At 61.6% G+C, this 57,671-nt stretch carries 53 protein-coding genes and 1 pseudogene (1 of these 54 running past the window's edge); 33 read left to right on the top strand and 21 right to left on the bottom strand.

All coding sequences use genetic code 11. From position 1 onward, the window contains the following. Together EI969_RS00655 and EI969_RS00650 are read left to right on the top strand one after the other, a co-directional pair. On the top strand, nt 1-976 hold the 3' portion of the coding sequence (locus EI969_RS00655) for a phosphoethanolamine transferase CptA (RefSeq protein WP_160385487.1). Its footprint begins 761 nt before the window's first position; the window shows 976 of its 1,737 coding nt (coding positions 762-1,737); its start codon lies off the left edge, out of view; its stop codon occupies nt 974-976. A 156-nt stretch (nt 977-1,132) separates the two neighbouring features. Then, nucleotides 1,133-1,342, top strand: a complete 210-nt coding sequence (locus EI969_RS00650; protein WP_160385486.1) for a hypothetical protein — start codon at nt 1,133-1,135, stop codon at nt 1,340-1,342. 229 nt (nt 1,343-1,571) lie between these two features. Here EI969_RS00650 and EI969_RS00645 read toward each other — a convergent pair whose 3' ends face one another. The 3 genes from EI969_RS00645 to zapE form a co-directional block, all read right to left on the bottom strand. Beyond that, nucleotides 1,572-2,063 (bottom strand): GNAT family N-acetyltransferase, encoded by a 492-nt coding sequence (locus EI969_RS00645; RefSeq protein ID WP_160385485.1) that lies wholly within the window; start codon nt 2,061-2,063, stop codon nt 1,572-1,574. A gap of 115 nt (nt 2,064-2,178) precedes the next feature. Next, nucleotides 2,179-2,760, bottom strand: a complete 582-nt coding sequence (locus EI969_RS00640; protein ID WP_160385484.1) for a DinB family protein — start codon at nt 2,758-2,760, stop codon at nt 2,179-2,181. Nucleotides 2,761-2,775: 15 nt separating this feature from the next. Continuing rightward, entirely contained in the window at nt 2,776-3,894 is a 1,119-nt protein-coding gene (gene zapE, locus EI969_RS00635) for a cell division protein ZapE (protein ID WP_160385483.1), read from the bottom strand. 156 nt (nt 3,895-4,050) lie between these two features. Between zapE and EI969_RS00630 the strand changes: the two genes are divergently transcribed. From EI969_RS00630 to EI969_RS00620, 3 genes are all read left to right on the top strand, one after another. Beyond that, nucleotides 4,051-5,103, top strand: coding sequence for an aldo/keto reductase (locus EI969_RS00630; RefSeq protein WP_160385482.1), 1,053 nt, complete (start codon nt 4,051-4,053; stop codon nt 5,101-5,103). An 848-nt stretch (nt 5,104-5,951) separates the two neighbouring features. Continuing rightward, complete coding sequence (locus EI969_RS00625; RefSeq protein ID WP_160385481.1) at nt 5,952-6,491, top strand: dihydrofolate reductase family protein; 540 nt, start codon at nt 5,952-5,954, stop codon at nt 6,489-6,491. A 57-nt stretch (nt 6,492-6,548) separates the two neighbouring features. Continuing rightward, a complete protein-coding gene (locus EI969_RS00620; RefSeq protein ID WP_160385480.1) occupies nt 6,549-6,758 on the top strand; it encodes a hypothetical protein in 210 nt (69 codons plus the stop codon). Nucleotides 6,759-7,116: 358 nt separating this feature from the next. Here EI969_RS00620 and speB read toward each other — a convergent pair whose 3' ends face one another. Together speB and EI969_RS00610 are read right to left on the bottom strand one after the other, a co-directional pair. Continuing rightward, nucleotides 7,117-8,076: an agmatinase gene (gene speB / locus EI969_RS00615; protein ID WP_160385479.1), complete on the bottom strand. Its 960-nt coding sequence runs from the start codon at nt 8,074-8,076 to the stop codon at nt 7,117-7,119. A 21-nt stretch (nt 8,077-8,097) separates the two neighbouring features. Continuing rightward, nucleotides 8,098-9,189 (bottom strand): polyamine ABC transporter substrate-binding protein, encoded by a 1,092-nt coding sequence (locus EI969_RS00610; protein ID WP_160385478.1) that lies wholly within the window; start codon nt 9,187-9,189, stop codon nt 8,098-8,100. A gap of 101 nt (nt 9,190-9,290) precedes the next feature. Here EI969_RS00610 and EI969_RS00605 point away from each other — a divergent pair, with 101 nt between their 5' ends. The 3 genes from EI969_RS00605 to EI969_RS00595 all read left to right on the top strand — a co-directional run bounded on the left by EI969_RS00605 (nt 9,291) and on the right by EI969_RS00595 (nt 12,610). Beyond that, complete coding sequence (locus EI969_RS00605; protein ID WP_160385477.1) at nt 9,291-10,184, top strand: LysR family transcriptional regulator; 894 nt, start codon at nt 9,291-9,293, stop codon at nt 10,182-10,184. A gap of 164 nt (nt 10,185-10,348) precedes the next feature. Beyond that, the gene (locus EI969_RS00600) at nt 10,349-11,455 is read left to right on the top strand and encodes an enoyl-CoA hydratase/isomerase family protein (RefSeq protein WP_160385476.1); all 1,107 of its coding nucleotides are present in this window, start codon (nt 10,349-10,351) and stop codon (nt 11,453-11,455) included. Nucleotides 11,456-11,458: 3 nt separating this feature from the next. Next, nucleotides 11,459-12,610 (top strand): acyl-CoA dehydrogenase family protein, encoded by a 1,152-nt coding sequence (locus EI969_RS00595; RefSeq protein ID WP_160385475.1) that lies wholly within the window; start codon nt 11,459-11,461, stop codon nt 12,608-12,610. Nucleotides 12,611-12,735: 125 nt separating this feature from the next. Here the strand turns inward: EI969_RS00595 and EI969_RS00590 are convergent, their stop codons facing one another. The 6 genes from EI969_RS00590 to EI969_RS00565 form a co-directional block, all read right to left on the bottom strand. Next, nucleotides 12,736-13,509 carry an enoyl-CoA hydratase gene (locus EI969_RS00590; RefSeq protein ID WP_160385474.1) on the bottom strand — a complete coding sequence of 258 codons (774 nt, stop codon included), beginning with the start codon at nt 13,507-13,509 and terminating at the stop codon, nt 12,736-12,738. A gap of 16 nt (nt 13,510-13,525) precedes the next feature. Then, entirely contained in the window at nt 13,526-14,653 is a 1,128-nt protein-coding gene (locus EI969_RS00585; protein WP_160385473.1) for an acyl-CoA dehydrogenase, read from the bottom strand. 161 nt (nt 14,654-14,814) lie between these two features. After that, nucleotides 14,815-16,008 carry an acetyl-CoA C-acyltransferase gene (locus EI969_RS00580; protein WP_160385472.1) on the bottom strand — a complete coding sequence of 398 codons (1,194 nt, stop codon included), beginning with the start codon at nt 16,006-16,008 and terminating at the stop codon, nt 14,815-14,817. A gap of 12 nt (nt 16,009-16,020) precedes the next feature. Continuing rightward, on the bottom strand, nt 16,021-16,782 hold the full coding sequence (locus EI969_RS00575; protein ID WP_160385471.1) for an SDR family NAD(P)-dependent oxidoreductase: 762 nt from the start codon (nt 16,780-16,782) through the stop codon (nt 16,021-16,023). A gap of 16 nt (nt 16,783-16,798) precedes the next feature. Beyond that, nucleotides 16,799-18,463, bottom strand: a complete 1,665-nt coding sequence (locus tag EI969_RS00570) for an AMP-binding protein (RefSeq protein WP_160385470.1) — start codon at nt 18,461-18,463, stop codon at nt 16,799-16,801. 136 nt (nt 18,464-18,599) lie between these two features. Continuing rightward, nucleotides 18,600-19,523, bottom strand: a complete 924-nt coding sequence (locus EI969_RS00565) for a carbon-nitrogen hydrolase family protein (RefSeq protein ID WP_160385469.1) — start codon at nt 19,521-19,523, stop codon at nt 18,600-18,602. An 84-nt stretch (nt 19,524-19,607) separates the two neighbouring features. On the opposite strand from EI969_RS00565, the gene EI969_RS00560 reads away from it, so the two are divergent. Further along, nucleotides 19,608-20,516 (top strand): LysR family transcriptional regulator, encoded by a 909-nt coding sequence (locus tag EI969_RS00560; RefSeq protein ID WP_160385468.1) that lies wholly within the window; start codon nt 19,608-19,610, stop codon nt 20,514-20,516. Nucleotides 20,517-20,525: 9 nt separating this feature from the next. On the opposite strand, the gene EI969_RS00555 is transcribed toward EI969_RS00560, so the two are convergent. Continuing rightward, on the bottom strand, nt 20,526-20,780 hold the full coding sequence (locus EI969_RS00555; protein WP_160385467.1) for a hypothetical protein: 255 nt from the start codon (nt 20,778-20,780) through the stop codon (nt 20,526-20,528). A gap of 164 nt (nt 20,781-20,944) precedes the next feature. Between EI969_RS00555 and EI969_RS00550 the strand changes: the two genes are divergently transcribed. Then, a complete protein-coding gene (locus EI969_RS00550; RefSeq protein ID WP_160385466.1) occupies nt 20,945-21,262 on the top strand; it encodes a YqjD family protein in 318 nt (105 codons plus the stop codon). A 150-nt stretch (nt 21,263-21,412) separates the two neighbouring features. Here EI969_RS00550 and EI969_RS00545 read toward each other — a convergent pair whose 3' ends face one another. Beyond that, complete coding sequence (locus EI969_RS00545) at nt 21,413-22,453, bottom strand: Ldh family oxidoreductase (RefSeq protein WP_160385465.1); 1,041 nt, start codon at nt 22,451-22,453, stop codon at nt 21,413-21,415. A gap of 234 nt (nt 22,454-22,687) precedes the next feature. Here EI969_RS00545 and EI969_RS00540 point away from each other — a divergent pair, with 234 nt between their 5' ends. Both EI969_RS00540 and EI969_RS00535 read left to right on the top strand, forming a co-directional pair. Continuing rightward, the gene (locus EI969_RS00540) at nt 22,688-27,520 is read left to right on the top strand and encodes a dermonecrotic toxin domain-containing protein (protein ID WP_160385464.1); all 4,833 of its coding nucleotides are present in this window, start codon (nt 22,688-22,690) and stop codon (nt 27,518-27,520) included. Between the two features lie 214 nt (nt 27,521-27,734). Next, complete coding sequence (locus EI969_RS00535) at nt 27,735-28,742, top strand: FecR family protein (protein WP_160385463.1); 1,008 nt, start codon at nt 27,735-27,737, stop codon at nt 28,740-28,742. 57 nt (nt 28,743-28,799) lie between these two features. Here the strand turns inward: EI969_RS00535 and EI969_RS00530 are convergent, their stop codons facing one another. Continuing rightward, on the bottom strand, nt 28,800-31,136 hold the full coding sequence (locus EI969_RS00530) for an acylase (RefSeq protein ID WP_160385462.1): 2,337 nt from the start codon (nt 31,134-31,136) through the stop codon (nt 28,800-28,802). A 639-nt stretch (nt 31,137-31,775) separates the two neighbouring features. On the opposite strand from EI969_RS00530, the gene EI969_RS00525 reads away from it, so the two are divergent. Continuing rightward, entirely contained in the window at nt 31,776-32,153 is a 378-nt protein-coding gene (locus EI969_RS00525; protein ID WP_160385461.1) for a fe2+ zn2+ uptake regulation protein, read from the top strand. Here EI969_RS00525 and EI969_RS00520 read toward each other — a convergent pair whose 3' ends face one another. Beyond that, complete coding sequence (locus tag EI969_RS00520; protein ID WP_160385460.1) at nt 32,154-32,342, bottom strand: hypothetical protein; 189 nt, start codon at nt 32,340-32,342, stop codon at nt 32,154-32,156. Between the two features lie 156 nt (nt 32,343-32,498). Here EI969_RS00520 and EI969_RS30185 point away from each other — a divergent pair, with 156 nt between their 5' ends. Continuing rightward, nucleotides 32,499-32,636 (top strand): hypothetical protein, encoded by a 138-nt coding sequence (locus EI969_RS30185; RefSeq protein ID WP_178120491.1) that lies wholly within the window; start codon nt 32,499-32,501, stop codon nt 32,634-32,636. A 7-nt stretch (nt 32,637-32,643) separates the two neighbouring features. Here EI969_RS30185 and EI969_RS00515 read toward each other — a convergent pair whose 3' ends face one another. Continuing rightward, entirely contained in the window at nt 32,644-33,570 is a 927-nt protein-coding gene (locus tag EI969_RS00515; protein WP_160385459.1) for a LysR family transcriptional regulator, read from the bottom strand. Between the two features lie 117 nt (nt 33,571-33,687). Between EI969_RS00515 and EI969_RS00510 the strand changes: the two genes are divergently transcribed. Continuing rightward, on the top strand, nt 33,688-34,683 hold the full coding sequence (locus EI969_RS00510; RefSeq protein ID WP_160385458.1) for an aldo/keto reductase: 996 nt from the start codon (nt 33,688-33,690) through the stop codon (nt 34,681-34,683). 47 nt (nt 34,684-34,730) lie between these two features. Here the strand turns inward: EI969_RS00510 and EI969_RS30180 are convergent. Next, nucleotides 34,731-34,940, bottom strand: a pseudogene (locus tag EI969_RS30180) (hypothetical protein); the annotation flags it as partial. Between the two features lie 289 nt (nt 34,941-35,229). Here EI969_RS30180 and EI969_RS00505 point away from each other — a divergent pair. The 8 genes from EI969_RS00505 (at nt 35,230) to EI969_RS00470 (ending at nt 40,553) form a co-directional block, all read left to right on the top strand. Further along, the gene (locus EI969_RS00505) at nt 35,230-35,676 is read left to right on the top strand and encodes a DUF411 domain-containing protein (protein WP_160385457.1); all 447 of its coding nucleotides are present in this window, start codon (nt 35,230-35,232) and stop codon (nt 35,674-35,676) included. Further along, nucleotides 35,676-36,110: a YqaA family protein gene (locus EI969_RS00500; protein ID WP_160385456.1), complete on the top strand. Its 435-nt coding sequence runs from the start codon at nt 35,676-35,678 to the stop codon at nt 36,108-36,110. Before EI969_RS00505 ends, EI969_RS00500 begins: the two co-directional genes overlap by 1 nt. Nucleotides 36,111-36,195: 85 nt before the next feature. Next, on the top strand, nt 36,196-37,221 hold the full coding sequence (locus tag EI969_RS00495) for an alpha/beta fold hydrolase (protein ID WP_160385455.1): 1,026 nt from the start codon (nt 36,196-36,198) through the stop codon (nt 37,219-37,221). A 13-nt stretch (nt 37,222-37,234) separates the two neighbouring features. Then, the gene (locus EI969_RS00490) at nt 37,235-38,188 is read left to right on the top strand and encodes a D-2-hydroxyacid dehydrogenase family protein (RefSeq protein ID WP_160385454.1); all 954 of its coding nucleotides are present in this window, start codon (nt 37,235-37,237) and stop codon (nt 38,186-38,188) included. 111 nt (nt 38,189-38,299) lie between these two features. Further along, nucleotides 38,300-38,842, top strand: coding sequence for a tetratricopeptide repeat protein (locus EI969_RS00485; protein WP_160385453.1), 543 nt, complete (start codon nt 38,300-38,302; stop codon nt 38,840-38,842). 66 nt (nt 38,843-38,908) lie between these two features. Next, the gene (locus tag EI969_RS00480; RefSeq protein WP_256678156.1) at nt 38,909-39,391 is read left to right on the top strand and encodes an RNA polymerase sigma factor; all 483 of its coding nucleotides are present in this window, start codon (nt 38,909-38,911) and stop codon (nt 39,389-39,391) included. Further along, nucleotides 39,391-40,152, top strand: a complete 762-nt coding sequence (locus EI969_RS00475) for an anti-sigma factor (protein ID WP_160385452.1) — start codon at nt 39,391-39,393, stop codon at nt 40,150-40,152. The genes EI969_RS00480 and EI969_RS00475 overlap by 1 nt, the downstream gene beginning before the upstream one ends. Nucleotides 40,153-40,202: 50 nt before the next feature. Beyond that, complete coding sequence (locus tag EI969_RS00470) at nt 40,203-40,553, top strand: hypothetical protein (protein WP_160385451.1); 351 nt, start codon at nt 40,203-40,205, stop codon at nt 40,551-40,553. Between the two features lie 32 nt (nt 40,554-40,585). On the opposite strand, the gene EI969_RS00465 is transcribed toward EI969_RS00470, so the two are convergent. Then, entirely contained in the window at nt 40,586-41,887 is a 1,302-nt protein-coding gene (locus EI969_RS00465; RefSeq protein ID WP_160385450.1) for an ATP-binding protein, read from the bottom strand. A gap of 4 nt (nt 41,888-41,891) precedes the next feature. Next, nucleotides 41,892-42,593, bottom strand: coding sequence for a response regulator transcription factor (locus EI969_RS00460; protein ID WP_160385449.1), 702 nt, complete (start codon nt 42,591-42,593; stop codon nt 41,892-41,894). 293 nt (nt 42,594-42,886) lie between these two features. Here EI969_RS00460 and EI969_RS00455 point away from each other — a divergent pair, with 293 nt between their 5' ends. The 10 genes from EI969_RS00455 (at nt 42,887) to EI969_RS00410 (ending at nt 55,067) form a co-directional block, all read left to right on the top strand. Next, on the top strand, nt 42,887-44,044 hold the full coding sequence (locus EI969_RS00455; protein WP_160385448.1) for an efflux RND transporter periplasmic adaptor subunit: 1,158 nt from the start codon (nt 42,887-42,889) through the stop codon (nt 44,042-44,044). 14 nt (nt 44,045-44,058) lie between these two features. Continuing rightward, nucleotides 44,059-47,157, top strand: coding sequence for an efflux RND transporter permease subunit (locus EI969_RS00450; protein WP_160385447.1), 3,099 nt, complete (start codon nt 44,059-44,061; stop codon nt 47,155-47,157). Between the two features lie 181 nt (nt 47,158-47,338). Continuing rightward, nucleotides 47,339-47,980: a DUF1345 domain-containing protein gene (locus EI969_RS00445; protein WP_160385446.1), complete on the top strand. Its 642-nt coding sequence runs from the start codon at nt 47,339-47,341 to the stop codon at nt 47,978-47,980. Between the two features lie 77 nt (nt 47,981-48,057). After that, entirely contained in the window at nt 48,058-48,897 is an 840-nt protein-coding gene (locus tag EI969_RS00440; protein WP_160385445.1) for an AraC family transcriptional regulator, read from the top strand. Nucleotides 48,898-48,950: 53 nt separating this feature from the next. Further along, a complete protein-coding gene (locus EI969_RS00435; RefSeq protein WP_160385444.1) occupies nt 48,951-49,559 on the top strand; it encodes a LysE family translocator in 609 nt (202 codons plus the stop codon). A 140-nt stretch (nt 49,560-49,699) separates the two neighbouring features. Further along, the gene (locus EI969_RS00430; protein WP_160385443.1) at nt 49,700-50,725 is read left to right on the top strand and encodes a LacI family DNA-binding transcriptional regulator; all 1,026 of its coding nucleotides are present in this window, start codon (nt 49,700-49,702) and stop codon (nt 50,723-50,725) included. A gap of 183 nt (nt 50,726-50,908) precedes the next feature. Beyond that, a complete protein-coding gene (locus EI969_RS00425) occupies nt 50,909-51,691 on the top strand; it encodes a sugar phosphate isomerase/epimerase (protein WP_160385442.1) in 783 nt (260 codons plus the stop codon). Then, complete coding sequence (locus tag EI969_RS00420; RefSeq protein WP_160385441.1) at nt 51,684-52,670, top strand: sugar kinase; 987 nt, start codon at nt 51,684-51,686, stop codon at nt 52,668-52,670. The genes EI969_RS00425 and EI969_RS00420 overlap by 8 nt, the downstream gene beginning before the upstream one ends. 99 nt (nt 52,671-52,769) lie before the next feature. Beyond that, a complete protein-coding gene (locus tag EI969_RS00415; RefSeq protein WP_160385440.1) occupies nt 52,770-54,068 on the top strand; it encodes an MFS transporter in 1,299 nt (432 codons plus the stop codon). Nucleotides 54,069-54,089: 21 nt separating this feature from the next. After that, nucleotides 54,090-55,067 carry a D-glycerate dehydrogenase gene (locus EI969_RS00410; RefSeq protein ID WP_160385439.1) on the top strand — a complete coding sequence of 326 codons (978 nt, stop codon included), beginning with the start codon at nt 54,090-54,092 and terminating at the stop codon, nt 55,065-55,067. A gap of 4 nt (nt 55,068-55,071) precedes the next feature. Here EI969_RS00410 and EI969_RS00405 read toward each other — a convergent pair whose 3' ends face one another. Both EI969_RS00405 and EI969_RS00400 read right to left on the bottom strand, forming a co-directional pair. Next, nucleotides 55,072-56,259: a pyridoxal phosphate-dependent aminotransferase gene (locus EI969_RS00405; protein ID WP_160385438.1), complete on the bottom strand. Its 1,188-nt coding sequence runs from the start codon at nt 56,257-56,259 to the stop codon at nt 55,072-55,074. A 91-nt stretch (nt 56,260-56,350) separates the two neighbouring features. After that, nucleotides 56,351-57,493 (bottom strand): glycerate kinase, encoded by a 1,143-nt coding sequence (locus EI969_RS00400; protein ID WP_160385437.1) that lies wholly within the window; start codon nt 57,491-57,493, stop codon nt 56,351-56,353. Nucleotides 57,494-57,671: the final 178 nt, after the last annotated feature.

The following is a 57,671-nucleotide window of genomic DNA, read 5'->3' as shown; positions in this document are numbered from 1 at the left end:
CCTGTACGGTTATCCGCGGTCAACCACGCCGGAACTGGACAAGCTCAAGGATCAACTGGACGTTTTCGACAACGTCATTACCCCGCGCCCCTACACCATTGAAGCGCTGCAGCAGGTCCTGACCTTCGCCGATGAAGAAAACCCGGACCTCTACCTGTCGACGCCATCGTTGGTCAGCATGATGAAACAGGCCGGTTACAAGACCTTCTGGATCACCAACCAGCAGACCATGACCAAGCGCAACACCATGCTCACGACCTTCTCCGAACAAGCCGACGAGCAGGTGTACCTGAACAACAACCGCAACCAGAACGCCGCCCAGTACGATGGCGACGTGATCGAGCCGTTCAACAAGGCCCTGGCGGATGCCGCGCCACGCAAACTCATCGTCGTGCACCTGCTCGGCACGCACATGAGCTACCAGTACCGTTACCCGTCGACCTTCGACAAGTTCCAGGATCGCAATGGAGTACCGGCCGGCGTACGTGACGATCAGGTGCCGACGTACAACAGCTATGACAATGCCGTGCTGTACAACGACTTCGTGGTGTCGAGCCTGATCAAGGACTACGCCAGGACCGATCCGAACGGCTTCTTGCTGTACCTCTCCGACCATGGCGAAGACGTGTTCGACTCCGCGGGCCACAACACGCTCGGGCGCAACGAAAACAAGCCGACGGCGCCGATGTACACCATTCCGTTCATGACCTGGGCTTCGCCGAAATGGCGGGCAAGCCATGACTGGAACGTCGCCGGTGATCTCTCGCGTCCTTACAGCAGTTCGCACCTGATCCACACCTGGGCCGATCTGGCGGGCCTGAGCTTCGATGAGCTCGATCACAGCAAAAGCCTGGTCAGCGACAGTTTCAAGGCCCGGCCACTGATGATCGGCAACCCGTATGAGCGCCAGCAACGGGCGTTGATCGACTTCAGCCTGATGAAGCCGAAAGCGCCCCCTACGGTCGTCCAGCAGTAATCCTTTCAGGGGCCGGTTCCGGCCCCTTTTTCATGCTGGCTTTCCAGCAACCGGCGTTAATTCCCTTTTAACGGAATCGGCGGATAATGCCATTTCGACACTGCTTCATAGATTCATGGACGAAAGGCATCCGACATCTGTAGTGGGAGGCAAACCATGAAACGCACCGCAATGATCCTCGCCGGCCTGATGGCCTTGGGTTCGACCAGCGCTTTTGCCGAAGGCGGAGCCGAACGCATGCGCTATTACTTCGAAAGCCTGCGGCTGGCCCAGCAAGCAGCGCTGGGCCACCCAGTCCAAAGCAACGAGCTGCGGGTTCCGGACGATCAGACCGCACAAATGACTGAGACCTACAGACCGAAATGATCCTCTGGCTCTACAGTCGAAGAAGACCGTTTGGGCGTCCTGATGGACGCCCTTTTTTTAGGGATTTCACTGGTTTGAAGGTCACGCGGTCTCTTGTAGGAGCTGGCTCGCCAGCGATGGTCGTGAACGATAACGCGTGCAAACAGGATAAACGCGGCGCACTTGAGTCCATCGCCGGCAAGCCGGCTCCTACAGGTGTTGCGTGAAAAACCCTTTTTCGGCTATCGGGTCAGAGGCTCTTGGTCCAGAACAGCATCCGTCCATGGGCAGGATCGAACATGCCGGCGGCGAAACCGGCTTTTTCATAGGAGCCCTGCGCCACGGTGTTGCCTTCGAGCACTTCCAGGGTGAGCTTGCAGCAACCCCGCTGACGGGCGATGTCCTCGACCTTTTGCAGCATTTTCTGGCTCAAGCCCAGGCCGCGAAACTTTTTCACCACCGACACATCGTGAACATTGACCAACGGCCGGCAGGCAAAGGTCGAGAACCCCTCGAAGCAATTGACCAGGCCCGCCGGCTCGCCTCCGACGAAGGCCAGCACGCTGAAGGCGTGGGGACGCCTGGCCAGCTCTGCCGGCAGTTGCTCCAGCACATGCGCTGGCAACGACTGGCCACCCCCCATCGGGTCCTCGGCGTAGTGGTTCAATACCAGGCAAATAGCCTCGGCATGCACCGGATTGGTGTAGCTGGCCTGAAGCACAAGAATTTCTGCGGAGTCCATTTCCATCCTCGATCACACATGAAGTAGCCCCCAGCGTGTATTTCACGCTGAAGTGCCGGCCGACCATAGCGCGAGCACCGTGGTATCGACAATCGCAACCGCGTAATTCTTTGGTTCAAGCGCCCCAGATCAAGGCTTCGGTCCATCCCAGCTCGGCAAAATCCTCGGCCCGCAAGTGCGACTCGCCGGCGCAGAAAAATTCATCGAGTTGCGGTGGCTTGACCGAGGTGCCGCTGAGCATGGCGTGAACCTGACCGCGATGATGGATCTGGTGCTCGAACAAGTGGGACAGAAGGCGCAAACGGCTGTCGTGTTGCGGGGTGTCGCGGGCGATGGTGACGATTTTGCCGAGACTGGCATCACGCAGTTGCTCGCAATAGGCGATCAACCGACGGTCGACCTGGGCCTGCTCACTGACGAGGTCGGTCGCGAGCAGGCAGGGTTCGTCTTCCTTGAAAAACACCTGGTAATCGGGATGCGGATCGTCGCCGCGCATTTCGCGCTCCAGTGCATCCACATAAAACCAGTCGCAGGTGAGGATGTGGTTGAGGGTGGCGCGGATGCCGGGAAAAAAGCTGACCCGGGGTGCGCTCAGCTCCTGCGCGGTCAATTGTCTCCAGGCCTTGGCCAGTCGGTGATTGGCCCAGGCGTTCTGATAGGCCATGGTCAGCAGATGGTGCGACAGGGGCTGGTTCATGTGTGCTGCTCCCGATCAAACTTCGGCAAACCGTTGCAACTGCATTTCCTGCAATCGACTGAGGGTGCGACGGAACGGGAATTCCAGGTAACCCTCGGTGTACAGCGACGCCATCGGCACCTGCGCTTCAAGGTACAGCGGCACCTTGCGGTCATAGCACTCGTCCACCAGGGCAATGAACCGGCGCACACCGTCGTCATGCACCGACAGCTGCGGCAATTCGCGGTCCCCCGCGTCCACCCGCTCGACACCGTCCTCGGTGCCGCGGGCAATGCGCCCGGCGCGTTTTTGCGCGCTGAGGTTGGGGACATCGCTCAATAGAATAGCGCTGTAGGTGTCGCACAGGGCGATGAAATCCATGGACGCGAAGGGTTGTTCGCACAGCGCCGGGTAGCGGGTCCAGAGCACGGTCGGGCTGGCTTCGAGCACTTCCAGCGAGCGGTAACCGACCTGCACCGGCTGGCTCGATACCGACTGGCCGACGCTCAACGCCTGGAACACTTCACCCAGCGCGCCGGGCTTGCCGGGCTCGGCCACCCAATAGCGCTGCGAAGCGGCCCCCGGATGCAGGCGATGGTCTTCCCCGCCATCCACCGCGATCACCTGCATGTGTTGCTTGATCGCCGCGATGGCAGGCAGGAAACGATCACGATTGAAACCATCGGCGTACAACTGGTCCGGCGGCAGATTGGAGGTGCAGACCACCACCACGCCCTGCTCGAACATCACCTGGAACAGACGCCCGAGAATGATCGCGTCGCCGATGTCATTGACGAACAGTTCGTCGAAACACAGCACGCGAACCTCTTCGGCCAATTCACGGGCCAGCGCCTTGAGCGGGTCGGCGGTGCCGGTCAGTTGAAACGAGCGCTGGTGCACCCAGCCCATGAAGTGGTGAAAGTGCTGGCGCCGCGCCGGGACTTGCAGGCTTTGGTAGAACTGGTCCATCAACCAGGTCTTGCCCCGCCCCACAGGCCCCCAGAGGTACACGCCGGAAATGGACGAGCGGCCTTCGTGCAGTGCTTCGTGGCATTTTTGCAGCGCCCACACGGCATGTTCCTGGGCCTCGTCCTGGACGAAGCCCTTTTGTTCGATGGCGTGCTGCCAGGCGCTTAAGGGGGATTCGATAGTCATGGGCGGCAGTATGCCATTGTGGATTGCCAGCGCGACCATTGATCGGCGGTTTTGTGCAGGGAAGAAAAGTACCTTGACGATTTAAATTACCAGCATCATATTTAATACATGTCACACGACATCTATAAACCCGTCGCCCCTCTCTGGAGTCATCCCATGCATTACAAAGTTTTCGGTCGTAAAACCGGTTTGCGTGTTTCCGAACTGGCCCTGGGCGCCGGTAATTTCGGTACCGGTTGGGGCCATGGTGCCGAGCGTGACGAAGCCAGACGCATTTTTGATGGCTATCGGGAAGCCGGTGGAAACTTCATCGATACCGCCAATGGCTATCAGGGCGGGCAGTCCGAGGCCATGCTCAGTGAATTCATCAATGTGGAACGCGACAGCCTGGTCATCGCCACCAAATACACCTTGGGGACTACACCGGCGGATGGCATTTCCCACACCGGCAACAGTCGCAAGAACATGGTGCGCGCCGTCGAAGAAAGTCTCAAACGGCTGAAGACTGATCACATCGACCTGTTCTGGGCCCACATGAGCGATGGCGTCACCCCCATGGAAGAGATCCTGCGCGGCTTCGACGATCTGGTCAGTGCCGGCAAGATCCACTACGCCGGGCTGTCGAACTTCCCCGCATGGCGCATCGCCCGCGCCGACCTTCTGGCCGAGATCCGGGGTTTTGCGCTGATTGCCGCGATCCAGGTCGAGTATAGCCTCGCCGAACGCAGCGCCGAACGTGAACAACTGCCGATGGCCGAAGCCCTGGGCCTGGCCGCGACCTTGTGGTCACCATTGGGTGGCGGTTTCCTGACCGGCAAATACCGCAACACCGAAGGGGACAACCGCGCGAACAAGCTCGGCATGTTGATTCATGCTGAAAAAAGCGCCCGCGAAACCGCTCTGCTCGACACCTTGATCGACGTCGCCACAGAGCTGGACGCCAGCCCGACCCACGTGGCCATTGCCTGGCTGCGGGAAAAGGCCAAACGCTCGACCACCGCGCTGATTCCAATCCTCGGTTCCCGTACCCGTGAACAGCTGGACGCCACATTGGGCGCGCTGAATGTGCAGTTGAGCGCTGAGCAATTGGCCCGACTGGATGGCGTCAGTGAAGTGGCCAAAGGGGTGCCGCACGAATCCATTTCCGGTTCGTTCGCGCGGTTCAGTGGTGGTCAGATCCTCGACCTGCCGATCGTCCCAGTGGCCTGACGCAAATCAAACCTGTAGGAGCGAGCTTGCTCGCGATGAGGACCTGTCAGCCAACAGAGATGTTGAATGCAAGACCGTCATCGCGAGCAGGCTCAATATTCGCAGCATTAATCATGGGCCTGGCTCAGTTTGGTACCGTACTTCTCTACTGGATGCATGCACAAAACCTGGATTTCGATTCCCTTTTCCGTCAGAAAAAAATGCCAGACATTATTTATCGTACATGTATCATTAATAATCCATTACGGGCCTTAGTAGCGAAACCCATCCCATACAATAAAAAATAAAATAAGCAGCCACCATCAGACAAACAACATCCGCCCCCTGACTAGCCTCCCAACTCAAAAACAAACCCCATATTAGCTACTTTTATATAGTCTGGCGCGATCCAAGGAAACTCTGAATAAACCCACTCTTTTGCACAATGCCTGCTTGGAGCCCCCCCGTATTTCCAGAACTTATTTTTTGAATGCTGGACTTCTTCAGAACATTCCTACAGATCATTCATAAAAATAGGCTTTCCACCCCAGATTGCGGGGCCTTCGCAATATTTAGTTACTTTCTTATCATTTGATTTGCAATCTAAATAGTCAATCATAAATCCAACTGCAACAGACGCGCGGCGCCTAAAATTCAAAGTTAAAAATTCAACCGCATCTTGTAATCAAGGACACTTCACAAGCAGCATAAGATATAAAGCTCCGCTGCCTCCCCGCATCAGCACGACAAGTAAAAACGGCATAATCTTCGCCAGCCTGAAATAAATGATCACCATTGCGCCTCGCCACTTCCAGAGTGGCTCTGTATTTAAGGGTCATTTCCCACCTGCATGATTACAAGGAAAACACATGTCGACGCTGATCTATTACGTAGCTGCCACCCTGGATGGTTATATTGCCACTCAACAACACAAACTCGATTGGCTGGAGAACTTTGCGCTGGGGGATGACGCAACGGCCTATGATGATTTTTATCAGACGGTCGGAGCGGTGGTCATGGGATCGCAGACCTATGACTGGATCATGTCGAACGCTCCCGATGACTGGCCCTACCAGGATGTACCCGCCTTTGTCATGAGCAACCGGAATCGATCAGCCCCCGCCAACCTGGATATCACCTTCGTACGCGGTGATGCCGGGGCCATCGTGGCCAGAACCAGGCAAGCAGCGAAGGGCAAGAATGTCTGGCTGGTCGGTGGCGGCAAAACGGCAGCCTGTTTTGCCGACGCAGGGGAATTGCAGCAGCTGTTCATCACCACCATTCCGATCTTTCTGGGCTCCGGCGTGCCCGTACTGCCTGTTGACCGCGCGCTTGAAGTCGTTCTCAGAAAACAGCGTACGCTGCAGAGCGGTGCCATGGAATGCGTCCTGGACGTGAAAGCGGATTAACGCCCACAAGACGATCGGGTATCAAAACTCGCAGCGTCGGCCCCTAGGGATAAACCAGTGAAGCGTTTGGTATTGAGTTTATGTTTGCTGGCCGTTGTCGCTCTGGCGAGTATTCATGGAACAGGGATGGTGAAAACCGCCGCCCTGGCAGCCGCCGATGCTCGCAATATCAGATATCTGAATGTACGCAATAGCCTGGACGTCATCACCGCCGCCCACCACTCCACCGCTTCACCACGCCAGCCGCACGAATCCATTTCCGGTTAGTTTGCGCGGTTTAGTGGTGGTCAGATTCTCGACCTGCAAATCGTTCCAGTGGCCTGACGCAAATCAAAACTGTGGGAGCGAGCTTGCTCCGGGGGGCGTTCCGACGATGGCAGTCTTGCATTCAACATCTCTGTTGGCTGGCAGGGCCTCATCGCTAGCAAGCTTGCTCCCACAGGGTTTGTGTTGTGGCCGCATACAGACACATCATTTCCAACTCCAGCACGTCTTCGACCTGGCACCTGACACCCATCAAAACTGTAGGAGCGAGCTTGCTCGCGATGAGGGCGGAACATTCAACATCCATGTTGGCTGATCGACCACTATCGCGAGCAAGCTCGCTCCCACAGGGTTGGGTGTATTACTGATCGACCTTGTGCCTGGCCGCATACAGACACAGCATTTCCATCGCCAGTGTCGCCGCTGCCAGTGAGGTGATCTCTGCGCTGTCATAGGCCGGGGCCACTTCCACCACGTCCATGCCCACCAGATTGATCCCGCGCAGGCCACCGAGGATCTCCAGCGCCTGCACCGTGCTCAGGCCGCCGCAGACCGGTGTGCCGGTACCCGGGGCGAACGCCGGATCGAGACAGTCGATGTCGAACGTCAGGTACACCGGGTTGTCGCCGACCCGCGCGCGAATCGCCTCGACAATCGCCTCGCAGCCACGGCGATGCACCTGCCGCGCATCCAGCACTTGAAAACCCTGGTGATCGTCATTGGTGGTGCGCAAGCCGATCTGCACCGAACGCGACGGGTCGACCAGCCCTTCCTTGGCCGCGTGCCAGAACATGGTGCCGTGGTCGATGCGCTTGCCCTCTTCGTCCGGCCAGGTGTCGCTGTGGGCGTCGAAGTGGATCAGGGACAAAGCCCCGTGCTTGCGCGCATGGGCCTTGAGCAGCGGATAGGTGATGAAGTGATCGCCACCAAAGGTCAGCATGGCCGTACCGGCATTGAGGATGTGCTCGGCGTGGGCCTCAATCATCTCGGGCGTCGATTGCGGCGAGCCGAAATCAAAATCGCAATCGCCGTAATCAATCACCGCCAGATGGTCGAATGGGTCGAAGGTCCATGGCCAATGCCGCTCCCAGGCAATGCCGGTGGACGCCGCACGAATGCCCCGTGGCCCGAAACGCGCACCGGGACGATTGCTGGTTGCGGTATCGAACGGCACACCGCTGACCGCCACGTCGACCCCGCGCAAGTCGCGGCTGTAGCGCCGACGCATGAAGCTGGTGATGCCGCCGTAGGTACTTTCGGCGGCCGTGCCGTAAAGGCTGTCACGGGTGAGGGCTTGATCGTTCTGCACAGGGACGTCCATTTGAGACTCCTTCATTTCTAGTTATTGGCGGCTACGGAAAGTGGTCCACAAGCGGGTGCGCTGGCGCATGTCCTTGAGGCTCATGCTGCGGTCGGCGTACAGCCGGCCACGTACCTCGGCGGGCGGGTAAATGTCCGGGTCGGTGCGCACGGCTTCATCCACCAGCGGCGTGGCAGCCTGGTTGGCGGTGGCAAAAAACAGCGTGTTGGTCAGCGCCGCAACGGACTCGGGGCGCAGCATGAATTCTATGAATTGGCGGGCGGCCTCGGGGTGTGGCGCGTCCTTGGGGATCGCCAGATTGTCTTGCCACACGATGGTGCCTTCCCTGGGAATCCGGTAGGCGATTTCATAGGGTTTGTTGGCCTTGCGCGCCTGATCGGCCGCCATGCTGGCGTCACCGTTGTAAGTCAATGCAAGGCAGAGGCTGCCATTGGCCAGATCGTTGATCTGCCGCCCACTGGCGACATAGAGCACTGAAGGCTGCAATTGATGCAATAACGCTTGAGCCGCATCGAGATCTTGCTTGTCGGTGCTGTACGGATCCTTGCCCAGATAATGCAATGCCAGGCCGATCACCTCCTGCGGTGAGTCAATGACCGCGATGCCACAGTCCTTCAACTTGCTCGCGTACTCGGGCTTGAACAGCAGGTCCAGGCTGTTGAGCGGTACATTCGGCAAGCGTTTACGCACCGCCTCGACATTCATCCCAAGCCCCAGAGTGCCCCAGGTATAGGGCACGCCATAACGATTACCGGGGTCGACCGCGGCCATTTTCTCCAGCAGGTCGGGATCAAGATTGGCGTAGCCCTTCAGGCCTTCATGGGGAATGGCCTTGAGCGCACCTGCCGCCAGGCCGCGAGCCAGGACACTGGACGACGGGACAACCACATCGTACCCACTGCCCCCGGTGAGCAACTTGGTTTCGAGTACCTCCGGCGCATCAAAGGTGTCGTAGCGCACATGGATGCCGGTTTCCTGCTCAAACCGTTGCAGGGTTTCCGGGGCGACGTAATCGGCCCAACTGTACAGATTGACCACCTTGTCCTCGGCCTGGGCCGAGACGGCAACGGCGAGCAACAGCGCGGGTAAACACAGCTTGAACTGGGGAGCCATGACGAACACCTGACCGGAAGAAGTGGTTGCAGGATGCGTCGTCGGATACATTGGTGAAATACCAAGTTAATTATCCTGACTTTATGACGGAGTAATGTTTGATGCTGGGCCAACTGCACGACCTGGATCTGCAATTGCTGCGTCTGTTTGTCAGCGTGGTGGAGTGCGGCGGTTTCAGCGCCGCCCAGGGTGAACTGGGCTTGAGCCAGTCGAGCATCAGCCAGCAAATGGCCAAGCTGGAGACCCGCCTCGGTTATCGGCTGTGCAGTCGTGGCAAGGGTGGATTCAGGATCACGCCCAAAGGCGAACAACTGCTCAGCGCCACCCGTGGACTGTTCGAGTCCATCGAAGCCTTCCGACATCAATCCAACGGTGTAGCTGGGCGCTTGATCGGCGAAGTGCGTCTGGGCCTGTCCGAGGCGCTGGACCAATCAGTGCTGCAGCGTGTGGCCGGGGCCATCCGGCGCTTTCGTGAGCGAGATGAATCAGTGCGTATCGAACTGATCAGCGCCATGCCCGGCGAGATGGAACGCTTGCTGCTGCAACAGCGGCTGGACCTGGCCATCGGCTATTTCTCCCAGGTGCAAAGTGCGTTCGACTACCGCCAATTGTTCATCGAAACCCAGCATCTGTATTGCGCTCCCGGCCATCCGCTGTTCACCAACCCCGCCCCCGACGATCAGGACTTGCAGGCCAGCGACCGGGTCGATCACCCCTACCGCTTCCTGCGCAGCGACGAACCCTTTCAGGGCAAGCTGTGTTCGGCACGCTCGGAACAGGTCGAAGGCACCCTCGCCTTCATTCTTTCCGGCAAGCATGTCGGTTACCTGCCCAGCCACTTCGCCCGCGCCTGGGAAGACAAGGGGCTGCTCAAGGCCGTTCGTCGCAGCGACATGAGTTTCGATGTCGCGTTTCATCTGGCCCGGCACCGGGCGCAGGTGGCCGGCGAGGCGCAGAAGGCCTTCGAAGAGGATTTGCTCGCGGCGTTTGCCTGAATCCACCATGGTCTAAGCTGTAACGATATCGGACACAGACATGCAAAAACGCACAGATAACCTGCACTTATCCCGGTTGTACAAGGCAAATTTGCACTGATACGATCCGCCATCGCTCGCGCGCGAGCATCTTGATAAAGAACAATAAAAGCAGGGAGTTAGAGATGACTGCTCAGGTTTCATCGAAGGGGGCGCTGTCCCTGGATGCCATGCAAAACGAAGTGCTGGCCGAGGTTCGCAACCACATTGGTCACCTAACCCTCAACCGCCCCGCCGGCCTCAATGCCCTGACCCTGGACATGGTGCGCAACCTGCACCGCCAACTCGACGCCTGGGCCCAGGATCCGCACATCCATGCCGTGGTCTTGCGCGGTGCCGGCGAAAAAGCCTTCTGCGCCGGCGGCGACATTCGTTCCCTGCATGACAGCTTCAAGAGCGGCGACACCCTGCACGAAGATTTCTTCGTCGAGGAATACGCCCTCGACCTCGCCATCCATCAGTACCGCAAACCGGTGCTGGCGCTGATGGACGGTTTTGTCCTCGGCGGCGGCATGGGCCTGGTGCAAGGCGCCGACTTGCGCGTGGTCACCGAAAAAAGCCGCCTGGCCATGCCGGAAGTCGGCATCGGCTACTTCCCGGACGTCGGCGGCAGTTACTTCCTGCCGCGCATTCCCGGGGAACTGGGGATTTACCTGGGCGTCAGCGGCGTTCAGATCCGCGCTGCCGATGCGTTGTATTGCGGGCTGGCGGACTGGTACCTGGAAAGTGCCCGACTGACCACGCTGGACGAGCATCTCGACCGGCTCGAATGGCACGACACGCCGCTCAAGGACCTGCAGGGTCTGTTGGCGAAATTCGCCGTGCAGCAATTGCCCGATGCGCCACTGGCGACTTTGCGCCCGGCCATCGACCACTTCTTCGCCCAGCCCGACGTGCCGAGTATTGTGGAGCAACTGCGCCAGGTAACGGTCGCCGACAGCCATGCGTGGGCCGTCACCACCGCCGACCTGCTGGAAACCCGCTCGCCGCTGGCCATGGCCGTGACCCTGGAAATGCTCCGTCGCGGACGCGAGCTGCCACTGGAGCAATGTTTTGCCCTTGAGCTGCACCTGGACCGCCAGTGGTTCGAGCGCGGCGACCTGATCGAAGGCGTGCGCGCCTTGCTGATCGACAAAGACAAGGCACCACGCTGGAACCCGCCCACCCTCGAGGCGCTGGACGCCGGACACGTGGCGAGTTTCTTCAGCGGGTTTGACCGGAGCGAGAGCTGAGCCATGCACGATATCGAATTGAGTGAAGAGCAAGTCATGATCCGCGACATGGCCCGGGATTTTGCACGAGGCGAAATCGCGCCCCACGCCCAGGCCTGGGAAAAGGCCGGCTGGATCGACGACGCGCTGGTGGCGAAGATGGGTGAACTGGGCTTGCTCGGCATGGTGGTGCCCGAGGAATGGGGCGGCACCTATGTCGACTACGTCGCCTACGCGCTGGCCGTGGAAGAAATTTCCGCCGGCGACGGTGCTACCGGTGCCTTCATGAGCATCCACAACTCCGTGGGCTGCGGGCCGGTGCTCAACTACGGCAGCGAAGAACAGAAACAGACCTGGCTGGCGGACCTGGCCAGCGGCCAGGTCATCGGCTGCTTCTGCCTGACCGAACCCCAGGCCGGTTCCGAAGCGCACAACCTGCGCACCCGCGCCGAGCTGCGCGACGGCCAATGGGTGATCAACGGCGCCAAGCAATTCGTCAGCAACGGCAAACGGGCCAAGCTGGCGATCGTGTTTGCCGTGACCGATCCGGACCTGGGCAAGCGTGGCCTCTCGGCGTTCCTGGTACCAACCGACACCGAAGGTTTCATCGTTGACCGCACCGAACACAAAATGGGCATCCGCGCTTCCGACACCTGCGCCGTCACCCTGAACAACTGCACCATCCCCGAAGCCAACCTGCTGGGCGAACGGGGCAAGGGCCTGGCCATCGCCCTGTCCAACCTCGAAGGCGGTCGTATCGGCATCGCCGCCCAAGCGCTGGGCATCGCTCGCGCGGCGTTCGAAGCGGCCCTGGCCTACTCCCGTGACCGGGTGCAGTTTGGCAAAACGATCAATGAACACCAGAGCATCGCCAACCTGCTGGCCGACATGCACATGCAACTGAACGCCGCACGCTTGATGATCCTCCACGCTGCGCGCCTGCGCACGGCGGGCAAACCCTGCCTGTCGGAGGCCTCGCAAGCCAAGCTGTTTGCTTCGGAAATGGCGGAAAAGGTCTGCTCGTCGGCCATTCAGATTCATGGCGGCTACGGCTATCTGGAAGACTATCCGGTGGAGAAATACTACCGGGATGCGCGGATCACGCAGATCTACGAAGGGTCGAGCGAGATTCAGCGGATGGTGATTGCCCGCGAACTGAAGAATTATCTGGTGTAAGGCCCTTAAAAACATCGCGGGCAAGCCCGCTCCCACAGGTTTCGCAGGTGTACACAGCATGTGTGAACGACCAGGAACACCGTGGGAGCGGGCTTGCCCGCGATAGCGTCAGCAAAAACGCCGCATTACTTACCGACGAACTCGGCTTCCCGCTTGGCAATGAACGCCGCCATCCCTTCCTTCTGATCCTGCGTCGCAAACGCCGCATGGAACACCCGGCGCTCAAAACGCACGCCTTCGGCCAGGCTCACTTCAAAGGCACGGTTGACGCTTTCCTTGACCATCATCGCAATCGGCAACGACTTCCTGGCGATCAGCGCCGCGACTTTCAGCGCTTCGTCCAGCAGTTCATCGCTTGGCACGATACGCGCGACAATTCCGCAACGCTCCGCTTCCACGGCATCGATCAGACGACCGCTGAGGCACATTTCCATGGCCTTGGCCTTGCCCACGGCGCGGGTCAGGCGCTGGGTGCCGCCCATGCCCGGCAATACGCCGAGGTTGATTTCCGGCTGGCCGAACTTCGCATTGTCGCCAGCCAGGATGAAGTCGCACATCAACGCCAGCTCACAGCCGCCACCCAGGGCGAAACCGTTGACCGCCGCGATGATCGGCTTGCGGCGGTTGGCCACGCGGTCGCTGTCGCTGAACAGATCGTCGATATAGATCTGCGGGTAGGTCAGCTCGGCCATTTCCTTGATGTCGGCACCGGCGGCGAAGGCTTTTTTCGAGCCGGTCAGGACGATACAGCCGATGTTCGAGTCCGCCTCGAAACCATCGAGGGCCTGGTTCAGCTCGCTGACGATCTGCGCATTCAACGCGTTCAGCGCCTGAGGGCGGTTGAGGGTGATCAGGCCAACGCGGCCGTGGGTTTCCAGCAAAATCGTTTCGTAGCTCACGTAATGATTCCTTCTTTCAAAGATTGCGCGAAATGACCATGCGCTGAATATCGCTGGTGCCTTCGTAGATCTGGCAGACGCGCACGTCGCGGTAGATCCGCTCCAGCGGGAAGTCGTTGAGGTAACCGTAGCCGCCGAGGGTTTGCAGCGCCGAGGAGCATACCTTTTCGGCCATTTCCGAGGCGAACAGTTTGGCCATCGATGCTTCGACCAGGGCCGGCTGGCCACTGTCACGCAGGGCGGCGGCGTAGTGCACCATTTGCCGCGCCACGGCGATCTGGGTCGCCATGTCCGCGAGGCGGAAGGCCACGGCCTGGTGCTCGATGATCGGCTTGCCGAAGCTCTCGCGTTCACGGGCGTAATCACGGGCCGCTTCGAACGCCGCGCGGGCCATGCCCACCGATTGCGACGCGATGCCGACCCGGCCGCCTTCGAGGTTGGCCAGGGCAATCCTGTAGCCTTCGCCCTCCTCGCCCAGACGGTTGGCCACCGGCACCTTCACGTCTTCGAAGAGAATCTGGCAGGTGTCGGACGCATGCTGGCCGAGCTTGTCTTCGACCCTTGCGACGGTGTAGCCCGGCGAATCGGTCGGCACGATAAAGGCGCTGATCCCGCGTTTGCCGGCGTTCGGATCGGTCACCGCAAACACGATCACCACACCGGCATTCTGGCCGGATGTGATGAACTGCTTGCAGCCGTTGAGCACGTAGTGATCGCCTTCAAGGCGAGCACGGGTTTTCAGGCCACTGGCGTCGGAACCGGCCTGGGGTTCGGTGAGGGCAAAGGCGCCGAGCATCGCACCACTGGCCAGTGGCTTGAGGAAGTGCTCCTTCTGATCGTCGTTGCCGTACTTGAGGATCGGCACACACCCCACGGAGTTGTGCACGCTCATGATGGTCGAGCAGGCGCCATCGCCGGCGGCGATTTCTTCCAGGGCCATGGCGTAGGCCAGGTAACCGGTATCGCAACCGCCCCACTGCTCCGGCACCAGCATGCCGAAAAAACCCAGCCCGGCCATCTCGCCGATGGCTTCCTTGGGGAAGCGGTGTTCGCGATCCCATTCGGCGGCGAACGGTTTCAGCCGTTCCTCGGCAAACTGCCGGGCCATGTCGCGGATCTGTTGTTGGTCGTCATTGGGGATCATGGTGAATCCTTAAAAAAAAGCCTTTCGTACAAAAAACTGGCTGAAACACCGGATCTGTGGGAGCGGGCTTGCCCGCGATGAGGCCATCACATCCAACATCTTTGTTGACTGACGGTCCGCCATCGCGGGCAAGCCCGCTCCCACAATGATTGAAGTCAACTTCAGTAAAGGCATTCCACGGCCATGGCCGTTGCTTCACCGCCGCCGATGCAAATCGCCGCTACGCCGCGTTTCAGGCCTTTCTGGCGCAGGGCCGAGAGCAGGGTCACGAGAATCCGTGCTCCGGACGCGCCGATCGGGTGGCCCAGAGCGCAAGCACCGCCGTGCACGTTGAGTTTCTCGTGGGGAATCTCCAGATGGGTCATCGCCGCCATGCCGACCACGGCGAAGGCTTCGTTGACTTCCACCAGATCGACCTCATTGAGCGACCAACCGGTTTTCTTCATCAGCTTCTTGATGGCACCAATCGGTGCCACCGGAAACAGGCCCGGGGTGTCGGCGAACGCTGCGTGACCGTGAATCACCGCCAACGGTTTCAAGCCTTGTTTCTGTGCCTGCGACTGGCGCATCAGCACCAGCGCGGCGGCACCGTCGGAAATCGAACTGGAGTTGGCCGCGGTCACCGTGCCGCCTTCGCGGAACGCCGGCTTGAGCGCAGCGATCTTGTCCAGCTTGGCTTTCGGCGGCTGCTCGTCATTGCTGATCACGACTTGTTCTTTGCCGACCGTCACGGTGAGCGGGACGATTTCGTCCTTGAAGCTGCCGTCCTTGATCGCCTGCTGGGCGCGGGTGGTCGAGGCGATGGCGAACGCGTCCTGAGCTTCACGGCTGAAGCTGTTGGTTTCGGCGCAATCTTCGGCGAAGGTGCCCATCAGGCGACCCTTGTCGTAGGCGTCTTCGAGGCCGTCGAGGAACATCGAGTCCTGCACCCGGCCATGGCCCATGCGGTAGCCGGCACGGGCGCGGTCCAGCAGGTAAGGTGCGTTGGACATGCTTTCCATGCCACCGGCGACCACCACGTCGGCACTGCCGGCCACCAGCATGTCGTGGGCCAGGATCGCCGCCTCCATGCCGGAACCGCACATTTTGTTCAGGGTGGTGCAGCGGGTCGATTTATCCAGCCCGGCACCCAGCGCCGCCTGGCGTGCAGGCGCCTGGCCGAGGCCTGCCGGCAGCACGCAGCCGAACAGCACTTCATCGACCGCATCACTGGCAACACCGGCACGTTCGACGGCGGCCTTGATGGCGGCAGCGCCGAGTTGCGGCGCGGTCAGGCTTTTCAGATCGCCCTGGAAACCGCCCATCGGGGTGCGGACGGCGCTGACGATTACAATCGGATCGTTGGACATTGTCATGACAAATCCTCCTTATTTGGCGGCCATGCGCAAGGCACCGTCGAGACGGATCACCTCGCCATTGAGCATGCTGTTTTCAATGATATGCCTGACCAGCCCGGCGTACTCGGCGGGTTTGCCAAGGCGCGGCGGGAACGGCACACCGGCAGCCAGCGAATCACGGACTTCCTGGGTCATGCCGGCCATCATCGGCGTTTCGAAAATGCCCGGGGCGATGGTCATCACGCGGATGCCGAAGCGCGCCAGTTCACGGGCAGCGGGCAAGGTCAGGCTGACGATGGCGCCTTTGGACGCCGCGTAGGCCGCCTGGCCGATCTGACCGTCGTAAGCCGCCGCAGACGCGGTGTTGATGATCACGCCGCGCTCGCCATCGGCGTCCGCTTCGGTTTCGGCAATCGCCGCTGCCGCAAGGCGCAGCATGTTGAAGCTGCCGATCAGGTTGACGTTGATCACCTGGCTGAAACTGGCCAGCGCGTGCGGACCGTTCTTGCCGAGAATCTTCTCGCCACGCACGATGCCGGCGCAATTGACCAGGCCGTTGAGGCCGCCAAAGGCCTTGACCGTCGCCTGCACGGCGGCTTCGGCCGCGGCTTCGTCACTGATGTCCGCCACCACGCTGTGCGCGCCCAGGCGCTGGGCCTGGGCTGCAACGGCTTCGGCGTTCATGTCCACCAGCATCACTTTCGCGCCAGCGGCGACCAACACCTCGGCGGTGGTGGCCCCGAGGCCGGAAGCGCCACCGGTGACGATAAAAATCTTGTTCTCGATCTGCATCATTGTTTCCCTGGATTCAAGCTGGAACGTTCTTCGCCGCGGCCTCTTGAGCCTTGGCGATTTCCTGGTTGCGCAAGATAAAGCGCTGCAATTTGCCGCTTGGGGTTTTCGGCAACTCGCTGACAAATTCGATTTCACGGGGGTACGAGTGCGCCGCCAGGCGCTTGCGCACGTGCTGGCGCAGTTCTTCGGCCAACTCCGGTGCCGCGCGGTACTGCGGGCTGAGCACGACGAAGGCCTTGACCAGTTCGGTGCGCTCCGGATCTGGTTTGCCGACCACGGCGGCCTCGACCACCGCCGGGTGTTCGATCAGCGCACTTTCCACGTCGAACGGACCGACCCGGTAGCCGGAGGTGGTGATCACGTCGTCGCTGCGCCCAACGAAGCTGATGCTGCCGTCCGGGTTCCACTCCACCGTGTCGCCACTGAGGTAATAGTTGCCGACAAAAGCCTTGGTCGGCCCGCCTTCGTAGCCGGCGAACCAGCACATCGGCGATTGGCTGCGGTCAATGGCCAGGATGCCCGGCTGGCCGACACCCAGTTCCTTGTATTCGTCATCCAGCACCACGATGCGGTGGCCCGGCGAGGCGAAACCGGCGGCGCCCATGTGAATCGGGTGCTCAAGGCCGTGGTGGTTGCACAGCACCATGCCCAGTTCGGTCTGGCCGTAATGGTCGTGGATGACCACGTCGAGGTTGTCGGCGAACCAGCGGATCACTTCCGGGTTCAGCGGCTCGCCGGCGCTGCTGACGATGCGCAGCTTGCCCTTGATCGACCTGGCGAATTCATCGCCGCCGGCAATCAGCAGACGGTAGGCCGTCGGCGAACCGGTGAGGTTGGTAATCCCGTACTTGTTGATCACCCGGCAGGTGCTTTCGAGGGTGAACGGGCCATCGTAGAAGGTGATCGGATGCCCCATGGCCATCGGCCCGGTGACACCGAAGTAAATGCCGTAGGCCCAACCCGGATCGGCAACGTTCCAGAACGCGTCTTCCGGGCGCAGGTCCACCGCATCGCGGGTGTAGCTCTGGAATGCCACGATGGCCTTGAGCGGCACCGACAGGGCTTTCGACGGGCCGGTGGTGCCCGAGGTGAACATCAGCAGGAAGGGATCTTCCCCGGTCAACAGCACCGGTTCACAGTCGGCGGAATAATTGGCCAGTTCGGCCCAGAAGCTGAAATCGCCACGCACCAGGCCCTGCCCTTTGGCACCGGTGACGGTAACGGTGGTCGGGCAATCGGCGACTTCGGCGAGTTTCGGCCGGTTCACAGCATCGGTCACCACAACCTTGGCGCCAGAGCAACTCAGGCGGTGCTCGATGGCTTTGGGGCCGAATGCGGTAAACAGCGGTTGATACACCGCGCCGATGCGCCAAGTGGCGAACACGGTGATCAGCAGTTCGATATTGCGTGGCAACAGGCCGGCGACCTTGTCGCCCTTCTTCACGCCCAAGGCCTGCAGGTAATTGGCGAAACGCGCGGCCTTGTCCTGCAATTCCGTGAAGGTGTACGTCGCACTGGTGCCGTCGCGTCCTTCCCAGAACAGCGCGATGCGCCCCGGCAAGGCATGCCGGTCACAGCATTCGACACAGGCGTTGAGGGCCGACAGATTGCCTTCAAGTGCGGCGTCGACGGTGTGCTGATAGTTGAATTGAGAAGTAGCAGACAAGTAATCGCGCATTGCCAGAATCCCTCTGTGTTTCTTATTAGGTTGGGGGAACCGTAATCAACAGGGAAATACTCGCTCTGCGCGGGGTGGCGGGCAATGGTCAAAGTTATCAAGTTGCCTGACTGCTTTGGCCAAAGCCCGCAGGGTCTCAAGCGATGAAGCGCACCCCGGGTTTGGCGCGCTCGTCGACGCTCAGCTCGAACACGTCCGGGCGCGCGTAGTGACCGACCACGTCAAAGTCGTAGCGGGCGCGCACCAGGTCGTCGGTGTCGATTTGCGCGGTGAGCAGGCCGACGCTGTCACGCAAGGGGCCGGCAAGGATGTCGCCCATGGGCCCGACGATCACGCTGCCGCCGGCGATCAGCGGCCGATCCGCCGGCCAGTTGGCGATATCCAGCCCCAGGGCCTGGGGCGAGGCCTGGACCTGACAGGCGCTGACCACGAAGCAACGTCCCTCATGGGCGATGTGGCGCATGCTGACTTGCCACATCTCCCGCTCGTCCACGGTCGGCGCGCACCACACCTCCACGCCTTTGGCGTACATCGCCGTGCGCAGCAGCGGCATCATGTTTTCCCAGCACACTACCGCGCCAACGCGCCCGACCTGGCTGTCGATGACCGGCAAGGTCGAGCCATCGCCCTTGCCCCAGATCAGCCGTTCGGTGCCGGTAGGCATCAGTTTGCGGTGCTTGGCCACCAGCCCGGCCTGCGGATCGAAGTACAGCGCAGTGCAGTGCAAGGTGCTGCCGGCACGCTCGATCACGCCGATCACCAGATTGGCGCCGGTGCGTGCGGACAACGCCGTCAGCGCCTCGGTTTCCGCGCCGGGTACGTCGATGGCATTGGCAAAGTAGCGGGCAAAGGCTTCGCGGCCTTCCGGCAGGCGATAGCCCAATTGCGTACCGAAGCCCTCGCCTTTGGGATAACCGCCCAGCAGCGCTTCCGGCATCACCACCAATGCGGCGCCGGCTTCGATGATCGCGTTTTCATAGGACAGGATCTGTTCCAGGGTTTGCGCCTTGCCACCGGGCAAGGCGCCGATTTGCAGGGCGGCAACGATTGACTTGGGCATCTCGAAAACTCCGTTCGCATCAGGTGTTGCTCATTCTCTAGCGCCACGTAATCATCAATAAAGCCCCACTCACTGCTGAATGATATGAGCCATATGAATATCACCGACATCGACCTCAACCTGCTCAAAGTCTTCGAGGCCCTGCACGAAGAGTCCAGCGCCAGCCGCGCCGCCTTGCGTCTTGGGGTCACGCAATCGGCCGTCAGCGCGGCGTTGCGTCGACTGCGCCAGGTGTATGGCGATCAGTTGTTCGTGCGCACCGGGCGTGGCCTGGCCCCCTCGCTCAAGGCCAACCAGCTCAAGCCGGTGGTCAGCGATGCCCTGAACAAATGCCGGCAGAGCCTGGCGATGGTCGATCCGGCCGCGCAAGCGTACGAAGGACGCTCGGTCGCCGTGGGAATGTCGGATGATTTCGAAATTGCCTACGGCCGCAGGTTGATCGACGAAATCGCCCGCAGCGCGCCGAAGTTGCGCCTGATCTTCCGCCAGACCCACAGCCAGATCGTCGCCCAGGCGTTGCTGGAACGCAGCATTGACCTGGCGATTACCGCGGGCGGATTCGCCGAACGGCTGCTCAGCCGTCAGGTGCTGGGGGAAGGTGCTTATCTGTGCCTGGTGGACCCGGCGAGCCTGGCCGAGGGCCAGCAGAGCATCAGTCTCGAGGCGTTCGTCGCCCGCGAGCACATCCTGGTGTCGTCCGGCGGTTTTATCGGGATTACCGATGAAGGATTGGCGGCGCTGGGCCTGAGTCGGCGGGTATGCGCCTCGACCACGCACTTTGCCGCGTTGCCGCACTTGCTCAAGGGCAGCCAGGCGGTGGCGACCATTCCGGCCCACGCCGCACAAAGCATTGCAATGCTCAGCGGGCTGGCGCTGCTGCCCTGCCCCTTGGACTTGCCGCGCTACCCGATCGAACTGGGCTGGCGTACCAGCACCCAACTCGACCCGGTGGTGTTGAAAGTGCGCGAGGCGATTGTGGCGAGTTTCGCCTGACAGCCGAGGTTACTTGCTGGCCGCCATCAGGCGATTGACTTCACTGCGCACCATGTTGGCGAATTCCGGGGGCGACATGCCGTCCAGCTCGGCGCGCACCCATTCCGCCCACTTGCCTTTGCGCTTGGCCCGTTCGCCGAACAACCGTGCGGCCTCGCCCTTGGCTTTGCCCAGGTTGTTTTGCCAGAGTTCGAACAGACGGGATTTCTCGTCTTCAAGTGCTGCGCGCTCGGCGAGGGGTTTGTCGGCCAGATTGAAGCTCATGGGAATTTCCTGCTGCGTAAAATTGGCGACATCTTACACTGTAGGGCGAAATGTCCTGCGCCGGTTTTTCAGCAAGATGACCTGGCCGGGCAAAATAGCTGCAACTTTTCCGACGACCGCAGACTCCATTGTTCACTGTCCACTTACCTGCAAGGAGTACTTCAATGGCCCGCAAAAGCGCCGCGCAAGCAGCCGAAGATCAAATCAAGGATCTAGCGTTCAGCGAACTTCAGTCGTTGATCGAGGAGTCGGAAAAGCTGCTGAAAAGCAGCGCTTCACTGGTCGGGGAAGAAGCGGAGACCCTGCGCGGGCAAGTCGCCCTGAAACTCCAGCAGGCCAGGGATTCGGTGACCAGCGTTCGCAACCGCACCCTGCCCGCGGTCGAAGCCACCGAAACCTACATCGGCGGGCATCCGTGGCAGACCGTGGCGATTTCCGCCGGGTTTGGCCTGGTGGTGGGGTTGTTGCTGGCGCGGCGGTAAACACTGGCAAACACTGAACCCTGTGGGAGCGGGCTTGCCCGCGAAAGCGGTGTGTCAGCAAGGTTGATGCCGGCTGACACGACGCCTTCGCGGGCAAGCCCGCTCCCACAGAGGTTGCGTTAATTAGACATTATTTGCCATTACCCAGAATCACTCCCCCGCCAGCTCCCGCAGGTTCGCCAGCGTCCGGGCATCCAGTTCAATGCCATTGACCCGGGATTTGGCGCGTTGATGATGACGCCGATCCCCCGGCAAACGCTTCAAGCCGACTCCGTGCATTTGTCGCACCAGCTCCTGACTGCGCTCGGCAAAACTCTGCCCCGCCGCTTTGGCCGGATCGATCACGATCAGCAATTGGCCCGTCCAGGGCGTCTTGGCGCCCGGGTGGTTCTTCCAGTCGAACTCGAAGGAAAAATTGCCGCCGGTCAGTGCCGCCGCGAGCAACTCGACCATCATCGACAACGCCGAACCCTTGTGCCCGCCAAACGGCAGCAACGCGCCGCCCTCAAGAATCGCCTTCGGGTCCGTGGTCGGCTGCCCGAGGCTGTCCACGCCCATGCCTGCCGGCAAGCGTTCGCCCTCGCGGGCGGCGATTTGCACATCGCCATGGGCAATGGCACTGGTGGCCAGATCGAAGACGATCGGCCCGCCATCGGCCCGCGGCGCCGCGAAGGCAATCGGGTTGGTGCCGAACAGCGGCCGGTCGGCGCCGTGGGGCACCACGCAGGTCATGCTGTTGACCACGCTCAATGCCACGAGGCCCTCGTCCGCGAAGGGCTCGACATCCGGCCACAAGGCCGCGAAATGGTGCGAGTTACGGATCGCCAGCACCGCGATGCCGGCACTACGGGCCTTCTGCACCAGTAGTTCGCGCGCCGCCGCCAGAGCCGGTTGGGCAAAACCGTTGTTGGCGTCGACCCGCACAAACCCGGAGGCCACATCTTCGACCACTGGAACGGCCTGCCCATTGACCCAGCCGCTTTGCAGCGTCGAAACATAACCCGGGATGCGGAATACCCCGTGACTGTGCGCACCGTCGCGCTCGGCGCCGGCGCAGTTTTGCGCCAGCACCCTGGCAACCTCGGCCGAGGTGCCATGGCGCAGAAAAATCTTTTCAAGCAATGCGCTCAACGCTTCGAGCGACAGGTGTGAAGGGACCGCAGTAGACGCGTGATCGTGTGGCGCAGACATCTGAAGCTCCAGAATGATTATTGGAGGGAACAACAGCGTACAAAGACCCGCCGATTAACAACGCGCGGCGAGCGACCTGTCAACTGTTGGCTCGGGCTCAATGATTCATATGCGTGTCACCGATGCCCGTACCCTGTGCGTTATTTATCTACCACCTGCTTCAACCCGGCAGCCTCTAGTGTCGATGCTCAACCCACAGGTGCCCTTGAATGGCACCTTGAACGAGACTCGACGATGTCTACATCAGTAACTGCGCTGTTTTTCCCCGAGGCACTGACATTGCCCGGCCTCTGGAATGAACTTGGCAAGGCCCACGGGCTGACGCAAAAGGACTTCGAGTGGTTGCGCCATACCGAACTGGCCAGCCAGGCCCTGCGCGATGAGCAGACGCCCCCCATGCTGGCAAAAACAATCCTGCTGAAAATTCCGGGACTGGAACCTTTGGCACTGGCCGGCAGCTTTTTGCTGACCGCGATGCCCGATGACAACGGCGTGATTCTCTACACCCCGTACGGCGGAATACAGAAATTCGACAACCGCGACGCCCTGGCCACAAAGGTGCAGACGCTACTCAAAGCTGCGGACGAGGACGACGAACTGCTCGCCTTCATGGCGCTTTCACAACGCAAGGCCGTGGTGGGCGCCAGCGAGATCGAACTGGACTTTCACACCATCGAAGGCGACGTGTTCGAAGACCAGCGCAACACCCTCTCCAGCAATCAGCAACTCAACGACCAGGCCCTGCTCGATGAGCTCAAGGCGCTGCCGTCCCTTACCGCGCTGCTCAATGCATTGCTGACGGAGCAACTGTCCGCGTCCTTTCCCGGCGTGGATCAGAGCCGGACCCGGGTGAATTTCTACCAGGCTGCGACTGAGGACGGCGATGACGCAGGCCGTTCGGTGCGACGCTGGGTCAACTCCCTGTCGCTGAGTGATGCCGTGCTTCTTCACTACCGCCATCAGCGTTGGCCGTCGGGGCAGTCCCATGAGTTTGCCCATCCGAAAATGTCCCCGGTAATGGCTGACCAGGCGCTCTGGGACACGGCGGTCACGACCGTCTCGCGTAAACTGCTCAGCCTGCTGGCTGGACAACTCGAGCATTATTGGGACGCGGCGAGTGCCGATGGCGTGTCGCGTCGCGCATTTTTCGGCCGCGCCATCGCCGACCAGGCGCGGGTGCAACTGCTGCTCAAGCGCGAAGCCGGGATCATCACCCCACAGCAAAGCCTTGACCTGCATGCGTTGATCACAGCGAACAGCCACACCAACCCGTCAATGTCGATCGAAACCGTACGCCTGTGGGAATACCAGGCCAACTACGCTGAGCTGGCCGGCTCGCTGATGGTCAGCGCCAGCAGTGCGTTCCTGTACACGCCCACCCAAGGCTTGCAAGTGCTCAAGAATTATCAGGACTTGCGCGATACCTTGCTGAGCAAATTCAGCGCGGCAGGTCACGAGGACGAACTCTATGGCCTGCTCAACCTGGACGAACGCCAGCGTTTCAGCGGTTTCAAGCGGCCGAACGTGACCGGCGAAGTGATTTCCGGCGCTATCTTCAGCAAGCTCTTCGACGCCATCGTCACCAAGCAATTGCAGAACATCGAATACACCCTGCAAGTGTTCCGCCACAGTGACGGTGCCGTGGACATCCATGCCCTGTTCGACAAGGCGCTGGATATCCGCTCGATGATCAGCGAGCGGCTACTGGGCCTGGAAACCGACGGACGCTGGAGCACGCGGCCGGTCTTGTCCGGCGACCAGCATCCCTCCATGGTACGGGCCGATGCGGCGGCAACGTTCGCCAAGAGCTTCAGCGACATCCAGACGCTGATCGACACAGACTTTGCCGCACAGCCGCTCGCGTCTCTGGCGTTGCAGCGGGTCTACCTGGAAAACATGCTGCCTTCCCTGGCCCATTCACTGTCCGTCGGCATCCGTGGCGAAGCCAGCCTGCGCGGGCTCGGCGCGACATTGACGGAGGCCGACCGCGCCATTGTGGACACGGTGTTCAACCCGGATCTGGGCGAACGGCGCAACCGCCTTTCCCTGAAGGGTTTCCGCCCCGATGCCTACTCCGTGACGCTGGAATGCACGGGTCAAGCGAATTTGCTGCCGCTAGCCCACTGCCTGCTTCTGACCGAGCGTGGCGGACTCGACGCCTCGCATTCCGGCCGGACAATCCTGTGGACGCCCGCCCGGGGGCTGGAAGTCTTCGACAACATCAGCCGTGCCAGGCAGGAACTGAACCGGCGCCTGCTCGACCCACAACAACGCCTTGGGCTCCTGGAAAACCTCACCCCGAGCCAGCGCGTCTTCCACCAACGCTATTCACTGGGCGCGCTACGACTGATTGAAGGGCCGGTACTGGAGCAGGTCGCGCGATCATCCATCGATCATTTTCTGGCGCGCTGCGAACACGTGCGCGGCTTCAAACTGGACGACACGAAGCAGAAAAAAGCACTGAAAGCGCTGGCCAGCGCCGGGATCAACAGCAACCTGCAAAGAGCCATCTCGATTGCCCGCGCGATCACCCGGCAACAGTCACTACCCGCCTGGCTCGGCATGGCACCGCTCGAAGACCAGCGCCTGCACGTTGAATTGCTGGAGCAATACCGCAACAGCGTCGAGGAGGAGAAAGACTACCTGCACGGGATCACCCCTCTCGGGACGTATCTGCACGGTCGTTTAACGACACTGCTCGGTGAACGCTTCCCCGCCATCAAGCTCGACCCCGACGATATTCAGATCACCCCTGACCTGAGCCTGATCGGCCCTGCCCGCAGCCTTACCGAGTTTGCCCTGACCCCTCTCAGCCTCGTGCAAGGCTCCGCCTTCCTGGTGTCCTCGACGACTACCGGGACGCTGCCCGAGGGGCTGGACCAGGCCGCGGTCCGCCAACTGCTGCACTCATTGAACATTGCGCAAGGCTACACAACACAGGTCACGCAGGCCTTGTCCGGGGCCACTGCCGACGCTGAAAGCCGGATGCAACGCTTCGTCAAACAACTGCCCTGGCAACTGCTGCAACACGCCCACGAGATGAAACTGCTGCAAAGGCTTTCCAGGGGCGCGTTCGATTTGCTTCGACAGGTCCTGGACATGCCGGACGCCATTGCGCGGGCCGCCGTGCCAGGCGCGCACGCGATCGCCCGGCCACTGGAGCTGATCAAGACCACCGGCGCCGCCGCTGTCAAGGCACTGGGCCTGTACCTGGTCAGCCCGGGCAACGCAAAGGCCGGGCCGCACGTCCTCTATGCCCCTTACCTACCGGGCAGTTCTCCTTTCATCGAGTTCGACACCGAGGCCAGCGTTGTCTCGGCGCTGAATACGCCTGGGCTCTTGCAGGAAATGCTGATCCGCCGCCTGCCGGACAGCGAGCAGTCGGTGTTTCGCAACCTGCTCGATTCGACCGCAGGGCAATTGAGCGAAATCACCCTGGCGTCCAACCCCATTGGCGGCAACTTGCTCACCCACCTGTTCCACGACAACACAAAACTGCTGTCGCACATGCTCGGCAGCCAGTTGCAGGCAGTCGGACAGGCAGACTGGGAGGCGGTCAAACACCTGTTCAGCGCCGGTATCCAGCGCGTCCTGGGTCTGTTGCCGGGCAAACTCGCGTATTTGCAGTTTCTCTGGAACGCCTACCAGGACGCGCTCAACTCGGCTGAAGCGCTGCAGGACCATCACTGGAAAGTGGCGCTTGAAGACTTTATCGCCGGTGCGGTGCAACTCATCACGTTGGGCAGGCTGTCACTGGAGGGGTGGACTGAAACAGCCCAGGTCACCCACGAAGCCATTGCCCCGCCGGTTGCCACCCCGATCGTCGCGCCAAAGTGGTCCGAGGTCGATTCAACGGCGCCGCTGCGCACGCGACTGCAACCGTTCGAAACCACGGTCGAACTCAAGGACCTGACGAAAAACAGTGCTGACGGTACCTACCTCGATGCGGCGAGCAAAAAAACCTACGCCCCCATCGCCGGCAAGGTCTACGGCGTGGAAAAGACCGGGGTAGCCTGGCGAATGGTCAAAGGCAAGGAACCAGGCCCGGTATTGCTGGCCACGCCAGACAAGCAACTGGTGATCGACCCGGACATCCACACGGTCCACTACGGCAAGGCCATGTCGACGATGCACAACCGGTTAGCCCATGCCCATGTCGCCAGGGAGGTGCTGAACATCGAAGCCCGCGGGATGGACGAGATTCGCGTCAGATGTCCCGAAAAAGCCCGAATGATCGTGCAGGCCATCGACATGGCCCGTTATTACGCGTTCAACAGTTTGCACAACATGGTGCAATTGCGAAAACTCCTTCCGGGTACACGCCTGGATACCTTCCTCAAAAGCTTCTTTGGTGTTGCCACGGTCGACAAAGGGCTGATCGACAAAATCAAACAGGCCATTGTTCCCATCTGCAACGCGCTGGTGGACCCGGATGAAGACTGGATGAACTCCCATCGCATAATCGTCGGTACATGCCGGGACCCGCAGGAAAACCTCATCGCGTTTGTCATGGACAAGGATCAACAGCGCAACGTGCATTTCACCGAACGGTTCTTCGATCAACAGCTCGACTGGTACAAATCCTGTCTGACTGAACCCTTCAACGTCGACGGCCACAGCCAGGCCGCCACGCTGATCCACGAATTCGCCCATTTGTTTTCCAAGGCCGTGGACATCGCCTACCTTGAAGCCAGGCGGCCGTTCAGCGATCTGGTCGCGCCGAACACCGCCTTTGGCATCGCCATGAAACAGTCTCAACTGGATTTCCAGCGCAAAGCCTTGTCGCTGGACACGCCGAAGGAGGAACTGTTCGCGCGTTGGCACAGTGGCCTGCAGTCGTGGATCAGCCTGGATTCCATTGTGGAGTCCTATCACGTCGGCAAGACCATTTTGAAGTTAACGGGCAGCAAGACCATGGAGAAGGCGCGGGAAGCGTTCCTGGACGCGGACAACGCAAACTTCAGAACCGATGTCATTTTAAACAATGCTGATTCGCTCGCGTTCCTGATCTGCGAAATGGGCCGGCAACTGGACCCGGTGCCGGCCGCATCGGCCTCCGCAACCTGATCCTGGCATCACAACGCGCAGATCCCCGGACCTGCGCGTTGGGATGATTATTTTGATCTTTTTTTCACGCCTGCCTATCGATAATGCCAGCCGACAACAGGCTATCCCGTGGCAAGGCGTTGAAAAAAAGTTACACATTGATGGTTAAATGCCATGACTGATGTTCTCGCAGACTGCCCCCCAAGGTTAGAATGCACGAAATCAGGATGAGCCAATGACCGAACACACGCTCTCGGAAGCCGAATACGACGCCATCACCGATGCCGCTGCGCATTGGTGCATGCGTCTGCACGCCAATGACTGCACCGAGCAAGAGCGTCAGGCGTTCGAGCAATGGCGCAATGCGCATCCACTCCATGCCTTCGAGTACGAAGCGATGCTGGAGATCTGGGATGTCGCCGGGGACCTGCCCCGCCCCGACCCCGTCGTACCGCTGGTTCGCCCCCAACCCCAAACCCACGCCCCGTGGCGCCGCCTGGCGATTGCCGCGGCGATCTGTGCCATGGCGCTGCCGTTGGCCGGTTATGGCGGCTGGCACCTGGGCTGGGTACCGAACGCGTACCAGCATTTCGAAGCGACCGACAATGTCCGCACGGTCACCCTGAAAGATGGCAGCCAGGTGGAACTCAACCTGGGCAGTGAACTGACCTACAGCAACTACAAGGATCAGCGGCAAGTCACGCTGAAAAAAGGCGAAGCCTACTTCAGCGTCAGCCATGACACCCGTCACCCGTTTGTGGTCAAGGCCGCCGAAGGCCGGATTCGCGTGACCGGGACCCAATTCAACGTGTGGATGTATGAAGACCAGGTCAAGGTCAACCTGATCGAGGGCTCGGTGCTGGTCAGCAGCAACACCGACCTGCCCGGCGACGGTTTGCGTCTTGACCCGGCGATGCAGGCCAGTTATCGCCAGGGCGACTTCATTCCCCGCATCAGCCAGACCTATGAAGATGACAGTTCGCTGGCGTGGCGCCAGGGCAAGCTGGTGCTCGACGATCTGGCGCTGAGCGATGCACTGCCATTGATCAATCGCTACCTGGACAAACCGCTGGTGGTCGCGGACAACAGCACCGGCTCGATCCATATCGGCGGCATCTACAACATCAAGGAGATCAACAGCCTGGTGAAGTCCCTGCCGCGCGTGCTGCCGGTCTACCTGACGCGCAATGACAACGGCAATCTGGTGGTCAACGCGATTCCGCAGAAGACCCCGAAAAGCTGAAAAGGCCGCCACCCTTGCGGGGTGCGGCCTTCAGCGTTCATCTGAAACACCACTGTCTTACTGCGCGGCGACCTTGGCCTCCTGCTGTCGGATCGTCTGCACCTGGTACTGCGGATCGGACGTGATCTGTTGCTCGGTGAAGGGCAGCACACTCCATTGCTTCTGCGAGAAGGCCTGGGTCTGATCCCGGGAAAACTTCGACGCCGGGTCACTCGACAACGAGAACGCCAGCAACCCCTTGGCCTGCGGTCCGTTTTCGTCAAAGGTCACCACTTGCAGGTAACTCGTGCCACTGACCACCTCGCGCTTGCCATCGCTGCGCGGCACGCTCTGGATGGCGTTGTAGACACCGAGCGTACCCGGTCCGCCATGGATCGGCGTTTGTCGCCCGCCGCTGCTGACCACCTGGATATCGCCCCAGCGAGTGTCCGGCTTGAGACCTGACGCCTCGACCTGCCCGGCCGAAGCCAGCATCGCCGCCCGCAGTGCCTTCGCCACGTCCGGGCGGTCGATTGCCAGCCCACGCGGGGTATGTTGCGGGTCCTGCGGATCGAAGGCGACACGCCATACGTCCGGCACCGGCGCCAACGCCTCCATGACATTCTGGAAGTGCACAAAACCCAGGCCGCTGTTGAGGTTGGCCTTGCGGTCCCAGGCCTTGAGGCTGGCACACAGTGACCCGAGGCTTTTTGCATCGGCACCCAGATCCGCCGCGCAGAACTGCAACAGGTCCGGCATCACTTGAGCCGCCTGATACACCTGATCGTCCATGACCATGCGCTGCAAATCCGCGACCGCGACCTTGCCGGCCTCGCTCAACGTGTTCAAACGGTCCAGCGCAAAGCGCGAGCGCAGGCCCAGTGGCTGGCCATCCTGGCTGATCAGCGGTGAATAGCCGGTCAGCGGTTGCGCCGGGTTGGCCATCCATGCCGAATCGTTGGAGTGCTGGACGAAATCCTTGCGCAGCAGTTGCGGCAACTTGTCCGATGCATAAATGCCGGATTGTGGCGCCTGCGGGTCGATGTCCCAGGCGCAGGCGCTGTTGGAACCGTCAAGAATGATCATCTGCAGGCCGATCCGCGGATCGCTGCATTGCGCCAGCTTGTCGACGCTGACGTTGGGCACCACCGAGAGGTTCATGTACAGCGTCTGCCCCTGGTCGTCCGCCGCCAGCGTGTTGACCCACGGAATGCCCTGGATCCTGTGGACCGAAGCCTGGAAGTCCTTGAGGTTTTCGGCGCGGTTCATCGCGTACCACTGCTGCAGGACGCGGTCGTTGTCCAGATTGGCGTCGCGCAGGCTGAAGGCGTACTGATGATCCCAATCGAGCTTTCCGGGCCATTGCACCACCGGACCGAACTTCGAGCTGTAGACCACATGGGAAACTGCCTGGACCTGCCCGTCCGCTTGCCTGACGTTGACGGTCACGGTCTGCTTGTCCATCGGCAGGGACTCGCCATCGAGCAGGTAACGGGTCGAGTCCTTGGGATCGAGTTGCAGGCGATACAGCGTGAAGTGCCTGGACGAATCCACGGTATGGGTCCAGGCCAGGTGTTGATTGAAACCGATGTTGATCAGTGGCAGGCCGGGCAACGCCGCGCCCATCACGTCCAGTTTGCCGGGAATGGTCAGGTGCATCTGATAAAAACGCATGCCGCCCACCCACGGGAAGTGCGGGTTGGCCAGCAGCATGCCGCGGCCGTTAAAGGAACGCTCGCTGCCGATGGCGACCGCGTTACTGCCGCGATCCAGGGCAAAGCGCTGCATGCGCGTGGCGGCCACCTGGAACGCTGCCGGGGCGTTCGACGCCTGGGTCTCGGCCTTGGGCGGCGTGGCACCGGCCAGGGCTTCGGCGAACTGGCCGACACCGCCTTCGACCAACAGGCGCCGGGTCAGCTTGACCAGGTCCATCGCCGTGATGTCCCGCACCCACTCACCCTGGCACTGCTGCGGCAGACCCTGGGCACGTCGTTCGCTCAAGGAGCGGTTGAACCCCGCCACATAGCCCTCGATCAGCTCACGCACTTGCGGGGTCTGGGCCTGCCAGAAACCGGCGACGGCTTGCGGGGTGTTGAGCCAGGTGAAGAACAGATCGCTGACCAGGTTCTCCCGCTCTTCGACGGTGAACTGGTCCGGCCCGAAATACCGTGAACGTTCGCCGTTGACGGTGGTGATCTCGTTGGCCAGCAGGCACAGGTTGTCCTGGGCGTAGGCATAGCCGATGCCGTAGCCCAGCCCGCGCTCGTTGTCGGCGCGGATGTGCGGTACGCCGAAACTGGTTCGGCGGATGTCGGCGGATGTCTGCGCAGGCGCAGTGCTGGCGCTCGCCGCAAGGCTCAACCCCAGAGTCAAACCCGCCAGGCTCAACCTGGTTAACTGGCTGGAAATAATCACGCTCGCTCCTGATCGAAAAAACCATGGCCACCGTTGCGCGTACCCACGCGCGCGGTGCCTCCCTGTAGGGACGAAGCTCACAGCAAAAATTTAGCGGCTTTCACCGGTTGTAGGAGCCGGCTTGCTGGCGATGGTCGTCAACGATAACGCGTGTAACCAGGATAAACGCGGCGCACCCGAGTCCATCGCCAGCAAGCCGGCTCCTACAGGTGGAGGTCACGCGATCTCTTGTAGGAGCTGGCTTGCCAGCGATGGTCGTCAACGATAACGCGTGTAACCAGGATAAACGCGGCGCACCCGAGTCCATCGCCGGCAAGCCGGCTCCTACAGGTGGAGGTCACGCGGTCTCTTGTAGGAGCTGGCTTGCCAGCGATGGTCGTCAACGATAACGCGTGTAACCAGGATAAACGCGGCGCACGTGAGTCCATCGCCAGCAAGCCGGCTCCTACAGTTTTCCGGGATTGCGTGAAGAACCACAATTTAGCGTTTAGCGCACGTTGAAGTGCGAACTGACAGGCTCATCACATGACGGCGACAAAATTTCTACATTCGAGCCTTCATGATTTGGTCTGCTCATACGTCTAGTCTTGTAAGAGCGCCCAACTTTTTCCTGATCAGGCTCTGAAAAGGAGTTTTGCAATGTACAACTCGCAACTGCCAACGGACGGTAGCAACGCGCCAAAGGGTACTTCCATGGGAGTCGGCGTATTCGAGCCGCGTAGCGATCGCCACGGCAACGAGCGGATCAGAATCCTGCTCAAGAGCTATGGCCTGCGCACCAGTCTGATTCGCCTGAAAGTCATCGATGCCTTGCTGACGGCCGCCGAAAGCGACCGCAGCCTCGGGGTGCGCGGCGTGCACAGCCAATTGCTGGACCTGGATATTCCCCTGTCCTTTCTCAGCGTGCGTGAAGTGCTCAAGCGCTTGTGCAGCGAAGGCGTGATTGTCCTCAACCCGGACAAAAGCTACAGCCTGCATCCCCAGGCTGCAGCGATACTGCGTGACCTGAGCAACTGATCAGGGCTTGACCTTGCGGCGCATCACGCCATTGACGACGACCACGATCACCGCCACGCCAATGGCGATGTACTGGAACAGTTTTTCGCTGATGACGCCCGTGTTCTGCAACCAGGAAAGGCCAAACATGATCCCCAGTACGATCAGGGAGATCAGAATCGAGTATTTCAAACGTTGCGACTGAGTCATTGCGGGTTCCTGAATCTGAAAATGTGTCCGGTTTGTATCGACATGCATGCCAAGCGCTTACCCTGTTTCGGGGATAAGGGGCTACAAGCGGGGTCTCATGTTACAGCCGATGAAGAGTTTTAGCTTCATTGCGGCGATAACCATGAGGAGTTTCAAATGTTGCGTCGAATCACACTGCTGATTCCCCTGCTGGCCATTCTGACCCTGAGCGGTTGCATTGTTTTCCCGCACGGGGGTTGGCATCACGATCACTACTACGACCATGGCGGACCGGGTTACAACCCACACCGTTAACGGCTGTTCAACGTCCTCGATCCTTGCGGTAAAAGTCATTGCCAGGCTGGGCACACAGCTCCACCAGCCAATCGACAAACACACGCACCCGCCGGGATAACTGGCGGTGCGGCGGATAAAGCGCCGTCATCGGCATGCCCGGTGGCGGCACTTGGGGCAGCACTTCATACAAACGCCCCTCCTCCAGTTGCCGCGCCACGTGATAGTACGGCGTCTGCACCAGTCCATACCCGGCCTCGCACGCCGCCAGATAACCATCGGCACTGTTGACCGCCACCTGCTTGGGCAAATCGAGCGCCTGCACCTGGCCATCCACGACAAACTCCAGCCCGAAACGCTTGCCGCTGATGCCGGAGAAGTACTCGACCATCCGGTGCCCGCGCAAGTCATCCAGGGTACTCGGCGTGCCGTGGCGTTGCAGATAACCGGGGCTGGCACAGGTCACCTGATCCATCATCACCAGTGGCCGTGCCACCAGTGAATCGTCCAGCGGCGAGCCGCCGCGCAACACACAGTCGACGCCTTCGCGAATCAGGTCCACCGGACGGTCATTCAAGCCGATTTCCAGTTCGATCAACGGATAGCGTGCGGTAAATTGTGGCAGTGCCGGAATCACCACCAGTCGCCCCACGCCCGCCGGCATGTCCACGCGCAACAGCCCTTTGGGATTGTGGCGTGCGGCACTGAAGACCGCTTCGGTCTCTTCCAGGTCCGCCAGCAAACGCACGCAACGGGGGTAATAAGCCGCGCCGTCGAGCGTCAGGCTGATCTGCCGCGTGGTGCGTTGCAGCAGTTGCACCCCCAGATGCGCCTCCAATTGCTTGATCAGGGTCGTGACCGAGGCCCGGGGCAATTGCAGGCTGTCGGCGGCCCTGGCAAAGCCGCCGAGCTCGACGACTCGGGTAAAGACGCGCATGGCGTTGAAACGGTCCATTGCTGGTTCCACCGATGGATTGTTTAGATTTTACGAATAGTGATAGCGGTTTTAGCCGGTTTATCTTGTTTCTGTCGAGGCGAACAATGGCCATTCACTTCACAGGGAGCTGATTTCATGCACACACGTCAACTGGGAAAAAACGGTCCGCTGGTGTCGGCCATCGGCCTGGGCTGCATGGGCATGACCGACTTCTACACCACCGGCACCGATACCCGCGAAGCCACGGCCACCCTGCATCGCGCGCTGGAACTGGGGGTCAATTTTCTCGATACCGCCGACATGTACGGCCCGCACACCAATGAAGAACTGATCGGCAAGGCCATTGCCGGCAAGCGCGACCAGGTGTTCCTGGCCAGCAAGTTCGGCATCGTCCGCGACCCGGAAAATCCTGGCGCCAGGGGCGTGAACGGACGACCGGAATACATTCGCCAGTCCATCGACGGCAGCTTGAAACGCCTCGGCGTGGACACCCTCGACCTGTACTACCAGCACCGCATCGACCCGCAGGTGGCCATCGAAGAAACCGTTGGCGCCATGGCCGAACTGGTCAGTGCCGGCAAGGTGCGTTACCTGGGACTGAGCGAGGCCTCGGTGGCGACCCTGGAACGCGCGCACAAGGTTCACCCGATCAGCGCGCTGCAAAGTGAGTATTCGTTGTGGAGCCGTGATCAGGAAGAAAACGGTTGCCTGGCGGCCTGCCAGCGTCTGGGCGTCGCCTTTGTACCTTACAGCCCGTTGGGCCGGGGCTTTCTGACCGGTGCGTTGAAAAGTCCGGATGACTTCGCGGCAGACGACTATCGCCGTTTCAGCCCGCGTTTCCAGGGCGAAAACTTCGCGAAAAACCTGCTGCTGGTGCAGCACGTCCAGGCGCTCGCGGCAGAGAAAGGCGTGACCGCCGGGCAACTGGCGCTGGCGTGGGTACTGGCTCAGGGTGATTACCTGATTCCGATTCCGGGCACCAAGCAACGCCAATACCTGGAGGAAAACGTGGCCGCTCTGCAGGTGAAGCTGAACGCTGAGGAACTGCAGGCGCTGGAGACGATCTTTGCGCCACATGCCACCGCTGGCCTGCGTTATCCGGAAGAAGTCATGAAACTGCTCGACCGCTGAGGGTCGCCGGCCCGCCGGACGAACCGGGCGGGCCGGGCAACACCGCGTCAGGCCTTGGCCGAGAGACTGCTGCCTGGCCTCGCCATGGGGCCGTTGCTCTTGCCGTAGGTTTCCAGGTTTTACAGGACGTAGATCGCTTTCTTGAACTCGGGAATCAAGTAATTGGCGTACTTGTTTCCCTTAAGATTGTTGCTCTGGATATTGTCCAGTTGCGACGCGAAGTATTCCAGCGCATTGAACTTCGCGTCAGGGTCCTTGATGCCAAGATACATACTGTAAGCTTACTGTTTATTGGGGGCTTGGCGCCTCAAAGAATTGCCTTTCTGACTTTTCGCACATAGCGACTAGTTGGCTTGTACCAACACCGCTACTTACTCTCGGCGTTTCAACCTGACGATTTTGTAATGTGTCTCTCATCTGCCTGACAGCATTCATCCCGCATCATCGAAAGGCGAATCTTTGTAGTACTTGGAAACACTCCTTGAATGCCTGACCGGATAAAATGGTCAGAATGCATTTTTTTGCCCGTTAGCCGAGACGAACCCCATGCGAAACCCTCTGCGCCTGATCGCCCTGAGCGCCCTGCTGCTGTCCTCCCTGGCCCAGGCCGCCGACCTGATCCCGATTGAAGTCCACCGCGACGCCAATTGTGGTTGCTGCAAAAAATGGATCACCCACCTTGAGGCCAACGGCTTCAAGGTCGAGGACCACGTCGAAGCCAACATGAGCGAGTTCAAGCAACAACACGGCGTGCCGCCGCGCCTGGCGTCGTGCCACACCGCGTTGATCAACGGCAAGTTCGTTGAAGGCCATGTCCCGGCCGACCAGGTCCTGGCCCTGAGCAAGCGCGACGATCTGCTGGGCGTCGCCGCCCCCGGCATGCCCATGGGCTCGCCCGGCATGGAAATGGACGGCATGAGCGATGCCTATCAGGTCATCGGCCTGAAAAAGGACGGCACCGACGTGGTGGTTGCGGACTACCCCGCCCATTGATGTCCGGCGCGTACTTCGGACTGTTTTTCGCGGCATTCGGTGCCGCCACGCTGTTGCCGCTGCAATCCGAAGCCGTGCTGGTCGGCCTGCTGCTCAGCGACCGCTACTGGCTGTGGGCATTGCTGGCAGTGGCAACCCTGGGCAACGTTCTGGGCTCGCTGCTTAACTGGTGGCTGGGGCGCGGGATCGAACGGTTCCGCGACCGGCGCTGGTTTCCGGTGAGCCCCCGGCACCTGGAAAAAGCCCGGTTGCATTACCAGCGCTACGGCCATTGGTCCTTGCTGCTCAGTTGGCTGCCGGTGATCGGCGATCCCCTGACGCTGGTCGCCGGGGTCATGCGCGAGCCGCTGGGGCGCTTCCTACTGATCGTCACCCTGGCCAAAGGTGCCCGCTACGGCGTGCTGGCCATGGCGACTTTGGGCTGGATGGGTTGAACCATCCAGGGCGATGATTGCCTGTGTTTAATGCCGCCCTAATCGAACCGACCCAGCATGGGCGGATTTTCCATGGAGCCGTCCCATGTCGCGTCCCTTTTCCCGCTGGTTACCCGCTCTGCTGCTGAGCGCTGTACTGCCTGCCATCGCCCTCGCCGAAGGACCGCAATACGGCCCCGAACTCCAGGGCTTCGATTATCCGTACACGCTCAAGCACTTCGCCTTTGAATCCCAGGGCCAATCCCTGCAAATGGGTTACATGGACGTCGCTGCCCACGGCAAGGCCAATGGCCGCAGCGTGGTGCTGATGCACGGCAAGAATTTCTGCGGCGCCACCTGGGACACCTCGATCAAAGCCCTGAGCGATGCCGGCTACCGGGTCATCGCCCCGGACCAGATCGGCTTCTGCACCTCCAGCAAACCGGCGCACTATCAGTACAGCTTCCAGCAACTGGCGACGAACACCCAGCAATTGCTCAAGGCGCTGGGCATCCAGAAAGCCACCCTGCTGGGGCATTCCACCGGCGGCATGCTCGCCACGCGCTATGCCTTGCAATTCCCCGAACAGGTCGAGCAACTGGCACTGGTCAACCCCATCGGCCTGGAAGACTGGAAAGCCCTCGGCGTGCCCTATCGCACGGTCGATCAATGGTACGAGCGCGAACTCAAGCTCAGCGCCGAGGGTATCCGCAACTATGAACGCAGCACCTATTACGGCGGTCGCTGGAAACCGGAATTCGATCGCTGGGTCGACATGCTCGCCGGCTTGAACAAGGGCCCGGGACATACGCAAGTCGCCTGGAACTCGGCGCTGATCTACGACATGATCTTCACCCAGCCGGTGTACTACGAATTCAAGGACCTGAAAGTGCCGACCCTGCTGTTGATCGGTACGTCCGATACCACCGCCATCGGCAGTGACATCGCCCCTCCCGGGGTCAAGGCGAAGATCGGGCACTACGACGTCCTCGGCAAACAAGTGGCCAAGCTGATTCCCCAGTCCACGCTGGTCGAATTCCCCGGCTTGGGCCACGCGCCGCAGATGGAAGAACCGGCACGATTCCACCAGGCGCTGCTCGCCTGGCTGAACAAGACCAACCCCGTGCGTTGAAGAGGAAAAGCTGATGCCTGTGCAGATTGCAGTGCTTGATGATTGGCAGGACGTGGCGCGGGATGTGGTGGACTGGTCGGCGCTGGACAGCGTCGGCCAGGTGAGTTTTCTCCATGACTACCCCGCCGACAACGCGACACTGGCCGAGCGCCTGGCCGGTTTTGAAGTGATCTGCGTGATGCGCGAGCGCACCCGTTTCGATGAAGACCTGTTGCGTCGCCTGCCCAGGCTCAAGCTACTGGTGACCGGCGGCATGCGCAACGCTGCCCTCGACCTGAAAGCCGCCGCCGCACTGGGCATTCAGGTCAGCGGCAGCGACAGCTACAAACACGCCGCGCCGGAACTGACCTGGGCGCTGATCATGGCCGCCACCCGCAATCTGGTATCCGAAGCCAATGCCTTGCGTGCCGGCCAGTGGCAACAAGGCCTGGGTGGCGACCTGCACGGCAAGACGCTGGCTATCCTCGGCCTTGGCAGCATCGGCCAGCGCGTCGCGCAGTTCGGTCAGGTGTTCGGCATGCGTGTCATCGCCTGGAGTGAAAACCTCACCGCCGAGCGTGCGGCGCAAGCCGGCGTGACCCATGTCAGCAAGCAGGAACTGTTCGAGCAGGCCGACGTGTTGTCGGTGCACCTGGTGCTCAGTGAACGCAGTCGCGGCATGGTGGATACCCAGGCACTGGGCTGGATGAAACCCACGGCCCTGCTGGTCAACACCGCTCGCGGGCCGATTGTCGATGAAGCGGCGTTGATCAAGGCGCTGCAGAAACAACGGCTGGCCGGTGCCGCCCTGGACGTCTTCGAGCATGAGCCGCTGCCCGCCCACCATCCGTTCCGGACCCTGGACAACGTGCTGGCCACGCCCCATGTCGGGTACGTGAGCCAACAGAACTACCAACTGTTTTTCTCGCAAATGATCGAGGACATCCAGGCCTGGTCGGCAGGGGCTCCGATTCGTTTGCTGGGTTGAGACTCCAACGAATAATTGTTCATGCTGAGGTGTTCTCATCACATCAACCTTGCGCTGCATCCGACGGGGCGCGACCTGATCTGAAACGCATCAACCTGTGGAGCAATGCCCATGAATATTCGTTTTGCAGCTCTGATGACCCCGCTTTTGCTGACCGTTGCGTTGTCCGGCTCCCTGGCCCTGGCCAACGGCGGTGGCGGCGACGACGAGGCGCCCGCCAAGCCCAATTGCCCCAAAGGCCAGGTGCTCGATACCCGATCGCAGCGCTGCGTCAAGCAGACCAGCAACCTGGTGCCCGACGAAGACCGCACGAACTACGCCTATCGACTGGCCAAGGACGGGCGTTATGAAGAAGCCCTGGCCCTGCTCGACACGCTGAAACAGCCAAATACCGCAAAAGCGCTGAACTATCGCGGCTACGCCACGCGTAAACTGGGGCGTACCGACGAAGGCATCGGTTATTACCTGCAATCGGTGAAGCTCGACCCGCAGTACGCGCAAGTCCGCGAGTACCTTGGCGAGGCCTATGTGATCAAAGGCCGGCTGGACCTTGCACAGGAGCAACTGCAGCAGATCAAGGCCATCTGCGGCAACACCCGGTGCGAGGAGTACCAGGACCTGGCCGAAGCCATCGACGGTTCATCGAAAACCTGACAACCCGAGCGGACGGAGGTCGCCATCGCCAGCGATCAGGCAATACGAACGGAACTGAACCAGCATCTGGCGCGTTTATGGCGCTACGGCCTGCTGTTGTCCCGACAACGGCATATCGCCGATGACCTAGTGCAGGCGACCTGTGTGCGGGCGCTGGAGCGGGCCGCACAGTATGTGCCGGGGACGCGCATGGACCGCTGGCTGCTGAGCATTCTGCATTCGATCTGGCTCAACGAAGTCCGCGCCCAGCGGGTGCGTCAGGGTCAGGGCCAGGTGGATGCCGATCAGGCCTTGTCGTTCGATGGGGAGTCCGTGGCGCAGACCCACGTATTGGCGGCACAGGTCATCCGCCGTGTCGATGCATTGCCCGAGGCCCAGCGCGAAACGGTGTTTCTCGCCTACGTCGAAGGCTTGTCCTACCGCGAAGTCGCCGACGTGCTGCAAGTGCCCATCGGCACGGTCATGAGCCGCCTGGCCGCGGCGCGGGCGAAACTGGCCGAGTATCCACCGTTGCACACGGTGCCCACCCCCAACCGAGGAGAACATTGATGAACGCGATACCCTCGGACGAACAACTGGTGGCTTACCTCGACAACCAACTCGACGCCGAGCAGCGTTCGCGCATCGACGCGGCCCTCATCGCCGACCCGATGCTCAGCCTGCGCCTGCAATGGCTGGATCGCAGCAGCCTGCCGTTCAAGGAGGCCTACGATGAACTGGCCCGGCAGGCGCCGGTGGACCGCCTGCAAGGCATGCTCGCCACGCTGCCCTCCCCCGTGCGCCCGGGGCTCAGCCGGCGCTGGTTTCTTGCCGCCGCAGCCGGGCTGGTGGCCGGCGGCGTGCTGGCGGACCGCCTGTTTCTCGGCTGGCAAGCGAGTCAACAGACCCACAACTGGCGTGGCCTGGTGGCCGACTACATGGCGCTCTACGTGCCGGAAACCCTCGATCATCTGCCCGCTGACGAGACCACCCAGCGGGCCCAGCTGCGGACCATCGATACACGCCTGGGCCTCGAGCTCGCGCCGGCCAAACTGAGCCTGCCGCGTGCCGAGTTCAAGCGTGCGCAAATTCTCGAGTACGACGGTGCACCCATCGCCCAGATCACCTACCTCGATCCGGCGCACGGCCCCATGGCGCTGTGTGTCACCCGCTCCAATAACGGCATCCGGCATTTGGCCCGGGAGCAGCGGCGCGAGCTGAACATCGTGTACTGGGCTGACACGGAACACGCCTGGATGCTCATCGGGCATCAGCCGATGACGGACCTGGAGGAGATGGCCAAGCTGTTGCGCAGCCGCTTGAGCACTTGAGGCACCGACAATGGCTTGCGGGGTCGTAAAAAGACCGCGCCAGACTTCAGGTGGCCTTGCCGTCGACGCCCGACTTCTCAAGGTCGTGTGCCTTCAACAGCTCTCCGCCAGCCCCCTTCGTCAGGGTAAATTTCACCGCATCGCCAACCAGAAAACAGGCGCTCCCCCCTGCGGTGATGTTGGGTCCGATCCTGATCGCCAACCTGCTGCGGCCGCCATCGGGCAAGACCATCGCGAACTTTGTCGACACGCTCTCGACCCTGACGTCCCTGATTGCACTGATTGTGCCTTGCCCGCAGGCTCTTGTTATTGGCGCGCTCATTCTTCTCCTCCCGCCCTGCCACCTTCTCGTGATGTCGCAGATCAATGAAACGCGCAAGCGCAGCGCCTTGCTACTGTAAAATCTGACAGAAGCGGCTGCCGTTTGTCGTATTCAACGCGGCGTCGGCAACCACAAGCGAAACCGCGCCCCACCCAGTGGCGAGGCTTCTACCGTCAGGGTGCCGCCCTGGGCCTCCAGTGCGCGGCGGCTGATCGCCAGTCCCAGGCCGAAGCCGCCGGTGGCACGGTCGCGACTGCGGTCGAGGCGGTAGAAAGGTTCGAAAATCCGCTCACGCTCGTCGTCCGGAATACCGATGCCGTCATCGTCGACCCAGATCTCACAGCCGTCGGCGGATACCTGCACACCGATCTGAATGCGTTTCTCGCAATAGCGCATGGCGTTGCGCAGCAGGTTCTGCAAGGCGCGCGCGGTCAGGCGCGGGTCCAGGCTGAAGCGTTCGAGCTGGCCGTGCAGCAGCACGTCGATGACGATTTCCGGGGACTCCAGCTCTTCGTCGACGCTGCCAAGAATGCTGTCGATGAACTCATCCAGCGACACCTCGACCTGCTCCGGCAGTTGCGCCGGGTTTTGCAGGCGACTGTAGGACAGCAGCTCCAGCACCAGCTCATCGAGTTCGCGAATGTGCGCCACCAGGCTTTGCAGGCGTTCGCGACTGGCTGTCGGCAAGTCGTCGGAGAGCGCCAGCGCCAGGCCGAAATCCAGGCGCGTCAGCGGCGTGCGCAACTCGTGGGACACCGCATTGAGCAAGTCGCGCTGCTGGTTGAGCAGGTTCTCGATGTCGCCGGCCATGGTGTCGAACACACCGGCCAGGCTGCCGATGTTGGAACTCGGGGAGATTTGCGTGCGCTCGCCCAGGTGGCCCTTGCCGAAGCGTTCGGCAGCGCCCTTGAGGCGTTCCAGGTCGCGCCAGTGCGGGCGCAGCCACAGCAACAGGCAGGCGAGCATGGTCGCACCGATCAGTACGTTGATGCTCCAGTACAACAGGTTGACGTCCAGCGGGTCCGGCGGCACCACCATTTGCACCACGGTGTGCTCATTCAGCGGCGCGACCGCCAGCGTGCGCCAGCCCCAGTCGCCCACGCGCACGACGTTCTCGCCGCGGCGCAAGCGCTGCTGTTCATCAGGGGTCAGGCTGCTGTCGTCATTGCTGCTGAGCACGATGTGCAGAGGAGCGAAGTCCTTGTCCATTGCAGCGGCCAGGGCCGGCCACTGTTCGGCCGGGACCCCGTGGAACTGTTTGACGATCAGGGTTTGCAACCCTCGCGAATAATCGAGGTTGTAGGTGACAAAGCGCTCGTGGAACACCTTGACCACCAGGTCCGGCACCAGGTAGATCGCGGCGCTGAACGAGACGATGGTCACCAGGTACAGGCGAAAGAGGATCCTGAACATCGGCTCAGCATTCCCACTCGGAACGGCTGAACAGATAGCCCTTGCCCCACACGGTCTTGATCTTGCGCGCCTCGCCGGCGTGGTCGTCGAACTTGCGCCGCAGCTTGGAGATCGCCACGTCCACCGAACGGTCGGTGCCGTTGAATTCGATGCCGCGCAGGCGTTGCAGGATCTGGTCGCGGCTCAACACCTCACCGGCATGCCGGGCCAGCACCACCAGCAGGTTGTACTCGCCGCTGGACAGGTCGACCAACTGCTCGCGCCAGGTCACGGTGCGCTCCGATAGATCGATGCACAGGTTGCCCATCAGAATGCGGTCATTGGCGGTCTGCGGCTCGCCGAGGCTGCTGCGTCGCAACAGGGTCCGCACCCGTGCCAACAGCACCCGTGGCTCGCAGGGTTTGGTGACGTAGTCGTCGGCGCCCATTTCCAGGCCCAGCACCTGGTCGTGGCTGTCGTCGCGGGCGGTAAGCATGAGGATCGGCAAGGTCGCCGAGTCGGCGCGCAGCAGGCGACAGACTTGCAAGCCGTCGAGGCCGGGCAGCATCAGGTCGAGAATGACCAGGTCCGGCGGACTGACTCGCGCACGTTCGCGCACATGATCGCCACGACCGATCACGCTGACGGAATAACCGTTGCGCTCCAGGTAGCTGGCAATCAGTTCGGCGAGGGCGGTGTCGTCTTCGACCAGGAGGATGTTGGGCATGGGGTGTTTCCAGAAAGTGCTTTGGCGTCTGTTCCGGCCTCTTCGCGGGCAAGCCCGCTCCCACAGGGATTTGCGGTGAACACAAATGTTATGAACACCACCGACCACTGTGGGAGCGGGCTTGCCCGCGAAAGCGATCTGTCAGGCGCAATAGAAATCAAGGACTGAAGGATATACGCCCTCACCCGTCTCTGAGTAAAACCCTTACACAATTTCACACAGCACCAACAAAGCTTCACCGCTACCCTCGCCTGCGCCCGGTAGCATGCCGGGAGTCTTTAATGGGGTATTACATGTCGAAGAATCTGCTTGCCAGGCTCAGTCTGATTGCTCTGGCGTTGACACTGGCCGCGTGTGACAAGGCCTCGAACGCCGAGGAACAGGCGCCGCTGGCCACGGTTCGCATCGAGACCATCGAAGCGCAGCCACTGACCATCAGCAGCGAACTGAGCGGGCGGATTGCCGCACCGCGCATGGCCGAAGTGCGTGCCCGCGTGGCCGGCGTGGTCTTGCAGCGGACCTTCCGCGAAGGCAGTGACGTCAAACAAGGGGATGTGTTGTTCCGCATCGATCCGGCGCCGTTCAAGGCCGACCTGGACAGCGCCGAAGCAGCGTTGCGCAAGGCCGAGGCCAACGCGTTCCAGGCCCGGTTGCAGGAGCAACGCTACGCCCAGTTGATCGACGACAAGGCCATCAGCGGCCAGGACTACGACAACGCCCGGGCCAACGCACGGCAGACTGCCGCCGACGTCGCCGCCAATAAAGCCGCCGTGGAGCGGGCAAAGCTGAACCTCGGCTACGCCACCGTCACCGCGCCGATCTCCGGGCGCATCGGCCGGGCGCTGGTCACCGAAGGCGCATTGGTGGGGCAGAACGAAACCACGCCGCTGGCACTGATCCAGCAACTGAACCCGATTCACGCCGACCTGACCCAGTCCACCCGCGAACTCAACGAGCTGCGCCGGGCCTTCCGTTCCGGCCAGTTGCAGCAGGTCGGCCAGGACCAGGCCAAGGCCACGCTGATTCAGGATGACGGCAGCCTCTACCCGCTGCCGGGCAAAATGCTGTTCAGCGACATCACCGTCGACCCCGGCACCGGCCAGATCATCCTGCGCAGCGAATTCCCCAATCCCGACCTCGACCTGCTGCCCGGCAGTTTCGTGCGCGTGCGCCTGGAACAGGCGGTCAACCAGCAGGGCATCAGCGTGCCGCAACGGGCCATCCAGCGCGACAGCGCCGGTATCGCCCAGGTGCTGCTGCTCGACTCCGAGCAGCGTGTCGGCCAGCAGCCGGTCGAACTCGGCGCCGTGCAGAATGATCGCTGGATCGTCACCGGTGGCCTGAAAGCAGGCGACCGCATTGTCATCGAGGGCCTGCAGCACGCCCGCCCCGGCGAGAAAGTGCAGATCGACGACACCCCTCTTCCACTCGCCCAGATGACTGGTCAGTAAGCAGGACGCTTTTTATGCCGCAGTTCTTTATCGACCGCCCGGTGTTCGCCTGGGTGGTCGCCCTGTTCATCCTGCTGGCCGGTGCCCTGGCCATTCCGCAACTGCCGGTGGCCCAATACCCCGATGTGGCGCCGCCGCAAATCGAAATCTACGCCGTGTACCCGGGCGCTTCGGCGCAAACCGTGGACGAAAGCGTGGTCAGCCTGATCGAGGAAGAGCTCAACGGCGCCGATCACCTGTTGTATTTCGAATCCCAGAGCAGCCTCGGCAGCGCGACCATCAAGGCTACCTTCCAGCCGGGGACCAACCCGGAACTGGCGCAGGTGGACGTGCAGAACCGCCTCAAGGCCGTGGAGTCGCGCCTGCCACAGGCGGTGATCCAGCAAGGTTTGCAGGTGGAGAAAGTCTCCTCCGGTTTCCTGCTGTTGATCACCCTGACGTCCAGTGACGGCAAGCTCGACGACGTGGCGCTCAGCGATTACCTGGCGCGCAACGTGATGAACGAGATCAAGCGTCTGGACGGCGTCGGCAAGGCGCAGCTGTACGGCGCCGAGCGGGCGATGCGGATCTGGATCGACCCGCAGAAACTGCTCGCCTTCAACCTGACGCCAGCGGACGTCAATGCCGCGATCGTCGCGCAGAACGCCCAGGTGTCGGCGGGCAGCATCGGCGATCTGCCGACCCGCACTACCCAGGAAATCACCGCGACCATTCTGGTCAAGGGGCAGTTGTCGACGCCTGAAGAGTTTGCCGACATCGTCCTCAAGGCCAACCCGGACGGCTCGACCGTGCGCATCAGCGATGTGGCGCGGGTCGAGATCGGCAGCCAGGAATACCAGTTTTCCACGCGCCTGAACGGCAAGCCGTCCACCGCCGTCGCCGTGCAGCTGTCGCCCGGCGCCAACGCCCTGAACACCGCGACCCTGGTGCGGGCGAAGATGGACGAACTCAAGCGTTATTTCCCGGCGAACGTCGAGTACTCGATCCCCTACGACACCTCGCCCTTCGTCAAGGTCTCGATCACCAAGGTGGTCTACACCCTGCTCGAGGCGATGTTGCTGGTGTTCGCGGTGATGTTCCTGTTCCTGCAGAACATCCGCTACACGCTGATCCCGACGCTGGTGGTGCCGGTGGCGTTGATGGGCACCTTTGCGACGATGCTGGCGCTGGGGTTTTCGATCAACGTACTGACCATGTTCGGCATGGTGCTGGCCATCGGCATCCTGGTGGACGACGCCATCGTGGTGGTGGAGAACGTCGAGCGCATCATGGCCACCGAGGGTTTGTCGCCCAAGGAAGCCACACGCAAGGCCATGCAACAGATTACCGGGGCCATCATCGGCATCACCCTGGTACTGGTCGCGGTGTTCATTCCGATGGCGTTCATGCAGGGCTCGGTCGGGGTGATCTACCAGCAGTTCTCGCTGTCGATGGCCACCTCGATCCTGTTCTCGGCCTTCCTCGCCCTGACCTTGACCCCGGCCCTGTGCGCGACGTTGCTCAAGCCGATCGCCAAAGGCGAGCACCACGAAAAGACCGGGTTCTTCGGCTGGTTCAACCGCGGCTTCGAGCGACTGACCGAGCGCTATCAGGGTTGGGTGGCCTATGCGCTGAAACGCACCGGGCGCTACCTGCTGATCTACGGCGTATTGCTGATCGGTCTGGGCCTGGCCTTCAGTCGCCTGCCCTCTTCGTTTTTGCCGGTGGAAGACCAGGGCTACACCATCACCGACATCCAGTTGCCACCGGGTGCCAGCAAGAACCGCACGGTGCAGGTGGCCGAGCAGGTCGAAGCGCACAACGCCGGCGAGCCGGGCATTCGCGACAGCGTGGTGATCCTCGGTTTCAGTTTCTCCGGCAGCGGACAGAATGCGGCGCTGGCGTTCAGCACGCTCAAGGACTGGTCGGAGCGCGGTAGCGACGATTCGGCCGCGTCGATTGCCGACCGGGCGAACGTTGCCCTCAACCAGATCAAGGACGCGGTGACCTTTGCCGTGTTGCCGCCACCCGTGGACGGCCTGGGTACGTCCAGCGGCTTCGAGTTCCGTCTGCAGGACCGTGGTGGTCTCGGCCATGAGAAGTTGATGGAAGCCCGCACCGGGTTACTCGCCGCGGCGGAAAAAAGCCCGGTCCTGATGAACGTGCGCGAAAGCGCCCTGGCCGAGGCGCCACAGGTGCAACTGGTGGTCGACCGCAAGCAGGCCAACGCGCTGGGGGTGTCCTTTGCCGACGTCGGCAACGTGCTGTCCACCGCCGTGGGCTCGGCCTACATCAACGACTTCCCCAATCAGGGTCGGATGCAACGCGTCGTGGTCCAGGCCGAGGGTGATCAGCGCAGCCAGGTGGAAGACCTGCTGAAGATCCACGTGCGCAACACCCACGGAAAAATGGTGCCGTTGTCGGCCTTCGTGCAGGCCAAGTGGACCCAGGGCCCGGCGCAGTTGACCCGCTACAACGGCTACCCGGCGATCAGCATTTCCGGCGAACCGACACCGGGCCACAGCACCGGCGAGGCCATGGCCGAAATCGAGCGGTTGGTGGCGCAAGGCCCGGCAGGCCTGGGCCAGGAATGGACCGGGTTGTCCCTGCAGGAACGTTTATCCGGCAGCCAGGCACCGATCCTGCTGGGGCTGTCGCTGTTAATCGTGTTCCTGTGCCTGGCGGCGTTGTACGAGAGCTGGTCGATCCCGACCTCGGTGCTGCTGGTGGTGCCGCTGGGCGTGCTCGGCGCGGTGCTGGCCGTGACCTTGCGCGGCATGCCCAACGACGTGTTCTTCAAGGTCGGGCTGATCACCATCATCGGCCTGTCGGCGAAGAACGCGATCCTGATCATCGAGTTCGCCAAGAGCCTGTACGACGAAGGCCACGACCTGGTCGACGCCACCCTGCAAGCGGCACGCCTGCGGTTGCGGCCGATTGTCATGACCTCCCTGGCATTCATCCTTGGCGTGGTGCCGCTGGCGATCGCCACCGGCGCCAGTTCGGCAAGCCAGCAGGCCATCGGCACCGGGGTGATCGGCGGGATGATCACGGCGACGCTGGCCGTGGTGTTCGTGCCGGTGTTTTTTGTGGTGGTGATGAAGCTGGTGCGCAAGCGCCACAAAACCACCTGACCCAACACCAATCCCTGTGGGAGCGAGCCTGCTCGCGATGACGGTGTGTCAGTCAATGACTAAGTTGACTGTCAGTCCGCAATCGCGAGCAGGCTCGCTCCCACAAGGGGATCTCGGTGACTTCAAGATTGTGGTTACCTGGGCTAAGGTGTTGGCATAGCCCAAAGCCCATCGAGCCTCCATGATCTTCCTCGCCCGCACCCACCCTCGCCTGTCCGCCGCCATCCTGTTGGGCATCGCGGTGGGCTTTCTGGCGCCTGCCGATTCGCCGGTCAGCAAGATCCTCATCGGCTGGAATACCGGTGTCTGGATCTACCTGATCCTGATGTCCTGGCTCGTTGTGCGTTCGAAAGCGACCGACGTGAAACGCATTGCCGAGATCGAAGACGAAAACGCCGGGCTGGTGCTGTTGGTGGTATGCATTGCGGCACTGGCCAGCCTGGCGACCATCACCTTCGAACTGGCGGGCAGCAAAGACCTGGAAACCACCCGCAAGCTCCTGCATTACGGCTTCACCGCGCTGACGGTGATCGGTTCGTGGCTGCTGATCGGGGTGATTTTCAGCGTGCACTACGCGCGCCTGTTTTACACCTGGGAAGGCAAAGAGCCGGCGCTGCGTTTTGCTGAAGGCCTGACGACGCCCAATTACTGGGACTTCCTGTACTTCTCGTTCACCGTCGGCGTGGCGGTGCAGACCTCGGATGTCGGCGTGGCCACCCGTGACTTGCGCAAGATCGTGCTGGCGCAGTCGTTGATCGGTTTTCTGTTCAACACAGCCATTCTCGGGTTCTCGATCAACATCGCCGCCGGGCTGTTCAACTGAAAGCTGCACAAACGTTCTAGTCAGCGAGCTCGGCGCGGGCGTTAAATGGGTCGGTCTATTCGCCGTGCAGGTGCAGCATGACTTCTCACAACTGGATCGACCTGGCCCAGGATGCCGACACCGGCATCGAGACCCTGCGCGCGCATTTCGAAGGTCACGCCTATGACCCGCACTGGCATGACAGTTATCTGGTGGGCGTCACCGAGCAAGGCGTGCAGCAATTCAATTGCCGGAGGGCCCGGCACCAGAGCACCCCGGGCAAGGTGTTTTTGCTCGAGCCCGGTGATATCCATGACGGCGAAGCGCCGACCGCCGACGGTTTTACCTACCGCATGCTGTACCTCGACCCGCAGTGGTTGCAGCGCGAACTCGGCGCCGTGTTCGAGCATGCCCCCGACAACAGCCAACTGAGCTTCGCCGCCACCCTGGCCAGCGACGCGCGCCTGGCCCGGGCCACCAGCCTGGCGTTTGAAACCCTGCATGGCGGTGAGCTGAAGATCGTCCGCCAGACCGCCCTCGACGGTTTGCTCGAACGCCTGACCAGCCATTTGCACTGGCGCGCCCGCGATGGCCAGGACCCGCGTCTGCCGCAAGTGGCGCACAAGGCCCGGGAATACCTGCATGCCAACGCCCAATACGACATCGGCCTCGATCAACTGGCCGCCGTCACCGGCGTCGACCGCTTTCGCCTGACCCGCGCGTTCAAGGCAGCCTTCGGCATGGCGCCCCACGCGTATCTGGTGCAACTGCGCCTGGCCACCGCCCGGCGCCTGCTGGCGCGTGGCGAACAACCGGCGGCGGTGGCGATGCAACTGGGTTTTGCCGACCAGAGCCATCTGGGCCGCTGGTTCATGCGCGCCTACGGCCTGACGCCGGCGCTGTACCGCAAACGCTGCTCAAATCTTCCAGACAGATAAGCCTGCGGATTGTGAAGATCGGCTTCACTGATCTTCACTGGAGTTACCCCGCGATGCTGCCCTCGTTCCCGACCTTGCTGCCTTTTTTGCTGTTCGCCTTTGTGGCCTCGATCACCCCCGGCCCGACCAACATTCTGGTGCTGAGCAACAGTGCCCGACACGGCCTTGGCGCCGCCATGCCGATCATCTTCGGCGCCTGTGCCAGCGCCGCGACCCTTGTACTGCTGGTGGGTACCGGCGTGGGTTCGTCACTGACGGCATGGCCTGCATTGCAAAGCATCATGCAATGGGCCGGCGTAGCCTGGCTGAGCTATCTGGCCTGGCAGATCTACAGCGCTCCGGCGACGGCCATTGCCGCCAGCCATGGCCAGGCGCGTCTCGGATGGCGCGGAGCGGCCAGCCTGCAACTGATCAACCCGAAAACCTGGATGATGGCGCTGGCGGTGGTCAGCGTGTTCGCCGGGACTGGCGATCATCGCGCCGTGCACGTGATGTATTTGTCGCTGGTGTTTTTCCTGGTTTCCCTGCCATGCCTCGCGGTCTGGGCGATGCTCGGTGCCGGCTCAAGCCGCTGGTTGCGCTCACCCGCTGCCATGCAACGCTTCAATCGCTGCATGGGCTTGTTGTTGCTGGGTTCGGCGTGGTTGAGCGTGCTGGCCTGAGCGCCACCTGTCGGTGATTGTTCGACAAAAAACCATTCGGGGCTTGACGGCGAAAAGGCTTTTGGTGTCTTCTGAAACCGGTTTCAGTGCTGTCTCACGCAGCACTCGACCTTATAAATCCAATAAGAAGGTTTCAGACCGTGAACGATTTCTCCGCCGCCCAGCGCAGCCGCGTGACCATGCTCGACGTGGCCGAACACGCCAAGGTCTCCAAGGCCAGCGTTTCGCGGTTCATTGGCGATGATCGCGCCCTGCTCTCCGATGCCATCGCCCAGCGCATCGAACAGGCAATCGCCGAACTCGGCTACCGCCCGAACCAGATGGCCCGCGGCCTGAAACGCGGGCGCACCCGCCTGATCGGCATGCTGGTGGCCGACATCCGCAATCCTTATTCAATTGCCGTGATGCACGGGGTGGAAACCGCCTGCCGTCAGCACGGCTACAGCCTGGTGGTGTGCAACACCGACCGCGACGACGAACAGGAACGCCAGCACCTGGCGCTGTTGCGCTCGTACAACATCGAAGGCCTGATCGTGAACACCCTCGGTCATCACCGTGATGAGTTGCACGAACTGCACCGGGAAATGCCCCTGGTGCTGGTGGATCGCAAGGTCGAGCACCTCGAAAGCGATATGGTCGGGTTGAACAACCCGCAGGCCGTCGAGATGGCCCTCGCCCATCTTGAAGAACGCGGTTATCGCGATGTGTTGCTGGTGACTGAACCGTTTGACGGCACCAGCTCGCGGATCGAGCGGGTCAACAGCTTCAAGGCGCAAATCGAACAGCGCCCGGCGCTTCGTGGCACATCGATCGAAACCGGCAGCGAACTGACCGCCCGACTGAAAACTTTCCTCGAAACGCCCGGGCCCGGTCCGAAAGCGCTGTTCTGCGCCAACGGGATCGCGGCGTTGGCCAGCACCCATGCGTTGCGTGAACTCAACATCAACCTGTTCGACGACCTGGGCTTGATCGCCCTCGATGACCTGGACTGGTACCCGCTGGTGGGCAGCGGCATCACCGCCCTCGCGCAGCCAACCACCGAGATCGGCGCCAGTGCGTTTGAGTGTCTGCTCAAGCGGCTGCGCGGGGATGACGGGGCGATGCGGACGCTGGATTTTTCGGCGCGGTTGATTGTTCGTGGGTCGACCCTTGGAGTTTCTCGGTGAATGTTCCGGCCTCATCGCGAGCAAGCTCGCTCCCACAGGGGATTGGTGCCATACACAAGGTGAGTGTTCAACACCGACCATTGTGGGAGCGGGCTTGCCCGCGATGGGGCCCGAAAGAACAACACACCACTTCCTGATATTTTTTTGAACAAAAATGAAACCGGTTTCAGAGGTATAAAAACAATGAACAAACCCGCCGTTTCCATCAGCCTTTCCAGCTACGGCGCCGACCTTGTGCGCCAGCGCGGCCAGGGCAGTTTCATCAGCATTCTCGCCGCCGCCGGCGCCACGCGCATTGAGTGGCGCGAAGAACTGCTGACCATCGAGGACCCCGCTCAACTGGCCGATGCCACTCAGGCAGAAGGCCTGCAAAGCGTGTATTCGTCGCCCATGGAGCTCTGGCTGGCCGGGCAATCCAGGCCCAATCCCGAACTGATCACGGCCCTGCAACGCGCCCAGGCGTTCGGCGCCAAATGGCTGAAGGTGTCGCTGGGTTATTTCACCGACAACTGCGATCTGCAAAGCCTCGCCCGAATGCTGGGCGACAGCGCCGTGCAGTTGCTGGTGGAAAACGACCAGACCCTGCACGGTGGCCGCATTGAACCCTTCCAGCGTTTTTTCGCTGAGGTCGAGCAGCACCAGTTGCCGATCAGGATGACCTTCGATATCGGCAACTGGCATTGGCAGGACCAGTCCGCCGCCAGCGCCGCGCGTTTGCTCGGGCGGCATGTCGGTTACGTGCATTGCAAAGCGGTCACGCGCCGCGCCGACGGCAAACTGGTGGCCATCCCTCCCGCCGTCAGTGACCTGCAACAGTGGGAACACCTGCTGCGGCACATGGCCCAAGGTGTCATGCGGGCGGCGGAATATCCGCTGCAGGGCGATGACCTGGTGCAACTGACCACCGAACACGTCGCCGCCCTCGCCCACCTCGGCCAAGCGCAGCTGGAGAGTGCTCATGTCTGAGATCGATATTCTGTCCTTCGGCGAGACCATGGCGATGTTCGTCGCCGAGCAGGCCGGTGACCTGGCCGGCGTCGGCGCCTTCCACAAACGCATTGCCGGGGCAGACAGCAACGTCGCCATCGGCCTTTCCCGACTGGGCTTCAACGTGGCATGGCTGAGCCGTGTCGGTGCCGATTCGCTGGGCCGGTTCGTGGTCGACACCCTGGAAAAAGAAGGCCTGGATTGCCGCCACGTCGACATCGACAGCGCCCACCCGACCGGTTTTCAACTCAAGTCCCGCACTGATGATGGCAGTGATCCCGCCGTCGAGTACTTCCGCCGTGGTTCGGCGGCCAGTCACCTGTCGCCGCACTCGATCGTGCCCGAACTGCTCAAGGCCCGACACCTGCACGCCACCGGCATTCCCCCGGCGTTGTCGGAGTCGGCGCGGCAGATGTCGTTCGAATTGATGAGCCGTATGCGCGATGCCGGGCGCAGCGTGTCCTTCGACCCGAACCTGCGTCCGAGCCTGTGGGCCAGCGAACGACAAATGATCACCGAGATCAACCGCCTCGCCGCCCTCGCCCATTGGGTGCTGCCGGGGTTGAGCGAAGGTCGCTTGTTGAGCGGGTTCGAAGACCCGGCAGACATCGCTGCCTTCTATCTTGACCAGGGCGCCGAAGCCGTGGCGATCAAGCTTGGCCCGCACGGGGCTTACTACTGCACACAGCTTGATCAAGGTTTCGTGCCTGGCGTACCGGTGCAAACGGTGGTCGATACGGTCGGCGCCGGCGATGGTTTTGCCGTCGGCATGATCAGCGCGCTGTTGGAAAACCAAAGCGTTGCCGAGGCCGTGAAACGCGCCAACTGGATCGGCAGCCGGGCGGTGCAGAGCCGGGGGGATATGGAGGGGTTGCCTACCCGATCTGAAATGGTTGGCGAATTTGCGGCCGCCATCGCGGGCAAGCCCGCTCCCACAGGGGATGTGTGTCGAACGTAGATCCAATGTAGGAGCGGGCTTGCCCGCGATGAGGCCTGCACTGTCACTAAAGATCTAAACACCTGCTGCGACAAAAACAACAAGCTCAGGAGCACCACCATGAAAACCGCAACGCTCGCCACCCGCCGCTGGTGGTACATCATGCCCATCGTGTTCATCACCTATAGCCTGGCGTATCTGGATCGCGCCAACTATGGGTTCGCCGCCGCGTCCGGCATGGCGGCAGACCTGATGATCACACCAGGCCTGTCGTCGATGCTCGGCGCGCTGTTCTTCCTCGGCTACTTTTTCTTCCAGGTACCCGGCGCCATCTACGCGCAGAAACACAGCGTGAAGAAGCTGATCTTCGTCAGCCTGATCCTCTGGGGCAGCCTGGCGACGTTGACCGGGATCGTCTCCAATGCCTACTGGCTGATCGTCATCCGCTTCATGCTCGGCGTGGTCGAGGCGGCAGTGATGCCGGCGATGCTGATCTACCTGTGCCACTGGTTCACCCGCGCCGAACGCTCGCGGGCCAACACCTTCCTGATCCTCGGCAACCCGGTGACCATGCTGTGGATGTCGGTGGTCTCGGGCTATCTGGTGCAGCACTACAGCTGGCGCTGGATGTTCATCATCGAAGGTTTGCCGGCGGTGTTGTGGGCATTCATCTGGTGGCGCCTGGCCGATGATCGTCCGTCCCAGGCCAAGTGGCTCAGCGACCAGGAGAAGCAGGATCTGGAAAGCGCACTGGCCGCCGAACAGGTCGGCATCAAGGCCGTGAAGAACTACGCCGAAGCGTTCCGCTCACCCAAGGTGATCATCCTCGCCCTGCAGTTTTTCTGCTGGAGCATCGGCGTGTACGGTTTCGTGTTGTGGCTGCCGTCGATCCTCAAGGCCGGCGCGCAGATGGACATGGTCCAGGCCGGCTGGCTGTCGGCGCTGCCGTACCTGGCGGCGGTGATCGGCATGCTGCTGGTGTCCTGGGGTTCGGACAAGCTGCAAAAACGTAAACGTTTCGTCTGGCCGCCACTGCTGATTGCCTCGATTGCTTTCTACGGCTCCTACGCACTGGGTGCCGAACATTTCTGGTGGTCCTACACCCTGCTGGTGATTGCCGGCGCCTGCATGTACGCGCCTTACGGACCGTTCTTCGCGATCATTCCAGAGATCCTCCCGGCCAACGTCGCGGGCGGCGCCATGGCGCTGATCAACAGCATGGGTGCCCTCGGCTCCTTTGGCGGTTCGTATCTGGTCGGTTACCTGAACAGCTCGACCGGCTCGCCGGGCGCTTCGTACCTGTTGATGAGCGGCGCGCTGATGTTCTCGGTGGTATTGACGATTTTCCTCAAGCCCGGCGCCAGCGACCGGGAACGGCCCACGGCCACGGTAACGCGCACCGCCACGGCACATTCCTGAATTGACGTTGAGATCTCGAAGATGAAAAAGCAGGTCGTCCTGTACAAAAAACTCTCGCCGCTGCTGATGGCTCGCGTGCACGAGCAGACCGAGGTGACGCTGATCGAAAACCTTGATGCCCAGGGCCTGGCCAAACTGCGCGATGCCCTGCCCCGCGCCCACGGTTTGCTGGGGGCCAGCCTGAAGCTGGATGCCGAACTGCTCGACCGGGCACCCGACCTTCAAGCCATTGCCAGTGTCTCGGTGGGCGTCGATAACTACGACATCGATTACCTGACCGAGCGGCGCATCCTGCTCAGCAACACCCCGGATGTTTTGACCGAAACCACCGCCGACACCGGTTTCGCGCTGATCCTGGCGACCGCCCGGCGCGTGGTGGAACTGGCGAACATGATTCGCGAAGGCAAGTGGACCCGCAACATCGGCCCCACGCATTTCGGCAGCGACGTGCACGGCAAAACCCTGGGCATCATCGGCATGGGCCGCATTGGCGAGGCCCTCGCCCAGCGCGGGCATTTCGGCTTTGGCATGCCGGTGATCTATCACAGCCAGTCACCGAAACCGGCGGTGGAACAGCGCTTCAATGCCCAATACCGAAGCCTGCCGGCGCTGTTGCAACAGGCCGATTTCGTTTGCCTGACACTGCCGCTGACCGCACAAACCGAAGGATTGATCGGCGCAGAACAGTTCGCCCTGATGCGCCCGGAGACCATCTTCATCAATATTTCACGGGGCAAAGTCGTCGACGAAGCCGCGCTGATCGAAGCCTTGCGTGAAGGCCGGATTCGCGCGGCGGGGCTGGATGTTTTCGAACGCGAACCGTTGAACCGGGACTCGCCGTTGTTGCAGTTGAACAACGTGGTGGCGACACCGCACATCGGCTCGGCCACCCATGAAACACGGGAGGCCATGGCCAGTTGCGCGGTGGACAATCTGTTGGCGGCGCTGGCGGGTGAACGCCCGGCTAATCTGGTCAACGCCCGGGCGTGGAAAGCTTGAGCGATCAGGCGCGGCGCGCGACCAGCAAATCCGCCGCGCACAAGGCGATGCGCCGACAGGCATCGGCCAGTTTGCGCTGATCCACGACCAGGCCGATGCGGATATGCCCCGCCGCACTCGGCCCGAACGCTTCACCGGCCAGCACCGACACGCCATAACCTTCCAGCAGCATCTCGGCGAAGCGCTGGGCCGACAAACCGGTCTGGCGCACATCGACCATCACGAACATCCCGCCATCCGGGCAAATCGGCCTGAGGCCCGGACACTGGCCCAGACTTGCACACACCAGGTCACGGCGCTGGCGATACTCCTCGCGCATCATCGCCACTTCCGGCAGCTCTTCATCCAGCGCCAGTTGCGCGGCGTTCTGGACGAAATCCGGAATGCCGAACAGCATGCTCAACGACAGGTTCACCAGATGCCCGGCCATGGCTTTGGGCCCGATCACCCAGCCCACCCGCCAACCGCTCATGGCGTGGGACTTGGACAGGCTGTTGATAGTCGCCGTGCGTTCAGCCATGCCAGGCAGGCTCGCCGGGCTGATGTGCTCGCCCTCGTACAGCAGATCGCTGTAGACCTCATCGCTGATCAGCCACAAATCATGACGAATGCACAGCGCCGCCAGTTCCTGCCAGATGGGCAACGACAGGCTGGCGCCCGATGGATTGTTCGGACTGTTGAGCAGGATGGCGCGGGTTTTCGCCGTGATCCGTGCCGCGACATCCGCCGGGTCGACGCGAAAACCGTTCTGCGGGCGCACCGGCACCGGCACCACTGTGGCCGCACACGCGCCAATCACGCCTTCATAGGTCACGTACATCGGCTCGGCGACAATCACTTCATCGCCCGGATCGAGCAGGCACTGCGCCACCGAATACACCGCACACTGCGCGCCCGGAAAGACGATCACATGTTCGTCATCCACCACCTGGCCACTGCGTTGCCGATGCCGACGGGCAATGCTGTCGCGCAGGCCTCGACTGCCGCGCACTTCGGGGTAGTGCGTATCACCGGCCAGCAGGCTGGCGATGGCGGCCTGGACGATGGGTTGCGGCGTATCGAAATCCGGATCGCCAATGGACAGCAGCAGGACATCGACACCCTGTTCGCGCAATTGCAGCGCTCGATCGTGAATCTGCCAGGCCGCCGCTCCGTCACCGGCGATTCGTTGGGTCAAGGCTGAGTAGCGCATGTCGTTCTCCTGTCGCGCGGGTGCTCCAGCCACAACCCTATCTCAAATCACGAAACGCGCCAGCATGGCTTTCAACTCCACAGAAAAACCCTCAGTCGCAACGAACAGCCATCCGCCAGACCCGTGCGATATCGGTCGCCCGTTCACGCAGCAAGCGCGGCGCTTCGGCGCAGGCTTGCTCCAGGGTCATCGGCCCGCTAGCCAGGGCAAACGCAGCGTCGATGCCATGCTCATAAAGCGCCTGATAACCTTCGCCCAGCGTGCCGGCGATGACGATGACCGGCACCGCGTGCTGCCTGGCGACACGCGCCACGCCAAACGGTGTCTTGCCGCGCAGGGTTTGCGCATCGAAACGCCCTTCCCCGGTGATCACCAGGTCGGCGCTTGCAACCGCCTCGGCCAGCCCCACCAGCTCGGCGACCACCTCGACCCCGGCCTTGAACTGCGCGCCCAGGAACGCTTTCGCGGCAAACCCCAGGCCGCCCGCCGCGCCACTGCCCGGTTCGTCGCGGACATCCTTGCCCAAGGCGGTCGCGCAATGGTCGGCAAAGTGCCCCAGTGCCCGGTCAAGCTGTTCGACCTGCACCGGCGAGGCGCCTTTTTGCGGGCCGAAAATCGCCGAGGCACCGTGAGGGCCGCACAATGGGTTGTTGACGTCAGCGGCGATGTCGAAGCGGACCTGCTGCAGACGCGGATCGATTTCGCTGAGGTCAATGCGCGCCAATTGCGCAAGGGCGAGACCGCCCGGTGACAGCGTCTGCCCCTGAGCGTCCAGCAGTTTCACACCCAGGGCCTGCATGGCACCGGCGCCGCCGTCATTGGTGGCACTGCCGCCAATCGCCAGGATCACCCGTTGAGCACCGGCGTCCAGCGCGGCGCGGATCAGTTGCCCGGTGCCGAAGGTGCTGCTGATGCATGCATCACGCTGAGCCAGAGGGACCAACTGCAACCCGCTGGCCTCGGCCATTTCGATGATTGCGGTGTGGCTGTCAGGCAACCAGCCCCAAGCGGCATTCACCGCAACCCCTAAAGGTCCGCGCACCTCATTGCGGCGCAGTTCGCCAGCGCACGCAGCCAGAATCGACTCGACAGTCCCTTCCCCGCCGTCGGCCATCGGGCATTTGATCAGTTGGGCATCCGGCCAGACCTGCGCCAATCCCAGGGCTATGGCATCGGCCACGCCTTGAGCGCTGAGGCTGTCCTTGAACGAGTCGGGGGCGATCACGATTTTCATGGGAATTCTCCAGTTCCAATGCCCACATGCTGCCAGCCGCCATGAACAATAACGCCGGTCCGCTGCACAAGCGGCGATGACGTTTCTTGTTCATTTCCACAAAGCCTGCTGATTCATACTGGTCTCTGTAGGAGCCGGCTTGCTGGCGATGGCGCCATTAAGATCGCCATCGCCAGCA

The organism is Pseudomonas sp. PB101, from assembly GCF_009764265.1.
GTDB lineage: Bacteria > Pseudomonadota > Gammaproteobacteria > Pseudomonadales > Pseudomonadaceae > Aquipseudomonas.
This window is presented reverse-complemented; position numbering and strand designations above follow the sequence as displayed.

Coding starts and splice junctions, on each gene's coding strand:
- EI969_RS00650 (WP_160385486.1), top strand. CDS start 1,133: ATGAAACGCACCGCAATGATCCTCGCCGGCCTGATGGCCTTGGGTTCG.
- EI969_RS00645 (WP_160385485.1), bottom strand. CDS start 2,063: ATGGACTCCGCAGAAATTCTTGTGCTTCAGGCCAGCTACACCAATCCG.
- EI969_RS00640 (WP_160385484.1), bottom strand. CDS start 2,760: ATGAACCAGCCCCTGTCGCACCATCTGCTGACCATGGCCTATCAGAAC.
- zapE (WP_160385483.1), bottom strand. CDS start 3,894: ATGACTATCGAATCCCCCTTAAGCGCCTGGCAGCACGCCATCGAACAA.
- EI969_RS00630 (WP_160385482.1), top strand. CDS start 4,051: ATGCATTACAAAGTTTTCGGTCGTAAAACCGGTTTGCGTGTTTCCGAA.
- EI969_RS00625 (WP_160385481.1), top strand. CDS start 5,952: ATGTCGACGCTGATCTATTACGTAGCTGCCACCCTGGATGGTTATATT.
- speB (WP_160385479.1), bottom strand. CDS start 8,076: ATGGACGTCCCTGTGCAGAACGATCAAGCCCTCACCCGTGACAGCCTT.
- EI969_RS00610 (WP_160385478.1), bottom strand. CDS start 9,189: ATGGCTCCCCAGTTCAAGCTGTGTTTACCCGCGCTGTTGCTCGCCGTT.
- EI969_RS00605 (WP_160385477.1), top strand. CDS start 9,291: ATGCTGGGCCAACTGCACGACCTGGATCTGCAATTGCTGCGTCTGTTT.
- EI969_RS00600 (WP_160385476.1), top strand. CDS start 10,349: ATGACTGCTCAGGTTTCATCGAAGGGGGCGCTGTCCCTGGATGCCATG.
- EI969_RS00595 (WP_160385475.1), top strand. CDS start 11,459: ATGCACGATATCGAATTGAGTGAAGAGCAAGTCATGATCCGCGACATG.
- EI969_RS00585 (WP_160385473.1), bottom strand. CDS start 14,653: ATGATCCCCAATGACGACCAACAACAGATCCGCGACATGGCCCGGCAG.
- EI969_RS00580 (WP_160385472.1), bottom strand. CDS start 16,008: ATGACAATGTCCAACGATCCGATTGTAATCGTCAGCGCCGTCCGCACC.
- EI969_RS00575 (WP_160385471.1), bottom strand. CDS start 16,782: ATGCAGATCGAGAACAAGATTTTTATCGTCACCGGTGGCGCTTCCGGC.
- EI969_RS00570 (WP_160385470.1), bottom strand. CDS start 18,463: ATGCGCGATTACTTGTCTGCTACTTCTCAATTCAACTATCAGCACACC.
- EI969_RS00565 (WP_160385469.1), bottom strand. CDS start 19,523: ATGCCCAAGTCAATCGTTGCCGCCCTGCAAATCGGCGCCTTGCCCGGT.
- EI969_RS00560 (WP_160385468.1), top strand. CDS start 19,608: ATGAGCCATATGAATATCACCGACATCGACCTCAACCTGCTCAAAGTC.
- EI969_RS00555 (WP_160385467.1), bottom strand. CDS start 20,780: ATGAGCTTCAATCTGGCCGACAAACCCCTCGCCGAGCGCGCAGCACTT.
- EI969_RS00550 (WP_160385466.1), top strand. CDS start 20,945: ATGGCCCGCAAAAGCGCCGCGCAAGCAGCCGAAGATCAAATCAAGGAT.
- EI969_RS00545 (WP_160385465.1), bottom strand. CDS start 22,453: ATGTCTGCGCCACACGATCACGCGTCTACTGCGGTCCCTTCACACCTG.
- EI969_RS00540 (WP_160385464.1), top strand. CDS start 22,688: ATGTCTACATCAGTAACTGCGCTGTTTTTCCCCGAGGCACTGACATTG.
- EI969_RS00535 (WP_160385463.1), top strand. CDS start 27,735: ATGACCGAACACACGCTCTCGGAAGCCGAATACGACGCCATCACCGAT.
- EI969_RS00525 (WP_160385461.1), top strand. CDS start 31,776: ATGTACAACTCGCAACTGCCAACGGACGGTAGCAACGCGCCAAAGGGT.
- EI969_RS00520 (WP_160385460.1), bottom strand. CDS start 32,342: ATGACTCAGTCGCAACGTTTGAAATACTCGATTCTGATCTCCCTGATC.
- EI969_RS30185 (WP_178120491.1), top strand. CDS start 32,499: ATGTTGCGTCGAATCACACTGCTGATTCCCCTGCTGGCCATTCTGACC.
- EI969_RS00515 (WP_160385459.1), bottom strand. CDS start 33,570: ATGGACCGTTTCAACGCCATGCGCGTCTTTACCCGAGTCGTCGAGCTC.
- EI969_RS00510 (WP_160385458.1), top strand. CDS start 33,688: ATGCACACACGTCAACTGGGAAAAAACGGTCCGCTGGTGTCGGCCATC.
- EI969_RS00505 (WP_160385457.1), top strand. CDS start 35,230: ATGCGAAACCCTCTGCGCCTGATCGCCCTGAGCGCCCTGCTGCTGTCC.
- EI969_RS00500 (WP_160385456.1), top strand. CDS start 35,676: ATGTCCGGCGCGTACTTCGGACTGTTTTTCGCGGCATTCGGTGCCGCC.
- EI969_RS00495 (WP_160385455.1), top strand. CDS start 36,196: ATGTCGCGTCCCTTTTCCCGCTGGTTACCCGCTCTGCTGCTGAGCGCT.
- EI969_RS00490 (WP_160385454.1), top strand. CDS start 37,235: ATGCCTGTGCAGATTGCAGTGCTTGATGATTGGCAGGACGTGGCGCGG.
- EI969_RS00485 (WP_160385453.1), top strand. CDS start 38,300: ATGAATATTCGTTTTGCAGCTCTGATGACCCCGCTTTTGCTGACCGTT.
- EI969_RS00475 (WP_160385452.1), top strand. CDS start 39,391: ATGAACGCGATACCCTCGGACGAACAACTGGTGGCTTACCTCGACAAC.
- EI969_RS00465 (WP_160385450.1), bottom strand. CDS start 41,887: ATGTTCAGGATCCTCTTTCGCCTGTACCTGGTGACCATCGTCTCGTTC.
- EI969_RS00460 (WP_160385449.1), bottom strand. CDS start 42,593: ATGCCCAACATCCTCCTGGTCGAAGACGACACCGCCCTCGCCGAACTG.
- EI969_RS00455 (WP_160385448.1), top strand. CDS start 42,887: ATGTCGAAGAATCTGCTTGCCAGGCTCAGTCTGATTGCTCTGGCGTTG.
- EI969_RS00450 (WP_160385447.1), top strand. CDS start 44,059: ATGCCGCAGTTCTTTATCGACCGCCCGGTGTTCGCCTGGGTGGTCGCC.
- EI969_RS00445 (WP_160385446.1), top strand. CDS start 47,339: ATGATCTTCCTCGCCCGCACCCACCCTCGCCTGTCCGCCGCCATCCTG.
- EI969_RS00440 (WP_160385445.1), top strand. CDS start 48,058: ATGACTTCTCACAACTGGATCGACCTGGCCCAGGATGCCGACACCGGC.
- EI969_RS00435 (WP_160385444.1), top strand. CDS start 48,951: ATGCTGCCCTCGTTCCCGACCTTGCTGCCTTTTTTGCTGTTCGCCTTT.
- EI969_RS00425 (WP_160385442.1), top strand. CDS start 50,909: ATGAACAAACCCGCCGTTTCCATCAGCCTTTCCAGCTACGGCGCCGAC.
- EI969_RS00420 (WP_160385441.1), top strand. CDS start 51,684: ATGTCTGAGATCGATATTCTGTCCTTCGGCGAGACCATGGCGATGTTC.
- EI969_RS00415 (WP_160385440.1), top strand. CDS start 52,770: ATGAAAACCGCAACGCTCGCCACCCGCCGCTGGTGGTACATCATGCCC.
- EI969_RS00410 (WP_160385439.1), top strand. CDS start 54,090: ATGAAAAAGCAGGTCGTCCTGTACAAAAAACTCTCGCCGCTGCTGATG.
- EI969_RS00405 (WP_160385438.1), bottom strand. CDS start 56,259: ATGCGCTACTCAGCCTTGACCCAACGAATCGCCGGTGACGGAGCGGCG.
- EI969_RS00400 (WP_160385437.1), bottom strand. CDS start 57,493: ATGAAAATCGTGATCGCCCCCGACTCGTTCAAGGACAGCCTCAGCGCT.